At 41.1% G+C, this 41,534-nt stretch carries 34 protein-coding genes (1 of these 34 only partly in view); 26 read left to right on the forward strand and 8 right to left on the reverse strand.

The genetic code is table 11. From position 1 onward, the window contains the following. The 5 genes from rpsM to rplQ all read left to right on the forward strand — a co-directional run. Positions 1-76, forward strand: partial view of a 30S ribosomal protein S13 gene (gene rpsM / locus WKU26_RS03745; protein WP_007559362.1) — the 3' portion only. 305 nt of this gene lie to the left of the window's left edge; 76 of the gene's 381 nt are visible here — the last part of the coding sequence; the start codon falls outside the window, past its left edge; it ends in the stop codon at positions 74-76. A gap of 11 nt (positions 77-87) precedes the next feature. Beyond that, positions 88-477, forward strand: a complete 390-nt coding sequence (gene rpsK / locus WKU26_RS03750; protein ID WP_007567382.1) for a 30S ribosomal protein S11 — start codon at positions 88-90, stop codon at positions 475-477. A 117-nt stretch (positions 478-594) separates the two neighbouring features. Beyond that, positions 595-1,200, forward strand: a complete 606-nt coding sequence (gene rpsD, locus WKU26_RS03755) for a 30S ribosomal protein S4 (RefSeq protein WP_340320942.1) — start codon at positions 595-597, stop codon at positions 1,198-1,200. Positions 1,201-1,211: 11 nt separating this feature from the next. Next, the gene (locus WKU26_RS03760; protein ID WP_178266742.1) at positions 1,212-2,204 is read left to right on the forward strand and encodes a DNA-directed RNA polymerase subunit alpha; all 993 of its coding nucleotides are present in this window, start codon (positions 1,212-1,214) and stop codon (positions 2,202-2,204) included. 3 nt (positions 2,205-2,207) lie between these two features. Next, the gene (rplQ, locus tag WKU26_RS03765; protein ID WP_178266743.1) at positions 2,208-2,696 is read left to right on the forward strand and encodes a 50S ribosomal protein L17; all 489 of its coding nucleotides are present in this window, start codon (positions 2,208-2,210) and stop codon (positions 2,694-2,696) included. Positions 2,697-3,061: 365 nt separating this feature from the next. On the opposite strand, the gene WKU26_RS03770 is transcribed toward rplQ, so the two are convergent. Beyond that, positions 3,062-4,864 carry a MutS family DNA mismatch repair protein gene (locus WKU26_RS03770; protein ID WP_340320970.1) on the reverse strand — a complete coding sequence of 601 codons (1,803 nt, stop codon included), beginning with the start codon at positions 4,862-4,864 and terminating at the stop codon, positions 3,062-3,064. A gap of 167 nt (positions 4,865-5,031) precedes the next feature. On the opposite strand from WKU26_RS03770, the gene WKU26_RS03775 reads away from it, so the two are divergent. The 7 genes from WKU26_RS03775 to WKU26_RS03805 all read left to right on the forward strand — a co-directional run bounded on the left by WKU26_RS03775 (position 5,032) and on the right by WKU26_RS03805 (position 11,517). Continuing rightward, positions 5,032-5,523 carry a DUF4252 domain-containing protein gene (locus WKU26_RS03775; protein ID WP_340320943.1) on the forward strand — a complete coding sequence of 164 codons (492 nt, stop codon included), beginning with the start codon at positions 5,032-5,034 and terminating at the stop codon, positions 5,521-5,523. After that, positions 5,513-6,034, forward strand: coding sequence for an RNA polymerase sigma factor (locus WKU26_RS03780; protein WP_340320944.1), 522 nt, complete (start codon positions 5,513-5,515; stop codon positions 6,032-6,034). Before WKU26_RS03775 ends, WKU26_RS03780 begins: the two co-directional genes overlap by 11 nt. After that, positions 6,018-6,566: a hypothetical protein gene (locus WKU26_RS03785; protein ID WP_340320945.1), complete on the forward strand. Its 549-nt coding sequence runs from the start codon at positions 6,018-6,020 to the stop codon at positions 6,564-6,566. Before WKU26_RS03780 ends, WKU26_RS03785 begins: the two co-directional genes overlap by 17 nt. Further along, entirely contained in the window at positions 6,563-7,018 is a 456-nt protein-coding gene (locus tag WKU26_RS03790) for a DUF4252 domain-containing protein (protein ID WP_340320946.1), read from the forward strand. The genes WKU26_RS03785 and WKU26_RS03790 overlap by 4 nt, the downstream gene beginning before the upstream one ends. A gap of 83 nt (positions 7,019-7,101) precedes the next feature. Further along, positions 7,102-9,357 carry a glycosyl hydrolase family 95 catalytic domain-containing protein gene (locus WKU26_RS03795; protein WP_340320947.1) on the forward strand — a complete coding sequence of 752 codons (2,256 nt, stop codon included), beginning with the start codon at positions 7,102-7,104 and terminating at the stop codon, positions 9,355-9,357. 823 nt (positions 9,358-10,180) lie between these two features. Beyond that, the gene (locus WKU26_RS03800) at positions 10,181-10,696 is read left to right on the forward strand and encodes a hypothetical protein (RefSeq protein WP_340320948.1); all 516 of its coding nucleotides are present in this window, start codon (positions 10,181-10,183) and stop codon (positions 10,694-10,696) included. A 14-nt stretch (positions 10,697-10,710) separates the two neighbouring features. Next, on the forward strand, positions 10,711-11,517 hold the full coding sequence (locus WKU26_RS03805; RefSeq protein WP_340320949.1) for a hypothetical protein: 807 nt from the start codon (positions 10,711-10,713) through the stop codon (positions 11,515-11,517). A 129-nt stretch (positions 11,518-11,646) separates the two neighbouring features. Here WKU26_RS03805 and WKU26_RS03810 read toward each other — a convergent pair whose 3' ends face one another. Further along, a complete protein-coding gene (locus WKU26_RS03810) occupies positions 11,647-12,930 on the reverse strand; it encodes an O-acetylhomoserine aminocarboxypropyltransferase/cysteine synthase family protein (RefSeq protein ID WP_178266751.1) in 1,284 nt (427 codons plus the stop codon). Positions 12,931-13,051: 121 nt separating this feature from the next. On the opposite strand from WKU26_RS03810, the gene WKU26_RS03815 reads away from it, so the two are divergent. The 10 genes from WKU26_RS03815 to WKU26_RS03860 all read left to right on the forward strand — a co-directional run bounded on the left by WKU26_RS03815 (position 13,052) and on the right by WKU26_RS03860 (position 27,492). After that, on the forward strand, positions 13,052-13,504 hold the full coding sequence (locus tag WKU26_RS03815) for an acyl-CoA thioesterase (protein WP_340320950.1): 453 nt from the start codon (positions 13,052-13,054) through the stop codon (positions 13,502-13,504). 343 nt (positions 13,505-13,847) lie between these two features. After that, on the forward strand, positions 13,848-14,471 hold the full coding sequence (locus WKU26_RS03820) for an RNA polymerase sigma factor (RefSeq protein ID WP_340320951.1): 624 nt from the start codon (positions 13,848-13,850) through the stop codon (positions 14,469-14,471). 68 nt (positions 14,472-14,539) lie between these two features. Then, complete coding sequence (locus WKU26_RS03825) at positions 14,540-15,559, forward strand: FecR family protein (protein ID WP_340320952.1); 1,020 nt, start codon at positions 14,540-14,542, stop codon at positions 15,557-15,559. A gap of 219 nt (positions 15,560-15,778) precedes the next feature. Then, entirely contained in the window at positions 15,779-19,048 is a 3,270-nt protein-coding gene (locus WKU26_RS03830; RefSeq protein WP_445323208.1) for a TonB-dependent receptor, read from the forward strand. 21 nt (positions 19,049-19,069) lie between these two features. Further along, on the forward strand, positions 19,070-20,707 hold the full coding sequence (locus WKU26_RS03835) for a RagB/SusD family nutrient uptake outer membrane protein (protein ID WP_340320954.1): 1,638 nt from the start codon (positions 19,070-19,072) through the stop codon (positions 20,705-20,707). 27 nt (positions 20,708-20,734) lie between these two features. Continuing rightward, positions 20,735-21,742, forward strand: a complete 1,008-nt coding sequence (locus WKU26_RS03840; RefSeq protein ID WP_340320955.1) for a glycoside hydrolase family 18 — start codon at positions 20,735-20,737, stop codon at positions 21,740-21,742. A gap of 12 nt (positions 21,743-21,754) precedes the next feature. Continuing rightward, positions 21,755-22,798 carry a discoidin domain-containing protein gene (locus WKU26_RS03845; RefSeq protein WP_340320956.1) on the forward strand — a complete coding sequence of 348 codons (1,044 nt, stop codon included), beginning with the start codon at positions 21,755-21,757 and terminating at the stop codon, positions 22,796-22,798. 11 nt (positions 22,799-22,809) lie between these two features. Then, positions 22,810-23,961, forward strand: coding sequence for a DUF1735 and LamG domain-containing protein (locus WKU26_RS03850; protein WP_340320957.1), 1,152 nt, complete (start codon positions 22,810-22,812; stop codon positions 23,959-23,961). Positions 23,962-24,116: 155 nt separating this feature from the next. Continuing rightward, complete coding sequence (locus WKU26_RS03855; RefSeq protein WP_340320958.1) at positions 24,117-25,421, forward strand: GH36-type glycosyl hydrolase domain-containing protein; 1,305 nt, start codon at positions 24,117-24,119, stop codon at positions 25,419-25,421. Between the two features lie 124 nt (positions 25,422-25,545). After that, positions 25,546-27,492 carry a glycoside hydrolase family 97 protein gene (locus WKU26_RS03860; protein WP_340320959.1) on the forward strand — a complete coding sequence of 649 codons (1,947 nt, stop codon included), beginning with the start codon at positions 25,546-25,548 and terminating at the stop codon, positions 27,490-27,492. Between the two features lie 243 nt (positions 27,493-27,735). Here the strand turns inward: WKU26_RS03860 and WKU26_RS03865 are convergent, their stop codons facing one another. From WKU26_RS03865 to WKU26_RS03890, 6 genes are all read right to left on the reverse strand, one after another. Then, entirely contained in the window at positions 27,736-28,908 is a 1,173-nt protein-coding gene (locus WKU26_RS03865) for an iron-containing alcohol dehydrogenase (RefSeq protein WP_340320960.1), read from the reverse strand. Positions 28,909-29,198: 290 nt separating this feature from the next. Beyond that, positions 29,199-30,260: an ABC transporter permease gene (locus tag WKU26_RS03870; RefSeq protein ID WP_340320961.1), complete on the reverse strand. Its 1,062-nt coding sequence runs from the start codon at positions 30,258-30,260 to the stop codon at positions 29,199-29,201. Between the two features lie 138 nt (positions 30,261-30,398). Beyond that, positions 30,399-31,499 carry an ABC transporter permease gene (locus WKU26_RS03875; protein WP_178266761.1) on the reverse strand — a complete coding sequence of 367 codons (1,101 nt, stop codon included), beginning with the start codon at positions 31,497-31,499 and terminating at the stop codon, positions 30,399-30,401. Between the two features lie 23 nt (positions 31,500-31,522). Next, a complete protein-coding gene (locus WKU26_RS03880; protein WP_340320962.1) occupies positions 31,523-32,992 on the reverse strand; it encodes an ATP-binding cassette domain-containing protein in 1,470 nt (489 codons plus the stop codon). Positions 32,993-33,008: 16 nt separating this feature from the next. Further along, positions 33,009-33,908 (reverse strand): HlyD family secretion protein, encoded by a 900-nt coding sequence (locus WKU26_RS03885; RefSeq protein WP_269877269.1) that lies wholly within the window; start codon positions 33,906-33,908, stop codon positions 33,009-33,011. Between the two features lie 31 nt (positions 33,909-33,939). Continuing rightward, positions 33,940-35,196, reverse strand: a complete 1,257-nt coding sequence (locus WKU26_RS03890) for a TolC family protein (protein ID WP_340320963.1) — start codon at positions 35,194-35,196, stop codon at positions 33,940-33,942. Between the two features lie 161 nt (positions 35,197-35,357). Here WKU26_RS03890 and WKU26_RS03895 point away from each other — a divergent pair, with 161 nt between their 5' ends. The 4 genes from WKU26_RS03895 (at position 35,358) to WKU26_RS03910 (ending at position 41,332) form a co-directional block, all read left to right on the forward strand. After that, positions 35,358-36,287: a helix-turn-helix domain-containing protein gene (locus tag WKU26_RS03895; protein ID WP_340320964.1), complete on the forward strand. Its 930-nt coding sequence runs from the start codon at positions 35,358-35,360 to the stop codon at positions 36,285-36,287. A 53-nt stretch (positions 36,288-36,340) separates the two neighbouring features. Further along, positions 36,341-37,420, forward strand: coding sequence for a choloylglycine hydrolase family protein (locus tag WKU26_RS03900; RefSeq protein ID WP_340320965.1), 1,080 nt, complete (start codon positions 36,341-36,343; stop codon positions 37,418-37,420). Between the two features lie 168 nt (positions 37,421-37,588). Beyond that, complete coding sequence (locus WKU26_RS03905; protein WP_340320966.1) at positions 37,589-38,731, forward strand: acyltransferase; 1,143 nt, start codon at positions 37,589-37,591, stop codon at positions 38,729-38,731. 36 nt (positions 38,732-38,767) lie between these two features. Continuing rightward, the gene (locus tag WKU26_RS03910) at positions 38,768-41,332 is read left to right on the forward strand and encodes a beta-N-acetylglucosaminidase domain-containing protein (RefSeq protein ID WP_340320967.1); all 2,565 of its coding nucleotides are present in this window, start codon (positions 38,768-38,770) and stop codon (positions 41,330-41,332) included. The last annotated feature ends 202 nt before the right edge of the window (positions 41,333-41,534 follow it).

Raw genomic sequence — 41,534 nt, forward strand, 5'->3', positions numbered from 1 at the left:
GAGCACTAAGAATAATGCTCGTACACGTAAGGGAAGAAAGAAAACAGTTGCAAATAAGAAAAAAGCTACTAAATAATAATTGTTAATATGGCAAAAAAAACAGTCGCAGCTAAAAAAAGAAATGTGAAAGTGGATGCTAATGGACAGTTGCATGTTCATTCTTCATTCAACAACATTATCGTTTCTTTGGCAAACAGCGAAGGCCAGATCATCTCATGGTCTTCTGCAGGTAAGATGGGATTTAGAGGTTCTAAGAAGAACACTCCTTATGCAGCTCAGATGGCTGCCCAGGATTGCGCTAAAGTAGCGTACGATCTTGGCCTGAGAAAGGTGAAAGCTTATGTTAAGGGTCCTGGTAACGGACGTGAGTCTGCAATCAGAACTGTACACGGAGCTGGAATTGAAGTTACTGAAATTATTGACGTAACTCCATTGCCTCACAACGGTTGTCGTCCTCCTAAAAGAAGAAGAGTATAATAAAGATAACCTATTTAGATGTAACTTGATTTTGTTAAATAATGGATTACATTCCTTTCTGTGATCGCGGCTGCAACAAATTGAGTTCATTAGTAACAATTAAATTTAAAGAAGAAAATGGCTAGATATACTGGACCAAAAACTAGAATTGCACGTAAATTCGGTGAAGCAATCTTTGGAGCAGATAAAGTTTTGTCTAAGAAAAACTATCCTCCTGGACAGCATGGTAACAACCGTCGCAGAAAAACTTCTGAATACGGTGTCATGTTGGCTGAAAAGCAGAAAGCAAAATATACTTACGGAGTATTGGAAAAACAGTTCCGTAATATGTTTGAAAAGGCTGCAAGTATGAACGGTATTACCGGTGAAATCTTGTTGCAGAGCCTTGAATGTCGTTTGGACAACGTTGTGTTCCGTTTGGGTATTGCTCCTACTCGTGCTGCAGCTCGCCAATTGGTAGGTCACAAGCACATTACTGTAGATGGTAAGGTTGTTAATATTCCTTCTTACGCAGTAAAACCAGGTCAGTTGGTAGGTGTTCGTGAAAGATCTAAGTCTTTGGAAGTTATTGTAAATTCATTGACTGGTTTCAATCACAGCAAATATCCTTGGATGGAATGGGATGAAAACTCTAAGACTGGTAAATTGTTGCACAAGCCTGAAAGAGCAGACATTCCTGAAAACATTAAAGAACACTTGATCGTTGAATTGTACTCTAAATAATAATTAATTTCATGGCGATATTAGCATTTCAAAAACCTGATAAAGTATTAATGTTGGAAGCGGATTCCAAATTCGGAAAATTCGAATTCCGTCCGCTTGAACCCGGTTTCGGTATTACCGTAGGTAATGCTTTACGCCGTATTCTTCTGTCTTCATTGGAAGGTTATGCAATCAATACTATTCATATTGAAGGTGTTGAACATGAATTTGCTACAGTTCCGGGAGTTAAAGAAGATGTAACTAACATTATCTTGAATCTGAAGCAAGTTCGATTCAAGCAAATAGTTGAGGAATTCGAAAATGAAAAGGTAAGCATTACCGTTGAGAATTCTACTGAATTTAAGGCAGGTGATATTGGTAAGTATTTGACCGGATTTGAAGTGTTAAATCCTGAATTGGTTATTTGCCATTTAGATTCAAAAGCAACTATGCAGATAGATCTTACTATTAACAAAGGACGTGGTTATGTTCCGGCTGACGAAAACCGTGAATACTGCACCGATGTGAACGTAATTCCTATCGATTCTATTTACACTCCGATTCGTAATGTAAAATATGCGGTAGAAAACTATCGTGTAGAACAGAAGACTGACTATGAAAAGTTGGTTCTGGAAATTACAACGGATGGTTCCATTCACCCGAAGGAAGCACTGAAAGAAGCTGCTAAAATATTGATTTATCACTTCATGTTGTTCTCTGATGAAAAGATTACTCTTGAAACATCAGATTCTGACGGAAATGAAGAATTCGATGAAGAAGTATTGCATATGCGTCAGTTGCTGAAGACCAAATTGGTTGATATGGACTTGTCAGTTCGTGCTTTGAACTGTTTGAAGGCTGCAGATGTAGAAACATTGGGAGACTTGGTACAGTTTAATAAGACAGATCTGTTGAAGTTCCGTAACTTCGGTAAGAAATCGCTCACTGAGCTTGATGATTTGCTCGAGAGTCTGAATCTTTCGTTTGGAACAGATATTTCTAAGTATAAATTAGATAAAGAATAAAAAATGAGACATAATAAAAAATTCAACCATTTAGGTCGTACTGCTTCTCACAGAAACGCAATGTTGTCAAACATGGCATGTTCTTTGATCAAGCACAAAAGAATCACTACGACTGTTGCGAAGGCTAAAGCTTTGAAAAAGTTCGTTGAGCCTCTGATTACAAAGTCTAAAGAAGACACAACTAACTCACGTCGTGTTGTATTTAGCAACTTGCAAGATAAGTTTGCTGTAACTGAACTGTTCAAAGAAATCTCTGTAAAGGTTGCAGATCGTCCGGGTGGTTATACTCGTATCATCAAGACTGGTCATCGTTTGGGTGACAACGCAGAAATGTGTTTCATCGAATTGGTAGACTACAATGAGAACATGGCTAAGACAGCTGCTAAGAAAGCTACTCGTACTCGTCGTTCTAAAAAATCAACTGCAACTGAAGCACCTGCTGCTGAAGCAACTGCAGAAGCTACTACAGAGGAAGCCCCTAAAGCTGAATAATTCTGTAAACGCTATATATACAAGAAAACCGAAGCTCATTTGGGCTTCGGTTTTTTTATTGCTTATTCCGAAGGTAGAATTCCTGTATTCTTTGCTTAAAAGTGCATAACAGAAAAGATGCAAGCCTAGATTGCTTATGATAATACATCGTTTGGAAAATTACCTTGAAGAAATGCATCAGATTCCTTTGATTATTTCTATTATAATCGATGACTATTGATAGGATCTTTTTCGAGAAAGTGTCTTTTTATGAGAAAAAATACAGCCTTCGTCGTGAAAGAATTATAACTGTCAGACGAAGGCTTTATCTTAATGATGACTGAATGATAAGATTTCCTGATAATCGGGTTATCAGAAAAACAGCCTTACTCCTGAATTGTAATACCCATTTTCTTCATCAAGAAACAAGCATTCATATTCTGTGCAACTCCTTCGCGCAACTTGTAAGAGAAATGTAGTTCATTATCTATAATATCCGCTTCAAAACAGTAATTCTGAATTTTCTGAGGAAATTGATTTGCCAGCTTACCTAATAATAAGTCATGCGTAGCAATAATACCATTTGCCTGTAAATTCATAAACTGTTTAATCAAGTCGAACGATCCTTTTTGCTTATCCACGGAGTTTGTTCCTTTTAAGATTTCATCCAAGATGATGAACAATTGCTGCCCTTCATTCAACCAGTCAATGATACGTTTCAGGCGTTTCAGTTCAGCGAAGAAATACGATTCATTGTCAGAAAGAGAGTCGGATGTACGTAAGCTTGTTACAAGACGGGCCGGATAAAGCATTAAGCTTTCACAACAAACCGGGCAGCCCATGCAAGCCAACAGATAATTTACTCCGATAGTACGCAGGTATGTACTTTTTCCTGCCATATTGGCTCCAGTGATGATAAGAAAATAAGGACGTGAAGGAATCTGCACATCATTCTTCACACATTGCGCAGGCGACATCAGCGGATGTCCCATTCCACGGGCCATAAAGCAGAAAGGCTTATCCGATATTTCTGGCCATGAATAGTTCGGATGATTATACGCAAAAGTACCGAGTGAACATAGCGCATCCAATTGGCCGACTGCTTCCAACCATCCTACTACATATTCTCCGTATCGTTCCTTCCATTTTTCTATCCGTACAATCTGGTGCAACTGGAAGAACATTCCCCCTTCCAGCAGCACATAAAGCAACTGATTGTTTCGTAAATCGAGACGATCCAATTCTTTCGATAGTTTCATCAGTACCTTATCCGGAGACTCTCCATCGATATCGAGTTCTCTCATCAAATACTGAAGTTCCTCAGCATGCCATTCCTGACGTTTGGCAAGCGCAATCAGCTTGGCATATCCGTTCAATATATTCAGTTTCTGGCCATACACTTCCTGAATAGCAGTAGCCTTTCTGATTACTCCGAAACTGATAATGACAAATAACATGAAAGATACCCCGAGCCAGCTCAATGAAATCACTCCCACTACTCCGGCTATCAGTAAAAGTAAGTTTATGGAAGGCACCCCCCAGATGAGTAACTTTACCCAAAGAGCATGACTAAATGATGAAGTACTCTGACTCCATTGCCTGATATCCTCTCCGTCTGAAGCCTTTCCCTGATTCATCAGTCCCGTAATGCGGAACTCCTCTCTGAATTCCGGTCTGGAAGCCATGTCCTGGACAGCCTGTTGGCGTTCCTCTATTTTCTTTTTCTCACAGAGATGAATTTTCAACCATCCAGCCAATGTCGTCGAACCAAAATGGGTACATGTGCGGTTCAGTGCCTGAAACAAAGAGTGACGTCCAAACAAATCGAGGTCAAATGAATACGGATGCTCCGGATCGACAAATTCATTTCCTTCTTCAAATGCACTTTGGTCGCCTGCGAGTGCTTGTAACTCTTCCCGGTTAATCCGAAGCCGCAATTCCAGCCACTCCTTACGGTAAAAGAGCCGGTTATGTACTTTTACAAGAACAAAAAAAGGAAGGAAAGTGCATCCCGCACAAAGTATCAGTTTCCAGCTATCGGAATGAAAAAAGAAGATGATACCTATAATTCCGGCCAAGAATAATGCAACTCTCAGCATACTGATGCGGAAAATACGTTGTTTGACACGTTTAAGTTCATTTTCGGACACACTGATTCGTGTCTCGTACCATTGAGTTATACTTTTCATCATGTTTATAAGTGTTTGATAGATTGTGTTTGTGTGGTAAAGATAAGAAAAGATTTCCTCTGCAAAAAAAATATGATTTTCTTTGTAACGAAACTTTCATTCCTATCGTCTATATCAATGAAAGCGCTTTCGGATAACCCGAATATGAATTTTTAAAACAATGTATTATGAAAAGATTAACTATAACCTGTATAATGATACTGTTGACTTTGGCAGTAGGACAAGCCAAAGATTTTTCCGACTTGTTTGATGAGTTCAGAAAAGAGCAACATGCCGATTACGTATCCGTATCTCCTATAATGATGAAGGTGGCCCGTATGTTTACTCCGGCCGATGAAGGAGGAGATTTCTTACAACGTATTCATTCTGTCAGAGTCCTCGATCTGGAAGAATGTTCTTCGGAAACCAAACAGCGCTTCAATCAAAGGATAGATAAGATTAATACCAAAGGTTATGAAGAAATGATGCGGGTGAAAGATGAAGGAGAGTTGGTGCGTATCTTTGTAAAACAGGAGAAGGATGTCATTCGGGAGATGATTATTCTTTGTGCCGGAAAGAATGATTGTACCTTGGTTGCTTTGACCGGAAAAATCCGTCAGAAAGATATCGATAAAATAATAGATCAACAGATAAAAGAAGACTCCTCCCATGAACGCTGAAAACTTTAAGCAGCGTTATCTTCCTTTTCATGACAAGATGTACCGTCTGGCCTTCCGTTATACGGGAAGTCGGGAAAATGCCGAAGATATGGTACAGGAAACGTATTTGAAATTATGGAAAAAACGCGACGAACTGCCGGAAATAGAAAATACAGAAGCATACGTGATGACCTTGCTCAAAAATGTTTGCTTCGATTTTCTTCGGAAAAATCACGAAGAGATGTGGGCGAGCTCTCCTCCCGAAGACTTACAGATGGCGATACAAGTTCCCTCTTCCACTACACCGTTGGAGATTAAGGACGAGGCTGAATGTCTTCAGCAGTTAATTGCACATTTACCTCCTCCCCAGAAGAAGGTTCTTCTCTTACGCGATGTAAATGAGTGTTCTATGGAAGAAATAGAACAGGCCACCGGATTTACAGCAGCTAACATACGGGTTCTCTTATCACGGGCCAGAAAAAAATTACGTGAACAATTTAGCAAAATCAGAGCTTATGAACGAGTTGGATGAAATAAAGAAGTTGTTGAATGCATACTACGAAGGGAAAACAAATACGGCAGAAGAAAAACGACTGTATAAGTTTTTCTCTCAAACAGATGTACCGCAGGAATTATCTGCTGATAAAAAACTGTTTCTATCCCTGTCTTCTTTGCAAGAAACTCCGGAAATACCTTCCGGATTGGAATCACGTATTGCTTCTTGTATCGATGGTTGGGAACAGGAAGAGCAGATCCGTGCAGAACGTTATAAGAAAATGACACACCGTATTCTCTTGCGTCGCTGTGCCGGTATTGCGGCAGGCTTATTTCTTGTCTTTTCTGTAGGAACTTATTTGTATCACCATTCTCAGCTTCGTCCTCTTTCAGAAGATACGTGCGCTTCTCCCGAAGAAGCTTATGCCGAGGCTCAGAAAGCTCTGCTCCTGTTCTCACATAGTTTGAATAAGGGATTGGCTCAAATGGAAAAGGCCGAAGAGGCTACCGTAAAGGTAAAGAAAGTGGTAGAAAAACATGTGAATAACTTTAATAATCAAGAAAAATGAAACGTTTCTATATATTTGTCGTATTGACCTTATGCTTGTTTGTCAATGCTTTTTCTCAAGACGATTTCTTTAAGAAGTTTGCAGATCGGGAAGATATTACTTCTGTCTATATCTCTAAATCCATGCTCCGTCTGATGCCTAATGTGCAGGCTGATGGTATAGATGTAGGAAGTGTGGCTTCCAAGTTGGATAATATTCAGATTCTTTCTTGCGAAAAGCAGGAAGTCGTTCCCCTGATTCGTCAGGAACTGAAATATATCAGCCCCAAAAATGGATACGAGGAGTTGATGAAAGTAAATGATGAGGGAGAACATACAGTAATTTATTTGAAGGAAACTCCCGGAAATTCAAAAGAGTATATCTTGTTGTGCGATGAAAAAAAGGAACTGACTGTGGTCATTCTGAAGGGAAGTTTGTCTCTGTCCGATATACAGGGGATTATAAAGCAGTAGGATATTTATGGAATAACATAGTGTGGTATCTTCATTTTTATATATTTTTGCAGTGGTTGTGTATAAAATATAATTAGAGCATAATGACTGTGAAAAACATTTTATCAGGAATTTTAATGTGTGGGTTTCTTGTCGGTTCAATCAGTTGTACTAAGGAACTACATGATTGGCAGTTGAAACCTGTATCAAGCGATTTGGTATTTAAAGATTTGGCCCATTCGTGGGACGAAGGAATCCCTTTGGGAAATTCTTTTGTGGGTAGTCTTGTCTGGGAACGTGATTCTGTGTTACGATTCTCACTCGACCGGATTGACCTTTGGGATTTGAGACCTACCGACAGCCTTTCCGGTGAGAATTATAAATTTTCATGGGTGAAGAAACACATTGACGAGGGAAACTATTTACCGGTACAGAAAAAATTCGACTGGCCTTACGATAATAATGCAGCTCCTTCTAAGATTCCGGGAGCAGCCGTAGAATTCCCTTCTTTGGGTGAAGTGGAAAACGTACATCTTTATCTGAATAATGCCTTATGCGAGGTATCATGGAAAAATGGGATAACCTTGCACACGTTTGTTCACGCCAATCGTCCGATAGGATGGTTTGTGTTCGACAATGTACCACAGCCTATTGTACCGACTGTTATTCCACCTGTATATGAAAAAGAAAACGTAGGAGTCGTGGATCCGGTGACCGGGCAAGACCTGGCTTTGTTGGGATATAAGCAGGGCACAGTCGAGAAAAAAGAGGATCTGATCGTATACCATCAAAAAGGTTGGAATGATTTTTCTTATGATGTGGTAGTGAAATGGAAAAATGTATCAGGAAAGTGTGTCGGAGTATGGAGCGTGACTTCCTCTCTTGCACCCGAGAAGGCTATATCCGAAGTAGAAGAAGCTTTCAAGCGAGGACTTGCCAGTGATTATCGGGAACATTTAGATTTTTGGAATACTTACTGGAAGCAATCTTCCGTTTCTGTTCCCGATACTCTTCTACAGCGGCAATATGATAATGAAATGTACAAATTCGGTTCAGTAGCAAGAGAATATTCATATCCAGTTTCTTTACAGGCTGTCTGGACGGCAGACAATGGAAAACTTCCGCCTTGGAAGGGCGATTTTCATCACGACTTGAATACCCAGTTGAGCTACTGGCCTTCCTATGCGGGAAACCATCTGAAAGAAGAGAGTGGTTACCTTAATACGTTATGGGCGCAGCGTGATGTATACCGGAAGTTTACCCGCCAATATTTTGAAAAAGAAGGTCTTGCCATTCCCGGAGTATGTACTCTGACGGGAGAAGCAATGGGAGGATGGATTCAGTATTCTATGTCGCAGACTACGGCTGCCTGGCTTTCTCAGCATTTTTATTTGCATTGGAAATATTCAGCAGACTATAACTTCTTGAGAGAAAGAGCATATCCTTTTGTAAAAGAAGCAGCTCAATTCCTCGAAAATCAGACAGAGATAAATGCAGAAGGAAAACGGGTGCTTGCTTATTCTTCCAGTCCGGAGATTTTTGACAACTCGTTGAAAGCCTGGTTCAAGAACATGACGAATTACGATTTGTCTCTTACTTCCTTCTTGTTTAAAATTGCGGCAGAAATGGCCGATGAACTGAATTTGAAAGAAGAAGCCGGACATTGGAGCGCATTACGTGCCCAGTTGCCCGATTATGCGTTGGACAGTAAGGGAGCGTTAAGTTTCGCAAAAGGAGTTCCTTATGAGGAATCACATCGTCATTTCTCTCATGCCATGGCCATTCATCCTTTGGGACTGCTGAACTGGGAAGAAGGGGGTAAATCTCGTGAAATCATTAAATCCACTCTTGAAGCATTGGAGAAGTATGGGCCACAATGGTGGACTGGATATTCGTATGCCTGGTTTGCCAACATGAAAGCTCGTACCTTTGATGGCGAAGGAGCGTATAAAGCACTTCGTACATTTGCGGAATGTTTCTGCTTGCCTAATACATTCCATGCCAATGGCGATCAGTCGGGAACTGGAAAGTCGGATTATACATATCGTCCTTTTACATTGGAAGGCAATTTCGCTTTTGCGGCAGGTATTCAGGAAATGCTGTTACAGAGTCATACCGATACCTTGCGTATCTTCCCGGCTATTCCTGAATGCTGGGAAAATGCATCCTTCCATAATCTGAGAGCACAGGGTGCTTTTCTGGTAAGTGCAGTCAGAAAAGATGGAAAGACAGTTTCTGTAGAGATTGAATCCGAAAAAGGAAAGGATTTGTTGCTTGTTTCTCCTTTCGATGGCACTATCATACAACGTAAGACAGCTCCGGGTGAGCGTATTGTCTTAAATAATGTGATTCCGGAATAAAGATCAGAAAAGGGCTGATTGCCTGTCATTGACAAACCTTAATTAGAGTGATAGCAAGTGGTTGGCGTACGTGTGGCGGCAACCACTTGCTTGTTTTTGGCCGATTGTCATATTGATAGGAATATTGACCTTTTTGCGTGAAAAAATGAGAAAATACCGTTTTTCGATAACTCGTATTTTGAATAAAAAGTTCGCTCACGGTGGTAAAAATCCCTTTTTAGAACCAGAAAACCTCCTTAAAACATGTTATAGGACAGGTTTATGAAGCCTTTTTCGGAGGAAAATACGACCTTTATCAAGCGGTAACGATACTTGAAACGAGGGCTGACGGTACTAGAATCGTTGCCTTACGCGATTAGTCGCGTTGACTGATGCTTCCTTTTGTTTGTTTTTACCTGTTTTCGGGGGATTTTTGATGCTTTTTCGAAGCATATTTTCTACATTTTTTGGAATGATAAAAGGTTGCTGATTTCTTGATTCTTCGATTCCGGTGTATGTCGTAGACTATTCTTTATGTCGTTTATAACAAATAAAGAAGGGAATGTCTGTCTTTCTGTATTTTATAACGGCCGAAAAACTGCCGGATTTTCCACAACTTCTGTACCGGTACTCAAATAACGCCGTGTAGAGGCCTCTGAATTGACATTTTGTAAATAACGTGATAAAATTGACAAATAGAAAGTTGCTGAATGAGTGGTGCCTGGTCTTTTTATCTTCATTATGTATTTTCCTGCTGCAACGAAAATTCCTTGCAAAAATTATCAGTCATATAATAAATCTCTTTAACTTTAGAATTATTAGGAATGGAATAATAGAAAGTAGTATGATGAAGTATCTATTTCTTTTATTGTGTTTATGCTGTATACAAGTTCATGGTCAGAAGCATGACTGTAATGCAAAGGCATTTTTAAGTATTAATTATAAAGGAAAAATTCCTTTGTATGCATCTCTTTCCTGCGATACAGTACTTACTTATTTGGAGAATGATTATGAAAATGAAAATATTCTTCATTTTCATATCAAAAAGCAATGTGATAAGATGCTGTATGTTCATGTTTCCGATTTATATAATCAGTTAAATGCAGATGGGTGGTTGTTTCTTGGAGATTATATCTGTGTTTATTCTCGTGCTTATCAAGGTTCTTTAAAACTATATAATGCCCCTTGTGAATCTTCTGGCATAAATAGTGTTGTAGAAGGATATGACTCTGGTATGTATATTGTAGTAGGGTGCAGTGGAGACTGGTTGAAAGTTAAACGTATAAAGGGAGATAAAATTTATACAGGCTGGCTTTCCCCTGAAATGCAATGTGATAATCCTTATTCTACTTGTTCTTAATCAATATTTATCAAATGGAAGAAACAAACAGATTATGGGTAACAGAAGCATTTATCAGGCTTCTTGTTCAGTTACAAGATGGAGCGATTTGGGCAATACCAGATAAAAAAGTTGTAACCAGCGGGGCATATACAGTACTTCAGCATTTTGAGATTATGCCACAAAGAAAGCCAGATATAGGAGAAGATGCTCTTTATTTCCAGATTCATCATACAGAAATATCTGTTTATATAGACTTGTTAAAAGAAACAGATTTGATAGAGTTTTTGCCAGATTCTATACTTTTTATCGAGCAGAAAGAAAATTGTGAGATTTTGGCAGCTTTCTATAAAGGTTTATTTTGTATATCAGACAGATTCTTGGTAGATGAGACTTTTCTCAAGCAATGTGAAGAGGCTAATCTTTTGTTTCAGAATTTGTATATTCCTTTGAATCAGGAACTGTTGATTAAGATATTTTCTCAATTACCTGATGGGGCTGTATTAGCTATAGACAGTTGGGAACTGGAGGATTGCAGTGCTTTTCAGTCCATGAAACAGTTCAGATTGCAGGAAAAGTTTACTTCTGAACAGGACGATTTTAGCTATTGTTTTCGGATAGGCAAAACCGACTTGCCTGTTTATATCGACTGGATACGATGTAGCGATTTACCCTCTTTTTTAATTCATTTTGTAATCTTTCCTTCTTCGGATAGTGAAGATAAAGCTCCTTTGGCGGTAGTGTATGATAGTTGTATCTTTTGTTTATCCGATAAAATAGAGATAGAACAACAGATGATTGAACAGGCGGATAAGGTACATTTGTATGTACAGAAACTATAATAAGTATATTTTATAGGAAATCATTGGAGAATAATCAGAATAAAAAAGTCTCAAAATAGAAAAACAGAGCGTGCTTGCCTTGTTCTTCTATTTTGAGACTTTTGAACTTTTCGATTACCTCAGATGGAATCAGATATTCTGCATTGCCTGTTCCAGGTCGGCAATAATATCATTTACATTTTCAATACCTACCGACAGACGGATCAAGTCAGGAGCTACACCGGCTTCTATCAACTGTTCATCGGTAAGCTGGCGATGTGTGTGGCTGGCAGGGTGAAGTACACAAGTACGTGCATCGGCTACGTGTGTCACAATGCAAGCCAGTTTCAGGCTATCCATGAATTTGATGGCTTCTTCACGTGTTCCGTTGAGGCCGAAAGCTATTACACCACAAGAACCATTTGGCATGTATTTCTGAGCCAGTTCGTAATATTTGCTGCTCTTGAGTCCACAGTAGTTTACCCATTTCACTTTTGGGTTTGCTTCCAGCCATTCGGCTATTTTCTGAGCATTTTCGCAATGACGAGGTACACGCAAGTGAAGTGTTTCGAGTCCTAAGTTCAGCAGGAATGCATTTTCAGGCGACTGGATAGAACCGAGGTCTCTCATCAATTGTGCTGTAGCCTTGGTGATGTAAGCCATCTTACCGAATGCCTTAGTATAAGTCAGTCCGTGATAAGACTCATCCGGTTGAGTCAGTCCCGGGAATTTGTCAGCTTGTGCATCCCAGTCAAAATTACCGCTGTCTACAATCGCTCCTCCTACACAGGTTGCATGTCCGTCCATGTATTTGGTTGTGGAGTGAGTTACAATATCAGCTCCCCATTCAAACGGGCGGCAGTTGATAGGAGTGGCAAATGTATTGTCGACAATCAAAGGTACCCCATGTTTGTGAGCAATGCGGGCAAACTTCTCAATATCCAATACATTGATACTAGGGTTGGAAATTGTTTCACCGAACAGACATTTAGTATTCGGGCGGAAAGCTTTTTCTATTTCTTCTTCCGGTGCATCGGCATCTACGAAGGTGCATTCGATACCCAGTTTCTTCATTGTTACAGCAAAGAGATTGAAAGTACCTCCGTAAATAGTAGACGAGCATACAAAGTGATCACCAGCCTCACAGATGTTGAATACTGCGTAGAAATTGGCTGCTTGTCCGGAAGAAGTAAGCATGGCTGCTACTCCACCTTCCAGTGCTGCAATTTTGGAAGCAACTGCATCATTGGTCGGATTCTGCAGACGGGTATAGAAATAGCCGCTATCTTCAAGATCGAACAGGCGGGCCATCTGTTCGCTGGTATCATACTTGAATGTAGTACTCTGATAAATAGGCAATACGCGGGGCTCTCCTTTCTTGGGAGTCCATCCTGCCTGTACGCATAGCGTTTCTTTGCTGAATTTTGTTTCCATATATTGGGCTCGTTTTGATATTTTGTTTGTTTTATCCGGCAAAAGTAAGAAATAATCTTCCACCTTTGTGCTCTTTTTGTGAAAAAGAGTTATATTTGGTCGTTATTAATAAAAAGTGATAATGGTAGATGAAGTAAAATTTAAGCATGTAATGCCGGTACAGATTCGGTTTAGTGATGTCGATATTTATGGACACATGAATAATAATGCCTATTTCTCGTTGTACGACTTGGCAAAGACTTCTTATCTTCGTGATGTGTTTGGGTACAAGGAGGAATGGAGCAAGTTGGGAGTAGTGGTTGCCAATATCAATGCCGATTTCCTGGCTCCGGTATTTTTTTCCGATGAACTGATTATCGAAACTACAGTCGTTCATTTAGGCCATAAAAGTATGACATTGCTTCAGCGGGCAATCAACAAGGCCAGTGGAGTGTTGAAATGCCAGTGCCGTACGGTGTTGGTTGGTTACGATGTGGCCACTAAGGAACCTGTAGAGCTGCCTTTAAATTACAAGCAGGCTATTTGCAACTACGAAGGCAAAACCTTGGAAGAGTTATCGAAACCGATAGGATAGACTGATATTCATTCTTCATACTTACCCCATTAGTTGCAAGAAGGTAAATCTGTGAAAAATATGATCATCGCAAAAACTGCTGCTTGCATCAACTGTAAAAATACTTGTATCAATGGTTGATGACATTGGCTCTATTACATTCTTTGGTTAAGTTTCTTACTATTTGTTTGCAGGTATCAGCTTATTTTGCGAATATTGCATATAATTTGTGCATATTCTGATATTGATTTAAGAAGATTATAGACTTTAATTTTCTATGTATCAGTGATATGCACATGGTTTTTATATACCTTTTTAACTTTTATTTGGCCGATAAGTTATAGCCATTGTAAGAATTGCAGCTATGATGTCTGAAAACAGAAAATCAAATTTTGCAGGAAATACGATATTTTCGGATGAAAAAGTCTTGATAGAGGGTTTGAAATCCGGCTCAGAGCCTTGCTATAACCGGCTTTATAAGTTATGGGTGAGTCGGCTTTATCGTTTTGTGTACGGATATGTCAAATCCGAAAGTATCACAGACGATATTGTGCAGGAAACGTTTCTTCGTATTTGGACACATCGCGCAGAACTGAATCCTGAGTTGTCTTTTAAGTCTTATCTTTTTACTATTTCCTATCATTTGCTTCTTAAGGAATTGCGTCGTCAGGTACAGAATCCACTGGTAGGGGAATATATATCTTATGTCACCCAGCTTCATACATCTGATGAAATCACAGAGAGAGCAGTGGAATTTGATCAGTTTGAGGAAGCACTGCAGCGGGCCAAGATGAAGCTTACTCCTCGTCAGCGGGAAATATTTGAACTTAATAAAGAACAGAGTTTGTCAATTTCTGATATAGCCGAAAAATTTTCCATTACAGAGCAGGTGGTACGCAATCAGCTTTCGGCTGCATTGAAGGTAATTCGCAAAGAGTTGACCGATTTTTCTTTCATTTTTCTACTATTTATGTTTTATAACAGATAAAAACAGATGTTATAAATCTTACTTTAAGGGATATTACTTACAAAAAACATACAAAATGTAAGTAATATATGACTATACCGTCTTCACATACTAATGAAATGAATGAACTTCTAAGAAAGTTTCATGATGGAAAAATCTCTTCAGAAGAATATGCTCAGTTGTCTGAACGAATGAAAACAACTTCGGACATGGAGTTATACAAAGAACTGGAAGAGCATTGGAATACTTTCGAAGAATACAAGCAGCTTTCCGACGAGAAAATAGATTCACTTTATAATCATGGTATAAAACCTCAACTTGATATTCCACAGAAAAAGGCTGCCATTATTCGCTTTAAACGCTATTGGCTGCAAATTGCAGCTTCGTTGCTTATTTTGCTGATTGGTGGAATTGCTTCGAAATTTTATACCGAACATCAGGTAGCTTATCAGTTGGCAGAACAGCAAATAACGATTGAAGCCGGAGAAACAGGAATATCAGCAGTTACTCTTCCTGATGGAACGAAAGTCCGTTTGAATGCAAAGTCTACCTTGTCTTATCGGCAGGATTTCGGACAAAAAGACCGTAAGGTCTCACTTTCCGGTGAAGGCTATTTTGAAGTAAAGAGAGACGAGTCTAAACGCTTTGTGGTTACTACAGAAGTAATGGATATTGCAGTCTTGGGAACTTCTTTCAATGTATTTGCATACGATGATAAGGATTTTGTTGAAATGTCATTGGTGGAAGGTCATGTACAGGTTACTCCATTTAATAATGTGAACCGGATTGTAGATGTTCGTCCCAATGAGAAAGTAATCTATTATAAAGCAACCGGTGAATTGAATTTAACTCGTACATCGAATCGGCTTGAAACGGCTTGGCTGAGCAATGAATTAGTCTTTCGTCATGATAAGCTGAAAGATGTATTCTCTTGCTTGGAGCGTAAGTTCGGAGTTGTGTTTAGAGGAGGAACTCAAGCGTTGCTCGAGGATGTATATACAGGTACTTTTGAGGAAGAAAACCTGGAGAATATTTTACAGGTACTTCAGATTCATTATGGATTTGAGTATCGGCTGGAAGACAATACAATTTATTTAAATATTGATTAACCTTTTAAAATTATTTCCTGAATCTATGAAGACATAATGAAGAAAAACAACAAACTCCGATATGAGCGGCAACTCAATCGGAGTTCAGTGGGAAGAAGTTCCACACAAACTATGTTGGCGCATAGTCTATGAAACCAAAAACCTTAATTTAAAATTCTAATTATGAAAATCAAAAAGCAATTGATTGATTTTGGTCATAAAGGTAATAAAAAGTCGGGAATGTTCCGTCCTCTTGCATTATCTTTGTGTATGTTAACATTTGTTGGTGCATCGGCTCAAACAGGTACGGTAAGTATCAATGTAAAGAATGCATCTGTAAAAGAGCTATTTAGTGCTATTGAAAAACAAACTTCTTACCGTTTCTCTTATCGGGATGCAGAAGTTAAAAACAAAAAGGGAATTACTGTAAATGTTAAAAATGAAGAACTGAAAAGTCTGTTAAGCCGTGAGTTGGCGAAATACGGTTTGACCTATCAGGCATCTGGCAATAAGATAATTGTTACTCCTGTAAAGGCTAAAGCTAAAGGTGTAGTCAAAAAAGTAAAGGGACGGGTAGTGGATGCAAAAGGAGAACCTATTATCGGGGCTACTGTCATGGAAAAAGGTACTACAAACGGAACAATCACAGATTTTGATGGAAATTTTGTTCTGGATGTAGCCGATGGTGCTCCTATGGAAGTTTCTTATATTGGTTATCAAACAATGCAACTGGTCGCAGATGCGGGTAAGACACTGTCTGTAACCATGAAAGAAGATACTGAAGTATTGGATGAAGTCGTAGTCACTGCATTGGGTATCAAGAAAGAAACAAAAGCTTTGACTTACAATGTGCAGGAAGTAAAGAGTAGTGAGATCTTGAAGGTAAAGGATGCCAACTTTATGAATGCGTTGTCCGGAAAGATTGCCGGTGTAACTATTAATTCAAGTTCTTCTGGTGTGGGTGGAGCTACTCGTGTGGTAATGCGTGGTACAAAGTCTATTTCAGGTAATAACAATGCACTTTATGTGGTGGATGGTATTCCTTTGCCAAACCTTTCTTCTGCTCAGCCAAGTGATTTGTATACCGGTATGGGGCAGTCTGGAGATGGTATTTCGTCTTTGAATGCTGATGATATAGAAAGTATGTCTGTATTGACCGGTGCCGCAGCTGCAGCTTTGTATGGTAGCGATGCTGCCAATGGTGTAGTGATGATTACTACAAAGAAGGGAGAAGCCGGTAAATTGTCTGTTAGTGTTTCTAATAGTACCACATTTAGTTCTCCTTTTGTGTTACCGGAGTTTCAGAATACTTACGGCTCGGAGCAGGGTGAATATGAAAGTTGGGGACAGAAGCTGATGGTTCCTACCAGTTATGATCCGGCTGACTTTTTCCAGACCGGTTACAATGTGAATAACTCTATTAGCCTCTCTACTGGTTCTGAAACAAATCAGACCTATTTTTCTGCATCTACAGTGAATGCGAGAGGTATTATCCACAACAACGATTTGGATAGATATAATTTCTCTGTTCGCAACTCCAGCTCTATGTTGAATAATCGCTTACATATGGACTTGAGCTTCATGTATATGCGTGTCAACGAACAGAATATGTTGGCGCAGGGACAGTACTTCAACCCGTTGGTACCTGTATATCTATTCCCGCGTGGTGATGATTTTTCTAAGTATCAGACATTTGAAAGATACGATGCATCACGAAATTTCAAAACTCAATATTGGCCTTATGGAGACCAGGGTATGATGATGCAAAATCCATATTGGATTACAGAACGTAATAAGTTTAATAATAATAAAGACCGTTTCTTGGCTGGAATAGGTTTAAAATTTGATATTAATGACTGGTTGAATGTATCAGCACGTGTGAAGTACGATGGTTCTAAGGATGTCAGAACAAAAAAATACAGTGCTTCTACACTGACACTTTTTGCCGGATCTGAAATGGGAGCTTATTATAAAGATGAAATTAGCACTACTCAGATTTATGCTGATGCTATGCTGAATGTGGATAAATATATGGGAGATTTCTCATTGAAAGCTACATTGGGTGCCAGTGTGCGTGATGTGCAATATGCTTATTCAAGTGTAGGAGGACCTCTACAGAGTACTGCTAACTTATTTACTTTTACCAATTTGAACTTGAGTGCACTCCGTTTGGGACAAGAAGGCTATCATGATCATACACAGGCCATTTTTGCTACAGCTCAATTGGGATATAAGAGTATGGTTTATTTGGATGTTACAGGACGAAATGACTGGTCAAGTGCATTAGCAGGAACTAAATCTAAGAATTCAGGTTTCTTCTATCCATCAGTTGGTCTTTCTGCTATCCTGACAGAAATGCTACCTATTAAATCAGATGTCCTTTCTTTCTTAAAAGCACGTTTCTCTTATAGTCAGGTTGGTAATGCTCCTCAGCGTTTCATTCCAATCAGTACTTATCCGGTACAGGGTGGATACCCTCAGACTACTACCTATATGGTGGATGATGATTTGAAGCCGGAAAAAACAAAATCTTATGAAGTGGGATTGAGTACAAAACTTTGGGGTAATAAGATTAATTTAGATGTTACACTTTATAAGTCTTCTACTTTCAACCAGCTTTTCTCTCCATCACTTCCTACAGGATCTGGTTATACTTCCTACTATGTCAATGCAGGACGTATAGACAATAAGGGTATTGAGATGTCGTTGGGACTTAATCAGAATATAGGTCCGGTAGCTTGGTCTAGTAATTTGACTTATACATTGAACCGCAATAAGATTGTTGAATTGTTGCCTGAAACAACTACTCCATTAGGAACTACAGTCTCTATGCGTGAAATGAATATGGGTGGAACAGACGGTTACCGTATGGTCTTGAAAGAAGGAGGATCTATGGGTGATATTTACGTAAATACATTGAAAACAGATGAACACGGATATATCATTGTAGACATTGTGTCTCAGAAAGTAACAGCCGACCCTGATAATTTTATAAAAGCAGGAAATGCAAATCCTGATTATATGTTGGGATGGCGTAATGATTTCGAGTGGAAAGGCTTGAGTTTAGGATTCTTGATTAACGGACGTTTTGGTGGTGTCGGAGTTTCTGCGACACAGGCTAAACTGGATGCTTATGGTGTTTCAAAAGCTTCGGCTGAGGCTAGAGATAATGGAGGTGCATTGGTAAATGGTGAAAGAATCCCTGCAAAAGATTATTATAAGACAATTGGTGGTGGTAACTCGGGTATCGGTTCTATGTATACTTACGATGCTACCAATGTACGTTTGGCAGAAGTTTCAGTAGGTTATGATATACCGGTAAACCGCTGGGTAAAATGGATCAAGGGAGCTCATGTTTCTGTAGTAGGAAGAAACTTGATTATGTTCTATAACAAATCTCCTTTCGACCCGGAATTGACAGCAAGTACAGGAACATACTTCCAAGGTATTGACTATTTCATGCAGCCAAGTCTTCGTAATGTAGGCTTCTCTGTAAACTTGAAATTCTAATGTTAACTTTAATGAATTACAATGATGAACAATAAATATTTTTTCAGAAATTTTCTTCTGTGTTGTGCAGGTGCGTCTTTGTTGTCTTTGACCGGATGTACAGATCGATTTGATGAATGGAACACCAATCAGCATCAGGCTACAGAGGATATGATGAATAGAGATGACTTGGCAACTGGCTCTTTTTTCGTACAGATGCAGAAAAATGTATTTGTATTGGAGCAGTTGAATTCTGATGGAACAGGTATTGGAGCTGCGGTCTATCAGACTATTGATAATTTGGCTGGTTCTTCTTTCTGTGGTTATACTGGTGCATGCAATATCTGGTTCTCCAACTCTAACTACTTGACTTATAATATGACAGTTGAGTGGAGAAATGCAGCATTCGAACGTGCTTTTGTCGGTGTAATGTCTGCTTGGGATAAGATTTATAAAAAAGCAACAGAGCAGCAGCGCCCTCAGGTAGCAGCATTGGCTACTATTGTAAAGGTACTTGCCATGTCTCGTACTACTGATATGTATGGTCCTCTTCCTTATACAAAATTTGGTAATGGAGAAGTTTATAATCCATACGACAGTCAGGAAGTGATATACGATTCTTTCTTCAAAGAACTGACTGATGCGGTAAATGTTCTTTATGATTTATATCAGAAAGATGCTACTGTAAAAGTGTTGGAGCGATATGATTTCATATTTGGAGGTAATGTGGAAAACTGGATTCGCTTTGCAAATACTTTGAAACTTCGTTTGGCAATGCGTGTGGTATATGCAAATGAAGGCAAAGCACAGCAGATGGCTGTAGAAGCAGTAGAACATCCTGTTGGTGTGATGAGTAAAGCTACAGATATTGCTTCCTTGAAGCATGCTACAGACTTCTCTTATCGTCATCCTTTGTTTGTAGTGGCTACAGGTGAGTTTAATGATACTCGAATGGGAGCAACTATGGACTCTTATTTGAATGGATACAATGACCCTCGCATCAGTTCTTATTTTATGCTGTCTTCCGAAGGTAAATACACCGGAATTCGTACAGGTATTGACATGAATCGTGATAAGTATGCCTTGAAGGCTCCTTTCTCGGATTTGGCAGTAAAAGCGTCTGATGAACTGGTTTGGATGAATCCTGCCGAAGCTTATTTCCTGCGTGCAGAAGGTGCTGCCCGTGGATGGAATATGGGAGGAGAAGAGAAAGACTTGTATGAAGCAGGAGTCCGTCTTTCATTTGAAATCTGTGGAGTCTCCGGAGCAGATGCTTACTTGGCAGATGAAACCAGTGTGCCGGCGCCTTATACCGACCCGGCAAATTCCGGAAATAGTATTGGAGAAGGTTCTCCTTTGTTGGGAGATATTACCATTAAATGGGATGAAGAAGCTGGGTTTGAAGAAAAGCTGGAGCGAATCATTACCCAAAAATGGATTGCAATATATCCTGATGGTCAGGAAGCATGGTCTGAATTCAGAAGAACAGGCTATCCTAAAGTATTCCCGGTTGTAATCAATAACAGTGGAGGAACAATTGATACTGAAAAGCAGGTGCGTCGTATTCCTTTCCCGGCTACAGAATACAGAGACAACAATGCCAATGTATTGAAAGCTATTCAGCTGTTAGGTGGAGAGGACAATGGAGGTACTCCGCTTTGGTGGGACAAGAAAAAATGATATATCGAACTTTAAATTATGAGACATATGATAAACATAAAAACTTTGCTGTACTCTTTTGTGGGCAGTACATTGTTGACCATGGGAGTAACATCATGCGATACCGAAGCAGAAGCTTTAGAGGTGCAAAAACCTTATACATACAGTGACCAGTATTATGCAAATTTGAGAGCTTACAAGGCTTCCGACCATCAGATTTCGTTTATGTGGTTTGCCGATTACTCGTCTACACATAGCATGGGGTTGCATTTTAAAGGACTTCCCGATAGTTTGGATATTTGTAGTTTGTGGGGAGGTATTCCTTCGGATGTGCCAGGTAAGCCTAATACATTTTATAATCCGAAAGTGCACGAAGAAATGCGCTTTTGCCAGAAGGTGAAAGGTACTAAGTTTACATATGTAACCTTTCCAGGTGTAAATAATTTGGAATGGGTTATGAGCAGACCTGAGGAAGAACGAGTAAAAGTCTATGGTGATTCATTGTTGCGGATTGTGTACAACAATGATTTGGATGGTATGGATTTGGACTATGAGATTCATGGAGACTGGATGCATGGTCAGAACTTTGTTGAACTGATTAAATATTTAGGACAGTATATAGGTCCAAAAGGAAAAGATCCAAGTAAACTATTAATTGTAGATGGATGGCCTATCAATCTTGACCCTAAAGTATATGATTATATGTCTTATTTTATAGCTCAAGCCTACAATTCCCCTGGAGCTTCTGATTTGCAGAGACGTTTTGAAGAGGTTTGGCATGGTGGAGAAGGATTAACTCCAGATAGATACATTGTGACTGAAAATATTGGTGACTATTATGCGAATGGTGGAGTTCCTTTTACTGAAGCAGATGGAAATCAGTATACGGAAACAGGTGAGCGTTTGTATTCATTGCAAGGAATGGCACGTTGGAACCCTACTCAAGGTAAAAAGGGAGGCTTTGGAGCTTTCTTTGCTCAGCGCGACTATAATAGTAATCCTCCCTATTATCATTTTAGAAAAGGTATTCAACTTCAAAACCCAGCGGTAAAATAAAACGGTATGATTATGGATATACAAAATATAAGAAATAGTTTTTTAGGCTTATTGATGATGTGCGTCCCTACTTTGTTGGTGTCTTGCTCAGAAGATGAAGCATACGATTTTCCAGGAGATGGGGGTAAGGTTTTTGTACGCATGCAAACTTCGCATACAGTAAATAGTACAGCTAATACGGCGGAATTTACGGTACGTAAAACTTTGAATGGTGCTTTTGGTAGTGGAACTATTTCATTTCCTGTGCGCTGTACTATGCCGGCACAAGGAGAAGTAAGAGCTTTCTTCGATGTGGATAATTCTTTGATCGAAACTTATAATGCGACTCATCAGACTGATTATCAGGAAATGAAGTCCGATATATTGGCTTTTAATAAGAAAGACTTGGTCATTGGTAATGGAGCGATGCAATCGGCTGAAGAAATAGTGGTTTCTTTTGATGAAGAAAAGGTTGAAGCTTTGGCTGTTGGTGAATATCTTGTTCCGATAAAGATGATGCATGTAGAAGGTGGAATGGAGGTAAGTTCCAACTGGAATGTTGTTTATCTCATTCTTGAAGTGGTAGATGATCCATATGGATTTCCTGCTGCTGATAGAAATGGATGGACTATAGTGGATTGTTCTTCAGAAGAAACTAATGCTGAAAATGCTCCAGCCGTTAATGTACTGGATGGGGATAATGGAACTATCTGGCATACGGAGTATGATCAGAACCAGCCGAATCCTCCCCATACTATTACCATCAATATGGGTAAAGTGGGTAATATGGTCGGTTTCTGCTATACAACAAGAAGTTCTGGTTCTGGCTGTCCGTTGGGGTTAAAGGTAGAAGTAAGTACCAATAATACCGATTGGAACGAAGTTGCTACTTACGACCAAGATGATTTGCCGACCGGAAATAGTGTAGAATGTAAAAAGTTCTTTGAAGAAGAGAGAGAAGCACGTTATTTCCGTTTAACAATTACTAAAGCAGGGCAGAAGTATTGGGGTGACCGTATTTGGGAAACTCATTATGCTTGTCTTGCAGAAGTGGGCGCATTTTTATTAAACAAATAAGAAGAATGATTATGAAAAAGATATTTGGATTTATTTTGGCTATGATGTTATTTGCTAGTTGTCAGGAAGTAGCCGAATTTAAAGATGTAATTTATTTTACCGGTACAGAGGAATCTCCCCGTATCACTTTTACCATAGAGGAGCCTCGTGATATGGGAGTTACCATTACGGCTACTAATAAAGTAGCGACGGATACTCGTGTGCTTTTAGAGGTCGGTGACCAGTCGATGCTGGATGCATATAATGCAAAAACAGGTAAGAAATATGTGATGCCTCCTGCCGGAAGTTTTAATCTGGATAAGAATGAAACAGTTATTAAGGCTGGGAACTATGTATCAGAATCGGTAAGATTTGGGGTGACTTCGTTGGATGAATTTGTAGAAGGTACAAACTACTGTGTACCATTGGTAATTACCGGGACTGATGGAGATATGCCTGTCTTGGAATCTTCGAAAGTAATGTATGTGGTTATAAACCGTACTATTATTTCCAGAGCTGTCGATTTGCACGGACGTTGTGGATTCAATGTGCCTCAGTTTATGACAGATCCTCGTGTGGCGGCTTTGGATCAAGTAACCATGGAGATTCGTGTACGTGTAAACAGTTTCCCTTCTGCTAATGCTAATCCGGGTATTTCTTCGTTGATGGGTATTGAAGAAAATTTCCTGTTCCGCTTCGGTGATATCAGTATCGAAAAGAACCAATTGCAGTTGGCACCGGCTTTAATTAATGGTAAGAAATACTTTACTACTGGTGAAACCCGTTATACTACCGGTAAATGGCATCAGGTTGTATGTGTATACGATGGAAGTTCTGTGGCACTCTACGTGGATGGAAAATTAGATGTGAAGTTTGGTGCAGGTCCGGGTACAATTAACTTTAATGTGGATTATTTCGATGGATTCTGGTTTGGTCAGTCTTGTGGAGGCCGTTATTTGAATGGAGCCATCAGTGAAGCACGCTTCTGGACACGCGCTTTGACCATGAATGAAATTCAGGACAATGCTTGCTATGTAGACCCGAAAACACCGGGATTGTTGGCTTACTGGCGTTTTAATGCAGTGCAGGAAGACGGCCGTGTATTGGATGAAACCGGTAATGGATTTGATGCTATTCCTCATGGTTCATACACTTGGATAGAAAATGTAAAATGTCCTTATTAAGGCTTCTTTTTATAGATTAAGGTTAAATAGTTAAAGAACAATTTAGGGTTTGAAATCGGGGAACCACGACAGTTGTGAAACCATTGTGGTAACCCGATTTTATGTATTTTTGTAGCATAGAACAGGCTATTTATTACTATAAAAACAAATAAACTATGAAACATTCCATGAAATACGCAGCGATGGCCGCTCTGACTGCCATGTGTTTGTCGTGTACCACAAAGCAGCCTAATCCGCTGGCTAAAGAGATTTTGAATAATCCTGATCTTCAGGTTGTAGACAGTATGGGACGCTCCATTCTTTCTCAGGGCTTCAATGCCGGAAGCGGATATTCTCAGGTTTGGGCCAGAGACATGAATACCTTTATCGAAACAGCTTGTGAGGTGGTAAATCCGGAAGAAATCAGAGGTGCCTTGCTGGTGTTTTTCGCTCTTCAGCAGCCTAACAATGAGATGATAGACGGGTATGTGCTGAAAGGTGAATTCAATTGGGGAGATCCTAAACCTTATTATTCGGATGCAGCACCCGATCATGTGGGCTTTAAAAATACAGTAGAAACCGACCAGGAAACATCACTTATTCAGATTATAGGAAAGTACATTCGCAAGACAGGTGATAAATCAATCCTGAAAGAAGTGGTAAACGGTCTGACTGTTTATGAGCGGATGGTGAAAATGATAGACTATCTGATGACTGAAAAATATGATTCCAAATACGGATTGCTGACCGGTGCACTGACTTCCGACTGGGGCGATGTGCAGGCCAATGATGACGAGATGGTGGATATCAACGAAAACTCTGTGGTAACTATCGATGCGTACGACAATGCCATGTTTGCCATTGCATTGGAATTTATGGCGGAGATGAGTGAAGGAGAAGACAAGGCAAAATGGGAAAAAATGCGAAAAGAGATTGTGGCCAATACCCGTAAGCATTTATGGGATGAGGCTGCCAACAAGATTATTCCTCATGTTTATCCGAACGGTACACCTGATTTTGTGGATTTTGATGAAAACAAGATTCATTATCATGGGGGAACTGCAATTGCTATTGAGGCCGGTATACTGGAACACGATGAAATTGGTATTGTGAATGCGCAGATGGTGAGAAACGTGCAGCAGTCGGGTATGCCTTCTATTGGCCTTACTGTATATCCTCCTTATCCGGAGGGATTCTTCCGTGGTGGAATGGCAAAAGCATATGTCTATCAGAATGGAGGAGACTGGACTTGGTTTGGTGGACGCATGATTCAACAGCTGATTGCCAATGGATACATCGAAGAAGCTTATGCTGAAATTACTCCAATGATAGAGCGTGTGATAAAGAACAAGGGTTTCTATGAATGGTACGGACAGGGAGGTGTCCCCAGTGGTTCCGGACATTTTAAAGGTTCGGCCGGAGTATTGTGTAAAGCGATTGAGATGCTAAGAGAATGGGCTGAAAAGGAAAATAAATTGTAGGGTAATTTTATAAGTAGTTAGACTTTATAGAATGATGCTGAAACTCTTTTTTACTTTTAAATATTTGTTTTTCTAAGAAAGTTTAATAGTTTTTTGTTACATACAAGTTTTGAAATATATGAGTATGAGAAATAAAATTTTACTGTGTGTACTCTTGTTCTTTTCGGCTCTATCTGCAAAGTCAAAGAATGTAGAGTTGTATTCTCCCGACAAAGAGATTAAACTGGTCTTCACTTTGTCTGATAAAATTAAGTATGACTTGTTTAGTAAAGACCAGTTGCTGTTGAAGGATAATTCAATGCAGTTGATGCTGGAAAGTAAGGTACTGGGAGAGAATCCCCGTTTGCGTAAAATGAAACGGAGAAGTGTAGACGAAGAGATAAAACCAGTGGTTCCGTTTAAGTATGCAGTCGTACAAAACCATTATAATGAATTGGAGCTGAATTTCAAGGATTTCTCCGTTATAGTCCGTGCTTTTAATGATGGCTTTGCTTATCGGTTTGTTACTTCAGAAAAAGATTCAGTCAATGTAGTAGGAGAAAAGTTTGAAGTCAATTTTCCGGACGATTACCTGCTTCACATGCAACAGCCGGATAGTTTTAAAACGGCATATGAAGAACCTTATACACATTTATCCAGTAAAAAATGGACTTCGGATGCCAAGATGGCTACCTTGCCTTTCCTCATCGATACGCGTAAATCCTGCAAGATTTTAATCAGTGAAGCCGATTTGGCGGATTATCCCTGTATGTTTCTGAAAGGTACGGATACTAATGGAATACATGGAGTGTTTCCAGCTGTGCCGCTTGCTTATGGAGAAAACGGTGACCGCGATTTGACTATCTTGAAAACAGCAGATTACATTGCGCACACTAAAGGAAGCCGGAATTTCCCATGGCGTTATTTTGTAGTTGCCCAGACGGATGCTCAGCTGGTAGAAAATACAATGACCTGCCGTTTGTCCGGATCTTCGGAGATAAAAGAAACCAGTTGGATACAACCCGGGCAAGTGGCATGGGAATGGTGGAGTGGAGCTTTGCCCTATGGACCGGATGTGAATTTTGTGGCAGGATGCAATCTGGATACCTATAAGTATTATATTGATTTTGCAGCCAAACATCATATTCCATACATCCTGATGGATGAGGGATGGGCCAAGACCACATTCGATCCGTATACTCCGAATCCGGATGTCAATCTGCATGAGTTGATTCGTTATGGAAAAGAGAAAAATGTAGGCATTATTCTTTGGTTGACTTGGTTGGCAACTGAAAATAACTTCGATTTATTCAAAACATTCAGCGACTGGGGTGTAAAAGGTGTAAAAATTGACTTTATGAACCGGAGCGATCAGTGGATGGTCAATTTTTATGAACGGGTGGCACGCGAAGCAGCTAAGCATCATTTGCTGGTTGATTTCCACGGAGCATTCAAGCCGGCAGGTCTGGAATACAGATATCCTAATGTTTTGTCGTATGAAGGAGTAAGAGCCATGGAGCAGATGGGCGATTGTCTTCCGGACAACTCTTTGTATTTCCCGTTTATGCGTAACGCGGTAGGTCCGATGGATTATACGCCGGGAGCAATGATTAGTATGCAGCCGGAACTGTATGCAGCGATGCGTCCTAATGCGGCAAGTATAGGTACCCGTGCTTATCAGTTGGCTCTTTATGTATTGTGTGAAAGTGGATTGCAGATGTTGTCTGATTCGCCTACCCAGTATGCACGTAATACAGATTGTACCCGTTTTATTACTCAGGTTCCTGTGGTGTGGGATGAAACCCGTGTACTTGAGGCTAAAGTAGGAGAATATGTGGTGGTAGCCAAACGGAAAGGCGATCGATGGTTTATCGGAGGTATTACAAATAACAGTGAGAAAGTACGAGAGTTTAAGGTAAATCTTGATTTTCTGAATGCCGGCAAGACTTACCGGATGACTGCTTTCGAGGATGGTATCAACGCGGACCGTCAGGCGATGGATTATCGCTGTGTATCGGCTGATGTAACAAAAGGAGAAGAATTGACGCTTCGTCTGGTAAGAAACGGAGGTTTTGCTGCTGTTATTGAATAAATAGAATAAATAAGTTATATTTTCACAAGAAAAGGAGAGTGTGTCAAAATTCATTTTTTGAAAATATGAACTTATAATTTGAAATTTGAGCATCCTAAAAGACTAAAGAAAGGGCCGTATCATTACTCAATACAGAGTTTGATACGACCCTTTTAAATATTATAGTTATAAACTGTAACTTTGAAGAGTAGTCATTTTAGTTTTGACCCTCATATTTGCTCCTTATATTAGATTCCTTTAAACTTATTTGTACGATTTCTTATAAATATCCAACACTTCTGCATCGGTCAGCGGACGAGGATCGAGTGTGAACAGGCCACCCATGGTGTCGCGTGCATTCTGTACCATCTTCGGCAGATCTTCTTCCTTGAGTCCCCAGTCGCTAAGCTTCAGGTCGTGTACGTTGCAAGCCTTTTGCATCAGTACCAGTGCATCGATGAAATCACTTGGGCGGTTGCTCTTTTTCTGTGTCATTACTTCTGCCATTTTCATGTAGCGCTTCATGCAGTCGTTGCGGAAGGTTTCGAAGTAAGCTTCACTAAGGGCAATCAGTCCGGCACCGTGTGGAAGTTGGGGATAATATGCACTCATGGCATGTTCCATAGAGTGTTCGGAAGTACAGCTGGAAGTCGATTCTACCAATCCGGCCAGTGTACTTGCCCATGCCACTTTAGCACGTGCTTTCAGGTTCTTTCCGTCGGCTACAGCTACCGGAAGATATTTGAACAGCAACCGGATTGCTTCCAAAGCATAAAGGTCGCTGATAGGAGTGGCACAGTTGGCAATGAATCCTTCGGCTGCATGGAAGAATGCATCGAATCCCTGATAAGCGGTAAGGTGTGGAGGGATAGAGATCATCAGTTCCGGGTCGATGATAGACAGTACCGGGAAGGTAAGCGGACAGCCGAAACCGATTTTTTCCTGTCGTTCTTCATTGGTGATAACTGTCCAGGGGTCGGCTTCCGTACCTGTACCGGCTGTAGTCGGGATAGCCACAATCGGGAGTGCTTTGGTGACTGGTCTGCCCTTTCCGCTTCCACCGATGATATAATTCCAGTAATCACCTTCGTTGCAAGCCATGACAGCAATCGACTTGGCCGAATCGATGGTGCTTCCTCCTCCTAAACCGATGACAAAGTCGCAACCACTTTCACGGCAGATAGCAGCAGCTTCCATTACGTGCGATTTTATAGGATTGGGTAATATTTTGTCGTAAACAATGGATGCGATATCATTTTCAGTCAGTAAGTTGACAACTTTATCCAAATAACCGTATTTTTTCATGGATGTTCCGGCTGATATCACAATCATCGCTTTTTTTCCGGGAAGTGTTTCCGTTGCTAATTTCTTAATCTCACCACAACCGAACACGATACGTGTAGGGATGTGCAAATTGAAAACTGGATTTGCATTCATAATAGTATTCCCTTTAAAGTTCGTATTCTCAAATATAGTGAAATTCATGTCATATTTTAGTAATATCTGTGTTAAAAATGATAATAGAGGAAAATTTGAGGGCTGAATAGGCGATAAAAAGAAAAAGAAGTATAGGTTGCTGTGGTTGGTATTGCCTTTTAATTGGCGTCGTCGGCTGTCCGTTCGGCGTCGTCGGCTCTACGGACAATGGCGCTGAACGGACAGCCGACATCGCCGATTATAGATTAACAACTGTAAGAACAGGGAGTGTTATTCTTTCGTTCCTGATATTATGCCTGCTTCTTGTAGCTGTATATAGCCCAGCAGTACAGAGTGGTGGCAAATCCGGATAGAGTGAGCAGTTGCGATATAATATCGGCAAAAGAACTGCCTTTCAGATAGACCATGCGCATGATTTCCATAAAGTATCGTAATGGGTTGAGGTAGGTGAGGGTTTGTGCCCATTCGGGCATGCTGCCGATAGGGGTAAAAAGACCACTCATCAGAATGAAAATCAGCATGCAGAACCACATGACGAACATGGCTTGCTGCATAGTAGATGAATAGTTGGAAATAACCAGTCCGAGACCGGAGACCACCAGAATGAATACCAATGCGGCCAGATAAATGGTGCATAGATTTCCTTGGGGAGTGATGTGGTAGACCAGTGCTGCAAGACCGATACACAGATTCAATACCAGAAAGCCTATCATCCAATAGGGGAGTAGCTTACCTAAGGTGAAAGTGATACGACTGACAGGACTTACGTTCATTTGTTCAATGGTTCCGGTTTCTTTTTCACTGACGATATTCAGGGCTGGAAGAAAGCCGCAGATCATGACCAGTATCATGGTCATTAATGCAGGAACCATAAACATCTTGTAATCCAAATGTGGGTTGAACCGATAGCGTATGGAGGCAGTGCTTTGCTGGGGCATAAGAATCTGCTGCAGATAAGAGCTGCCCAGTGCTCCTTTCGTTCCGTCTACCGAGTTGGCTGCAATCAGAATAGAAGCTGTCCGGCCCTGGATTTGCTCTTTTTCAAAGCCGCGTGGTATTTCCATCACAATGTCGGCACGACCTTTTTCTATGGCCTCTATTCCTTTGGGGTAAGTAGCCGGCAGTTCGGTGAGTTTGAAGTAAGGAGATGCTTCGATACGGTGTACCAGCCGTTCGGAAGAAGGACTCCGGTCGTTGTCGATGACGGCAATGCGAAGATCTTTTATCTCCAATGTAGCCGCCCAGGGAAGTACCAGCATAATCATACACGGAAATATAAACAGTAGCCGGGGCAGAAAACTATGGCGTCGGATTTGTCTGAATTCCTTTTCTATCAGATAACGTAATGTCATAGGTGTAAGTTTTTAAGTTTTTAAGTTTTTAAGTTCTTGAGTTCTTGAGTTCTTGAGTTTTTGAGTTTTTGAGTTCTTAAGTTTTTGAGTTCTTTGGTTAAGTTGCCAGTTTATCATGGACTTATAGACTCAAATATATTATTCTAATCGGTTGTTAAACTTGCGGATGGTAAGGCCGGTCAATAGGATTCCCATCAGTAAGAGCACGCTTACTTCTTGCCATACATAGGCGAGGGGAACACCTTCTATCATGAGTTTGCGTACAATGCTGACATACCATCGGGCAGGGATGAGGCAGGACAGTCCCTGAAGGATGGGAGGCATGCTTCCGATGGGGAAGATGATACCCGACAGAATGATAGTCGGTATCATCAATACCATTGCCGAAACTAACAGGGCGGCCACTTGGGTACGGGTAAGACAGGAGATAAGCAATCCCAATGCCAGTGAAACAAAAATAAACAGCAGAGAAACTCCCAGCAGGCTACCCAAGTTGCCGGCTACCGGTACATCGAGTACAAAGACTGACAATAATAGAATGGTAGTAAGGTTCAGTACGGAGAGCGCAAAATAGGGTACTGCTTTGGAAAGAATGACCAGAAACGGATGGACGGGAGAGACGAGCAGTAGTTCCATCGTACCGGTTTCTTTTTCACGGACAATGGAAATGGAAGTCATCATGGCACATATCAGCATCAGAATCAGTCCCATTACCCCCGGAACAAAGTTGTAGGCGCTTTTCATTTGCGGATTGTATAGTAATCTGTTGTGTACAAGCAGAGAAGGATGTACTTTACCTGCATCGGCAAGTGTGGCTTGTGCCGTTCTGATGATTCCGGAAGCATAACTGCTGCGGGTGAGAGCCAGATTGGGGTCGGTTGCATCGGCAATAATCTGAATCTGTTCTGTATCGAAACGTTGTCGGTTGAAATCCGGGGGAAAGGCAATGGCCAGTTCAATTTTGTTTTTCCGGAAAAGGACTTCCAGCTCTTCGGGAGAGTGTACAATGTATTTTACGGTGAAATATTCGTTGGCATCGATGCGGTCGATAAGATATCGTGTATCGGTGTCTGTAGAAGAAACCAATATGGCGGTCTGTACATTTTTTACTTCAGTAGAAATGGCAAACCCGAAGAGGATAATCTGCACGATGGGCATACCGATAAGAATCAGTAATGTTCGTTTGTCGCGCAGGATATGATAAAATTCTTTTCTGACAAAGGCGATAAACTGTTTCATACATTGAGAAATTTGTAAGGTTACTACTCGCTTCGTTGCGCTTCACGGGCCAGTTTTTGGAAAACTTCGTCCATGTCTTTTGCCTTGAAGGTAGCTTTGAGCCCTGCCGGTGTATCAAGAGCACGGATGCGTCCGTCGACCATCATGGAGATACGGTCGCAGTATTCCGCTTCGTCCATGTAATGAGTGGTTACAAAGACTGTAATGCCTTGGTTGGCGGCCTGATAAATCAATTCCCAAAATTGTTTTCGGGTAGCGGGATCTACTCCGCCGGTAGGCTCGTCGAGAAAAACCAGGCGTGGATGATGGAAGATGGATATTGAGAAGGACAAACGTTGTTTCCATCCTAAAGGCAACTGTCGGACCAAGGTATTCCGTTCATCGTATAAACCGATGCGTCGCAGCATTTCCTCCGTGCGGGGAGCGATTTCTTTTTCTGCTATTCCATAAATACCTGCGAAAAGACGGACATTCTCCCGTACTGTAAGGTCTTCGTACAATGAAAACTTCTGACTCATATAGCCGATGTGTTTTTTGATTTCCTCGCTTTGGGTATATACATCGTATCCCAAGACTTCTGCCTGCCCTTCTGTAGGAAGACTCAGACCACATAGAATACGCATGGCGGTAGTTTTTCCTGCACCGTTTGCTCCCAGAAAACCAAATATTTCTCCACGCTTTACTTCGAAGGAAATATGGTCTACTGCAGTGAAACGACCGAACTGTTTGACCAGTTGTGATACCCGTATGATGGGGGTATCATCGGCAGAAGTGCTATCGTGATGAAGGGGGGAAGGGCAAAGAATATCTTTAAACCGTTCCAGTATAATAGAGGGAGTATCGATGCCTGATATATAACCTTCGCGGATGAAGGCGATACGGTCGCAGCGTCGGGCTTCGTCCATGAAAGGAGTGGAAACAACGATGGTTACTCCCCGTATCTGCAACCGGTGGAGCATTTGCCAGAGCTCTTTGCGGGAAACCGGGTCGACTCCGGTAGTTGGTTCATCGAGAAAGAGGATTTCCGGATTGTGTATCAAGGCGCAGCATAATGCCAGTTTTTGCTTCATTCCTCCCGATAAGGCTCCGGCACGCCGGTGACGGAAAGGGGCTATCTGTTCATAAATCTCTTTGATTTGTCCGTAGTTTGCTTCTACTGTGGTATGGAATACAGTGGCAAAGAAGGTGAGATTTTCTTCTACTGTCAAATCTTGATACAGCGAGAACCGACCGGGCATGTAGCCTATCCGTTGCCGTATTTTCCGATAGTCGGTAAGTACATTGAAACCACATAATTCTGCCTGGCCTTCGTCGGCAGCCAATAGGGTGGTGAGGAGGCGAAACAAGGTTGTCTTTCCGGAACCGTCGGGACCGATGATTCCAAACAGTTCTCCTCGTTTTACGCTGAACGATACATCGTGCAGAGCTACCGTCTTTCCGTAACGCTTGCCGAGGTGACTTACCTGAATAATAGGTTTTTCTTCTTGTTTCATTTTGTGCAATTTTTACTTATTCTTGGTGGAAAACAACTTCTCCGTACATTCCCAGTTTGATGGCACCATCATTGCGGACTGCAATTTTTACTGCATAAACCTGATTGGCACGTTCGTCATCGGTCAGTATGGTTTTGGGAGTAAACTCAGCTTCATCGGCTATCCACGTTACAGTGCCGGAGTACTCTTTCCGCTTCTTGTCGCCAAAATCGGCATATACAGTGGCTTTTCCTCCCAAACGAACCTGGGCGAGTTGCTCCGAAGTGACATAGGCGCGCAGATAAAGATGTTCCATATCGCCTATCTTGAACAGGGGTTTTCCGATGCTTGTCACTTCGCCGGGTTCGGTGTATTTGACTAAAACAGTTCCATCGATAGGGGAGAGGATGTGGCACTTTTTCAACAAATCTTCGGTCTGTGCAATCTGGATTGCTACCGAGGAACTTTGTTCGTTGAGGCTTGCTGTATTGTTCTCCAAAGAAGAAATTTGTGCTTCCAGCTGGCGGTTGAGCACTGCTATCTGTGAGTCCCAGTCATCCAGTTGTTTGCGGTTGGCAGCATTGGCCTGAATCAGATTCTGGGTACGGGTACGTTCTTTCTGTGCAGTAGCGATCTGTGCTTTTGTAGCTGCAATCTGCTTTCGGATGTCCGGACGTTGTTTGTCTACAGATTTCATACTGGCCTCCAGTTGAAGTTTTTTCAGATAGAGTTGGATGGTATCCACCAGCCCGACCTCTTCTCCACGTTTCAGGCGGTTTCCTTCTTCTGCATTCAGGTAAAACAACTTCCCGTTTGATTCGGAAGAAACGATGATTTCTGTGGTTTCGAATGTCCCTGTGGCATCAAAATTCTGTTCGGAGCGGCAGGAAGAGAACAGAAAGGCATATAGAACAAAAAGAAAAGATATTGTTTTCATAACAAGATTTGTTTAATGACTATTTTATATATTATTCGTTTGTAATGTGTTTTTGCTGGTAAAGTTTCATGAGCAACTGGATTTCGTGCAATGCTTTGTTTTGCTTGGCCAGACTTTCGTGTGTCAGTTCCCGCAGCATTTCGGTTACAGTCAGTGTACCATTGGCAACCTTAGCCTCGGCGGCTTTACGTATGTTGATTCGCAGGCGAATCATTTCATCGTCTTCTTCCATTTGTTTCCGTAGAGAATGAATAGCCTGTTCTTGTTCTGTTAAAGCAATCCGGGTGTTTAGCAAGAATACATCTCTGTTGTTCTGTACTTGCAAACGTTCGGTATGTAGCTTCTTCCGGTCGTTTTTCAAAGTATAAAGACTTCCGAACCGCCAGCTCACTTTGGCTCCCACAATAAAATAAGGTTCAAAGGAATCTTTAAGCATATTGAGTCCGGGATTGCCGTAAGCCCCTTGTGCAAAAAGACTGAAACGAGGCATGTATCCCGTTTTCAGGCTTTGTTCCTTGATGTGGAGGGTCTGTTCCTGCGCTGAGTAAAGAGCCAGTTCCGGTCGGTTGATTGAAAGGGAGGTATCGGATAGAGGAAGGTCGGGCTTTTGTAAGAGGGTATTTGTATTTACTTCTTCTCCCATAAACAGACTCAGCATACGGAGATAGCCATTACGGTTACTTTCTATTTGTATGCGTTGCTGCCGGGTATTCAAGATTTCTACACGTACAGCATCTACATCTGCCTCGTTGGCTATGCCGTAAGTGCAGTAGGCTTTTATATTGACGAGGTTTCGCTGTAATTCCTCTTGTAATAGGGTGTTCTGATCCAGTTGCTCATTGAAAAGGAGAATACCGAAAAACAATTGGTTGATTCGTTCTCTGAGTGCATACATGTTTACATCCAACTGTCTTTCAGCCTCTTCTCCTTGAGCCTGCACTTGTGCTTTCTGGGAGTGAATCTGTCCTCCGTCCCAAATATTCTGACTGACTTCCATCATAATTTGATATTGGTCTTTGGACATGCCTTGGAAATCAAGGTTGGGCAAAGTAAACGGGAGTGTCGTGGCATCGCTTTGATACGATACTTTTCCATGGAGACTGATTTGAGGCAGGTTGCCTTTGGCTGCATTGGCAAGCGTATAGCTTGTGGACCGCTCTATTAACTGATATTGTCGGGAGAGCGGATAGTTGGCCTGTGCCTTTTGCTGACATTCTTCCAAGGTCAGTTGGGCGTGGCTGTGTATTCCCATGCAGATGCATAGAATAAGGAGCAGATTCCGTTTCATTTCAATTTTTCTTTAAGGTTTCTATGACAAAGGTATGTAATTCTATTGTTCCTGACAGGTTCTGCTTGTTGTGTCGTATGTTCTGTTTGTTCGATAATAGAAGAAAAGACTGATTTTATATTCAATAATAATTATCTTTACAGGAACAAATCTACATTGCTATGGAACAAAAAGAGATGATGCATTTTGCCATTAAGCAGGTGAAAGAGTTTTCTACGGGATTGCGTAATGTTTCACGTTTTGTATCCGATGACTTTGCTTTCATCCGGTGTATTCAAGGTGCTGAGGACTTGATGCATTTTCTTGTGAAATTTCGTCAGCCTTTTCGTCTGATGGAAGGGCGTGTAGTGTATATGCGCTCGGGATATATAGATGTACGTGTGAATTTGCGCGAGATTCGGATTGAACCGCATCAGTTGGTTGTTGCTTCCCGGGGAACTGTATTGCAGGTATTATATGTCTCTCCGGATTGTGATTTGTCTATGTTGGCAGTTTCCAATAATTTCATGGAAGATTGGCAGAAAGAAGAGCTGTTGATGTCTTATTTGTCCGGACGGCTGTATTTGAAGCTTCCGTTGGAAGAACAGGAAGAGTGGAGGATGGAACTGATGTGTACCTTGATGTGGGAAGTAATGAATGACAGACCTTTTCCGAAAGAAACACTTCAAAGCCTTGTCTCTGCCTTGTTCCGTCAGATAGAATGTTTTTGTGCGCAGAAACAGACGAAAGATAGTACACGATATACACGGAAGGAAGAAGTTTTCAACAGGTTTCTGGAACTTGTTAATAAGTATGCTGTCCGCGAGCGGAATGTCTCGTTTTATGCGGACAGACTGTATCTTACTCCCCGCTACTTGAGTACGCTTATCAGGCAGATTAGTGGGCGAACGATAATGGACTGGATCAATGAGGCCGTTTTACAAGAAGCAAAACTAATGTTGCGGCATAGTGATAAACTGGTATATCAGGTGTCCGATGCGCTCAACTTCCCCAATGCTTCGTTTTTCTGCAAGTTCTTTCGTCGGTTGACGGGAAAAACCCCTAATGAATATAAACAGGAAGTATGGAAAAAGATATCAGATTCTGAATGACTTGGAAAACAATAGATTGAGTTTGTGTGTTTTAATATTAAAATTATACACTTATGAGAAATAGAATTTTAATGATACTGCTTGTAATAGCAGGAAGTTTGGGAATGTATCGCGCCAGTGCGTGTACAGGTATTACGCTAAAGGCAAAAGACGGATCTTATGTTGTGGCGCGTACTATTGAATGGGGAGGAAGTGACCTGAACAGTTTGTATGTGGTTGTTCCTCGTGGATATGCACAGCAGTCGTATACACCGGCAGGAGTGGATGGAATGAAATTTACTGCCCGTTACGGATATGTGGGACTGTCTGTAGAACAGAAAGAATTTGTAGCCGAAGGACTGAATGAAGAGGGCTTGTCTGCCGGATTGTTCTATTTCCCGCGCTATGGTAAATATGAAACTTTCGACAAAACACGGAAAGAAGAAGCTATTGCCGATTTACAACTGGTGAGTTATGTATTGGGAACTTGCAAGAATGTAGATGAAGTGAAACTGGCCTTGGAGAAGGTGCATGTGGTGGCTATTGACCCTCGTGCCGAAACAGTACACTGGCGTTTTTCTGATCCTTCGGGCAGACAGCTGGTACTTGAAATCGTAGACGGAGTCTTGAAGTATTATGAGAATGCATTGGGAGTTTTGACCAATTCTCCGGGATTCGACTGGCAATTGACAAACTTGAACAATTATGTGAATCTTTTCCCGGGAAGTGCACCGTCACAGAAATTAGGAGATGTCAGCTTGCAGTCGTTTGGAGCGGGCAGCGGTTTCCTGGGTATACCGGGCGATGTGACTCCTCCGTCTCGTTTTGTACGGGCTGCCTTCTATCAGGCTACAGCTCCGCAGCAGGCTACTGGTAAGAGTACCGTGTTGCAGTGCTTTCAGATACTGAACAACTTCGATATTCCAATCGGAATTGAACATGCAGCCGGACAACCGATGGCCGATATCCCCAGTGCTACTCAATGGACTTCGGCTACAGATGTAACAAACAAGCAGATTTATTATCGTACGATGTACAATAGTGCAATACGAAATATAGATTTGAACCGAATTGATTTTACCCGTGTAAAATATAAGGCCATACCTTTGGATGAAGGAAAAGAACAGCCTGTGATTTCGGTCAAGGTGAAATAAATTGAATACTGTGGGTCCTACGAAGTTTGGGACTAATGAGGAAACCGGACTGTTTCAACTGTAAGCAAAAACGTTAAACAAATAGAATTATTTAAGGTAGAACAAAGATTTATTACCCGAAGTGCACTATTTTTGTCTCAGTGATAAACTTTGTTAATTCTTTAAATAATGAATGGTAAAGAAAAGGGAAATATAGGCTGGGTGGATTTGTTGAGAGTGCTTGCCTGTTTTTTTGTAGTGTTTTCTCATTGTTGTGACGGCTTCGTAGGACAATTTGATGCTAATCGTCAATCGTTTCTGACAGGGGTGTTCTCTGGCAGTCTGGCTCGTCCGTGTGTACCTTTGTTTGTAATGATGACAGGAGTTTTGTTGCTTCCTGTCGGCAAGGAGTATACTTTGCAGAGTTTCTATAAGAAACGTATCGGTCGTATCCTTACTCCGCTTGTATTTTGGTCGCTGGCTCTTCCCACTCTTGCTTTTCTTTATTTCAATTATGTGAGTCCGGATACTCATAATCCTTTGCTTTCTACAGACAATTATACGGTGCACACGTGGTTGCAGCGTCTTTATACCTTTGTATTCAGCTTTAATTTTGATACGGTACCTTTCTGGTATCTGTATATGCTTATCGGACTTTATCTGTTGATGCCGATATTGAGCAGCTGGCTGGTTCAGGCCTCACAGAAAGACATCAGGACTGTACTGATACTTTGGGGTATATCTCTGTTCCTTCCTTACATTAAAATGGCAGCTCCGTTTTTGGGGTATCAGGGGAATTATGGTAATATGGATATATTGGGGGTATGCGACTGGAATTCCTATGGCACTTTTTATTATTTCTCCGGATTTATCGGTTATCTGATACTGGCATATTATCTTACTCATTATCCATTGAACTGGAGTTGGAAAAAGACTTGGCTTATATCAGTGCCTATGTTTATAATCGGTTATATGATTACCTCTGTGGGATATATCATTACACAGAAGTATTATCCGGGAAACTATGCTTATCTTGAAATTGTATGGTATTTCGCCGGAATCAATGTGTTCATGATGACTTTTCCGGTCTTTGTCATCGTACAGAAAACCCGAATATCTTCTTTACCCTGGCTTTCGCGTATGGCAAGTATGACATTCGGTATTTATTTGTGTCATTATACCTTTGTGTTTATGGCATACGATTTGTTTGATTTCTCCTTTCTCCCGTATTGGGCGCGGATAATCTGCATGGCATGTACTACGTTTGGAGTATGTTATTTGTTGGTTTCTCTTCTTTCGAAGTCTAAGCTGACAGCGCGTTTGGTGAAGTAAAACCTTTTAATCTGAAAACTTAAATTAATCTTATATATGGTAATATCAAGAAAAGTAATGGCTGCTTTGGCAGCTGGAGTATTGACTTGTGGGCATGTAGCTGCACAAGAAGCTGATTTCGACTTGTCTTCACAGCGTTCGGAGTCACAGGACGTGTTGCCGGTTCCCGGTAAGAAACTGGATCATCAAGGATTGGTGATTAATCCTGTTCCGCATCAGTTGACAGTAGACCGGAACACCCGTCTGGATGTGACTGGAGGTGTGCGGATAATCGACAAACAGAAGAAATTTGCCGAAGATTTCGGATTTATCGCAGCTTCGAAGAAAGGAGTGAAACTGACTATCGATTTTGGTACAAAGGTCGCTTCCAAACAAGGTGTGAAAGCTGTTTCAGGTGCTTACGTACTGACAATTGACAAGAAAGGGATTACAATTACCGGTTATGATGAACAAGGAGCATTTTATGGTATTCAGACTTTGAAGCAGATTATGGAAAGTCCGGTAGCTGCCGAAGGTAATCTTCCTTATATAACTATAAACGACTACCCGGATTTGCCTAACAGAGGAGTGGTAGAAGGTTTTTACGGTACTCCCTGGTCGCACGAAGTACGTATGTCGCTGATTGATTTCTATGGCAAGTTTAAGCTGAACAGCTATCTGTATGGTCCGAAAGATGATCCGTATCACAGCTGTCCGAACTGGCGTCTGCCTTATCCGGAAAAAGAAGCGGCTAATATTAAGGAACTGATTCAGGCTTGCCGCCGTAACCGTGTGAACTTTGTATGGGCTATTCATCCGGGACAAGATATCAAGTGGAATGAAGAAGACTATCAGAATCTGGTGAACAAGTTCAATTGGATGTACGATTTGGGTGTTCGTTCGTTTGCTATTTTCTTCGATGATATTTCGGGCGAAGGAACCAATCCGGTCAAGCAGGTGGAACTGTTGAATCGCTTGAATACAGACTTTGTAAAAGCAAAAGGTGATGTGGCTTCGCTGGTTGTATGTCCGACAGATTATTCAAAGCTGTGGGCCAATCCTACTCCTCAGGGAAGTCTGGCTATTTACGGTAATACGCTCGATCCTTCTGTACAGGTATTTTGGACCGGAGATGTGGTGTGCAGCGATTTGACGAAAGAAACACAAGACTGGGTGAATTCTCGCATCAAGCGTCCGGCTTATTTCTGGTGGAACTATCCGGTGACTGACTATGTACGCCATATTCTGTTGCAGGGACCTGTATATGGTCTTAATACTTCGCTTACTGCCAACGATTTGTGCGGTATAGCAAGTAATCCGATGGAGCATGGTGAGGCTTCTAAACTGGCGTTGTATGGGGTAGCCGATTATGCATGGAATACAGCCAACTATAATGCGTTGGATAACTGGGAGAGAGGTCTGGAAGTGCTTGTACCGCAGGCAAAAGATGCTTATCGTACCTTTGCTATCCACTCTTCCGATACAGAAAACGGTTATCGCCGTGACGAATCGTGGGAAACAGAAACGTTCCGTATCAGTAATTATACAGATGCGCAATATCAGGCACTCTTGAAGGAGTTTGAAAAGGTAGAGAAAGTACCGGCAGAAATGGAGGCCGGATGTACTAATAAAGGACTTCTGAAAGAGTTGAATCCTTGGTTGCAGGAATTTGGTAAGTTGGGTACGAGAGGAAAGAATGCCATGATGCTTATCAAACAGTATGAAGACGGAAGTGACAATAATGCTTTCTGGAATAAATATGTGGAGAACCTGATGTCGGAGGACGACAAAAAAGCTTATAATGCTCATAAATCGGGAACAATGAAGCTTCAGCCGTTCTATGAACATGCTATGGACGATATGGCATACGGCTTCTATACCAAATTGGCTGGAAAGTATCCGAAAGTGAGCAGAGCTATCAGTTCTTTTGCTACTATTCGTTCTACTTCGAACAAACTGATGTTTGATAATGACTCTACTACTTTCTATACTTCGGGTACGGCTCAGAAGGAAGGCGATTGGATTGGAGTAGATTTGGGTTATGTAGAAGATGTGAAGGAAGTGTCTATTTTGCAAGGCCGTAATTCGGTAGACGATGTAGACTATTTTGACCACGCTGTGTTGGAATGTTCGGCAGACGGTAAAACCTGGACAGCTTTGTTGCCGGATTTGGACAAGCAGTATGTAATTCACTGGACAGGTGAGCCGGTCAAGGCGCGTTACGTTCGCCTGAAGCGTCTGGATTCGAAAAAGACCAACTATGCCGCTATCCGTTCGTTCGAAGTGAATCCAGCTAAAGTTGAGGCTTTGGGATTCAGTCTGGAAACTGAAAAACCGACACAGGCTTTGTATGCCTTCGATGAAAATCCGGAAACATCGTATGCACAAGAAGGTACTCTGACTTTTGAAGTTCCTCAAGGTGTAACCGGATATACTTGCCTGATGAATCAGTCGAAACAGACTGCAGGTATTACTGTTTCGCAACTTGATAAGAAAGGTAATGTCATTTCAGAACTGGCTGTGAAATCTTCATACTTTGAATTGAAGTTGGATAAGAAAGCGGTAAAAGTTCAGATTACAGGTACAACCGAAATCTTTGAACTGATTCCACAGTGTAAGTAAGGCCTTAGGTTATTATTCAAATAGAACAGAGAATCCCGATAGGAACTCATCTGACAGGATGGGTTTCGTATCGGGATTTTTTATGGGCTTATCTTTGGAATGATCGGGAAGGGAAGTGTGGATATTGCGTATTTGCTATTTATCGAATTCTGACTCTTTGCTGTGCCTTAGATTGTTGTGTTAATGAGAAAGTAAAGGCATA

Origin of the sequence: Phocaeicola sp. HCN-40430, from assembly GCF_037890285.1 — a bacterium.
In the GTDB taxonomy this organism is placed as follows: Bacteria; Bacteroidota; Bacteroidia; order Bacteroidales; family Bacteroidaceae; genus Phocaeicola; species Phocaeicola acetigenes.

What these genes read in the sequence shown, in the direction of transcription:
- rpsK (WP_007567382.1), top strand. Translation starts at nt 88, where the DNA reads ATGGCAAAAAAAACAGTCGCAGCTAAAAAAAGAAATGTGAAAGTGGAT.
- rpsD (WP_340320942.1), top strand. Translation starts at nt 595, where the DNA reads ATGGCTAGATATACTGGACCAAAAACTAGAATTGCACGTAAATTCGGT.
- WKU26_RS03760 (WP_178266742.1), top strand. Translation starts at nt 1,212, where the DNA reads ATGGCGATATTAGCATTTCAAAAACCTGATAAAGTATTAATGTTGGAA.
- rplQ (WP_178266743.1), top strand. Translation starts at nt 2,208, where the DNA reads ATGAGACATAATAAAAAATTCAACCATTTAGGTCGTACTGCTTCTCAC.
- WKU26_RS03770 (WP_340320970.1), bottom strand. Translation starts at nt 4,864, where the DNA reads ATGAAAAGTATAACTCAATGGTACGAGACACGAATCAGTGTGTCCGAA.
- WKU26_RS03775 (WP_340320943.1), top strand. Translation starts at nt 5,032, where the DNA reads ATGAAAAGATTAACTATAACCTGTATAATGATACTGTTGACTTTGGCA.
- WKU26_RS03780 (WP_340320944.1), top strand. Translation starts at nt 5,513, where the DNA reads ATGAACGCTGAAAACTTTAAGCAGCGTTATCTTCCTTTTCATGACAAG.
- WKU26_RS03785 (WP_340320945.1), top strand. Translation starts at nt 6,018, where the DNA reads ATGAACGAGTTGGATGAAATAAAGAAGTTGTTGAATGCATACTACGAA.
- WKU26_RS03790 (WP_340320946.1), top strand. Translation starts at nt 6,563, where the DNA reads ATGAAACGTTTCTATATATTTGTCGTATTGACCTTATGCTTGTTTGTC.
- WKU26_RS03795 (WP_340320947.1), top strand. Translation starts at nt 7,102, where the DNA reads ATGACTGTGAAAAACATTTTATCAGGAATTTTAATGTGTGGGTTTCTT.
- WKU26_RS03800 (WP_340320948.1), top strand. Translation starts at nt 10,181, where the DNA reads ATGATGAAGTATCTATTTCTTTTATTGTGTTTATGCTGTATACAAGTT.
- WKU26_RS03805 (WP_340320949.1), top strand. Translation starts at nt 10,711, where the DNA reads ATGGAAGAAACAAACAGATTATGGGTAACAGAAGCATTTATCAGGCTT.
- WKU26_RS03810 (WP_178266751.1), bottom strand. Translation starts at nt 12,930, where the DNA reads ATGGAAACAAAATTCAGCAAAGAAACGCTATGCGTACAGGCAGGATGG.
- WKU26_RS03815 (WP_340320950.1), top strand. Translation starts at nt 13,052, where the DNA reads ATGGTAGATGAAGTAAAATTTAAGCATGTAATGCCGGTACAGATTCGG.
- WKU26_RS03820 (WP_340320951.1), top strand. Translation starts at nt 13,848, where the DNA reads ATGATGTCTGAAAACAGAAAATCAAATTTTGCAGGAAATACGATATTT.
- WKU26_RS03825 (WP_340320952.1), top strand. Translation starts at nt 14,540, where the DNA reads ATGACTATACCGTCTTCACATACTAATGAAATGAATGAACTTCTAAGA.
- WKU26_RS03830 (WP_445323208.1), top strand. Translation starts at nt 15,779, where the DNA reads ATGTTCCGTCCTCTTGCATTATCTTTGTGTATGTTAACATTTGTTGGT.
- WKU26_RS03835 (WP_340320954.1), top strand. Translation starts at nt 19,070, where the DNA reads ATGATGAACAATAAATATTTTTTCAGAAATTTTCTTCTGTGTTGTGCA.
- WKU26_RS03840 (WP_340320955.1), top strand. Translation starts at nt 20,735, where the DNA reads ATGATAAACATAAAAACTTTGCTGTACTCTTTTGTGGGCAGTACATTG.
- WKU26_RS03845 (WP_340320956.1), top strand. Translation starts at nt 21,755, where the DNA reads ATGGATATACAAAATATAAGAAATAGTTTTTTAGGCTTATTGATGATG.
- WKU26_RS03850 (WP_340320957.1), top strand. Translation starts at nt 22,810, where the DNA reads ATGAAAAAGATATTTGGATTTATTTTGGCTATGATGTTATTTGCTAGT.
- WKU26_RS03855 (WP_340320958.1), top strand. Translation starts at nt 24,117, where the DNA reads ATGAAACATTCCATGAAATACGCAGCGATGGCCGCTCTGACTGCCATG.
- WKU26_RS03860 (WP_340320959.1), top strand. Translation starts at nt 25,546, where the DNA reads ATGAGAAATAAAATTTTACTGTGTGTACTCTTGTTCTTTTCGGCTCTA.
- WKU26_RS03865 (WP_340320960.1), bottom strand. Translation starts at nt 28,908, where the DNA reads ATGAATGCAAATCCAGTTTTCAATTTGCACATCCCTACACGTATCGTG.
- WKU26_RS03870 (WP_340320961.1), bottom strand. Translation starts at nt 30,260, where the DNA reads ATGACATTACGTTATCTGATAGAAAAGGAATTCAGACAAATCCGACGC.
- WKU26_RS03875 (WP_178266761.1), bottom strand. Translation starts at nt 31,499, where the DNA reads ATGAAACAGTTTATCGCCTTTGTCAGAAAAGAATTTTATCATATCCTG.
- WKU26_RS03880 (WP_340320962.1), bottom strand. Translation starts at nt 32,992, where the DNA reads ATGAAACAAGAAGAAAAACCTATTATTCAGGTAAGTCACCTCGGCAAG.
- WKU26_RS03885 (WP_269877269.1), bottom strand. Translation starts at nt 33,908, where the DNA reads ATGAAAACAATATCTTTTCTTTTTGTTCTATATGCCTTTCTGTTCTCT.
- WKU26_RS03890 (WP_340320963.1), bottom strand. Translation starts at nt 35,196, where the DNA reads ATGAAACGGAATCTGCTCCTTATTCTATGCATCTGCATGGGAATACAC.
- WKU26_RS03895 (WP_340320964.1), top strand. Translation starts at nt 35,358, where the DNA reads ATGGAACAAAAAGAGATGATGCATTTTGCCATTAAGCAGGTGAAAGAG.
- WKU26_RS03900 (WP_340320965.1), top strand. Translation starts at nt 36,341, where the DNA reads ATGAGAAATAGAATTTTAATGATACTGCTTGTAATAGCAGGAAGTTTG.
- WKU26_RS03905 (WP_340320966.1), top strand. Translation starts at nt 37,589, where the DNA reads ATGAATGGTAAAGAAAAGGGAAATATAGGCTGGGTGGATTTGTTGAGA.
- WKU26_RS03910 (WP_340320967.1), top strand. Translation starts at nt 38,768, where the DNA reads ATGGTAATATCAAGAAAAGTAATGGCTGCTTTGGCAGCTGGAGTATTG.